Origin of the sequence: Niallia sp. FSL W8-1348 (assembly GCF_038006745.1) — a bacterium.
Taxonomy (GTDB): Bacteria; Bacillota; Bacilli; order Bacillales; family Cytobacillaceae; genus Niallia; species Niallia alba.
Genome location: NZ_JBBOVV010000001.1, coordinates 3,784,284 through 3,841,954 on the forward strand (window position 1 = coordinate 3,784,284; position 57,671 = coordinate 3,841,954).

Genomic DNA, 57,671 nt, shown 5'->3' on the forward strand with positions numbered 1-57,671 from the left:
AAAAGAGTGGGGAATAAATTCTACATACAATGGAATGACAAAAAAGAAGCTTTTGTTTGCTCAATTTATTGTACCATTAATAGGGTTCTATGATGGTTTTTTAGGGGGAGGAACTGGCTCTTTCTTTTTATTTTCTTTTCTCCTTATGGGATTTGATTTTGTAGAATCTGCGGGCAATGCGAAAGTCCTTAACTTTGGAAGTAATCTGACAGCACTGATTGTTTTTTTATGTTATGATTCTGTGTATTATTTATATGGAATAGTAATGGGAGTTGCGATGATTTTAGGGGCATATATTGGCTCTAGAGTTGCCATTGCAAAAGGCTCTAATTATGTAAAAATATTATTTGTACTCGTATCTGCTACATTGATTGGCAAAAATTTATTTGATTATTTAACAAATCGATAATAAAAAGGCTGTTTGAGAACTTGATTTCCTAATGGGAGGGGCATTATTCTCAAGCAGCCTTTTTTATATTGAGAAAAAAACTAATGTAAATTTCGGTGGGGGAAAATTGGGTTATTAGGCTTTCTGTAATCTTCACTTGCAAACTTTCCTTTTAAGCTTTCGATTAAATAAAGACCCATTAAATCATATAATTCTTGTTCATTTAATTCCTGAATGATATGTAATAAATCTTCTCTACTCATTTCTTCTAAAAAAGCAAAGGCAAGCATATCGATATCTTCTTCGTCACCAGTTAATTTATTTTTATATAAGTTATATAGTTCATCTATAATTTTCATCATTTTATCCTCCTAGTTCAGTCTATCTTAAAATGTAACCGTTTTATTTACCCGTATTATATATGATAACATCTTATTATTGCTAGCTATTATGTGAACATTATGTTAAAGAATAACTAATATCGTTGGAATTTTTAATCTCCTGTACGAAAAAAACGGCATATGAGTTTACTATTTATATAAGGAGATTTTTTAAAAAAACTTATAGATAATACGGAACAGCCTGAATACCTAGACGCCACGGGGATTAGCGAGACACTTGAGAAGTGATATATAAGGAAGCTTAAGCGTAGCCCCATGGAAAGTAAAGTGTATTCTGATTGCAAGTAATAGCAGCAAATTTTACGAAAACATCCTTTATAAAAAATATACCCTATTTTAGAGGAAAAAACTCCAGTTTTATTGGTAGTCTTTGCTATGATAATAATAGCCATCAAAAAATGAGCTTGAAAAAGCATGTTATTTCGCTTTAGTATGCAAGCTACCTATATTAATAATACATAATAATGGAGAAGGTATGGAAATATTTTATGATCAGAACAAAAATTTAGTGAAACTTTCTTTAAAAAAAATTGAATGGAACCAAGAAGCTAAACATGTATTGGTTATCTGTCAATATAAGAATCAATGGTTATTAACAAATCATAAGGTCCGTGGATTAGAGTTTCCAGGTGGGAAAAGAGAAATAAGCGAAACGACTACTCAAACAGCCTATAGAGAAGTCATGGAGGAAACAGGAGGAATCATTGATAGGCTACATTGGATAGCAGCCTATCAGGTCTTTGGAGAAAAACCCTTTGTGAAAGATGTTTTTTTTGCAAAAATAAATCAATTGAATGAGAAAGATGATTACCTAGAGACAGATGGTCCGGTTTTAATTACTGGAGATATAATAAAACTGCGCTGGCATGAGTCTTTTAGTTTTATTATGAAGGATGATGTCATTAAATATTGTCTGACTTATATTCAAAATGAATTATTAAAAGAAAAGAAGGGGTAATATAGGAAAAAAGGCAAAGGAGAATTTGATATGCAGAACGGTGATATAATAGAGAAAATGCGATTTCCCTCTCCTAATCCTTCCATTGATTTGTTTTTGGTTACTTATTATGTTAATGGATTACGAGTCAAAGGGATGCTTGCTACTCCTAATGATGGGAATAATTATGATGGCTTTCTTTATTTAAGGGGAGGCATTAAAAATGTCGGGAAAGTTCGTCCAGGGAGAATCATCCAATTTGCATCTGAGGGCTTTGTCGTTTTTGCCCCGTTTTACCGGGGGAACCAGGGTGGTGATGGCAATGAAGATTTTGCAGGAGAAGATAAGTACGATGCTATAGGAGCATTTACATTGCTGAAGAATTTGCCAAATGTGAACGATGTCCATGTTTTTGGTTTTTCAAGAGGAGGGGTAATGGCTTTATTTGTAGGGATTTATTGTCCTGTAAAATCAATTGTAACATGGGGCGGCGTCAGTGACATGTTCTTAACCTACGAGGAGCGCGAGGATTTACGCCGAATGATGAAAAGAGTAATAGGTGGAACTCCTTCTAAGTATCCAGATAGATATGAAGAACGAACGCCACTTTATCAATTGGAACAAATAAATGCCCCTACTCTTATTATTCATGGCCAATTAGATAAAAATGTTTCCGTTGATCATAGTCTTCGGTTAGAAGAAAAATTAAAGCAACTTGGAAAAGAAGTAGAAACATGGTATTTTCCGGCGTTTACTCATTACTTTCCTCCAGCAACAAATCGAAAAGTTGTCACCTCTTTGTCTAGCTGGATGAAAAAACAAACGGAAAAGATGGTAAAATAAAAGAAAAGAGTAAGAGAAGGGGAATGTGAAATGGGCATGCCGTTAGAGTTAAATACAATGATTGTAACAAAAGGGAAAGAAATAAGGTTAGAAGAGAACTTATTTCTTTTAGAAAAAGAAAACTATCGTTTATATCCGATGAATATCCCATTAGAGGTAAGAAGAACAAAAGAAGCGGAAGTATCTGGGATTGCGACTATAGAAAAATTAGAATGGGAAAATGACAAGACATCGATTACTTATAAACTTATTGCATTAAATTCAACAAATTAATTCAAGAAAGTGAAAAATGATTGACATGCATTGATAGATTGAGCTATCATTTTACCTTGAACGGATACTCTCTTATCCTGAGCTGGTGGAGGGACTGGCCCGATGAAACCCAGCAACCTACTATGTGAAGAAAATTACTGAACCATTTTATGTTTACATGAGATGGAACGGACATTCTCTTAGGAAAGGTGCTAACCTGAAGCAAGGAAATATTCCTTGAACGATAAGAGTGAAAGGTGCGAATTGATTTTACTAGGAGCCTTTTCACTATTGAAAAGGTTTTTTGTGTAAAATGAATTAATTATCTTTTATAAAAATGTATATTTTTAGATGTGTGTTTTTATTAGAAACGATAATCTTCGTTACATATATTATATTTATAAACATTTTTTCGGTTTTACATATAATAAAGCACGGAATTGACTTCGGATAAAAACGCCATTTTTACTTCATACTATCTAGGGAATGAGTACCGTATCAAGATAAGGTTAAGGAGTGTAGGAAGAAACCTCGCTCTACTTTTTTCTAAAATAAGGAGGAAATCAGATGTCAACAAAACGTCGCTTGTTTACTTCTGAATCGGTAACTGAAGGTCACCCAGATAAAATTTGTGATCAAATTTCAGATGCTATTTTGGACGCTATATTGGCTAAAGATGCTAATGCAAGAGTTGCTGCTGAAACTTCTGTAACAACAGGTCTAGTACTCGTTGCAGGTGAAATAACTACTTCTACGTATGTAGATATTCCGAAAATTGTTCGTGAGACAATTAAAGAAATTGGATATACACGTGCGAAGTATGGCTTTGATGCAGAAACTAGTGCAGTATTAACTTCTATTGATGAGCAATCCGCTGATATCGCATTAGGGGTAGACCAGGCTCTAGAAGCTCGTGAAGGTAAGATGACGGATGAAGAAATAGAGGCAATCGGTGCTGGAGATCAAGGCTTAATGTTCGGATTTGCATGTAATGAAACAAAGGAATTAATGCCATTACCAATTTCATTAGCACATAAACTATCTAGAAGACTAGCAGAGGCTAGAAAAGAAGAAATCTTGCCTTATCTACGTCCAGATGGAAAAACACAAGTAACAGTCGAATATGATGAAAATAATAAACCAGTTCGCGTTGATACAATCGTAATAAGCACACAACATCACCCAGAAGTGACTTTAGAGCAGATTCAACGAAATATTAAAGAATATGTAATTAAGCCTGTTGTGCCAGCTGAATTAATTGATGAAAACACAAAATATTTTATCAACCCAACAGGACGCTTTGTTATTGGAGGTCCACAAGGAGACGCGGGATTAACTGGTCGTAAAATCATCGTTGATACATATGGTGGATATGCACGACATGGTGGCGGAGCATTTTCTGGTAAGGATCCTACAAAAGTGGATCGTTCTGCAGCATATGCAGCGCGTTATGTAGCAAAGAATATCGTAGCGGCAGGATTAGCTGATAAAGTTGAAGTGCAATTAGCTTATGCAATAGGAGTAGCACAGCCAGTATCTATTTCTGTTGATACTTTTGGAACAGGAATTGTTTCAGAAGACAAACTAGTAGAAGCTGTACGGGAAAACTTTGATCTTCGTCCAGCTGGCATTATTAACATGCTTGATCTTCGTAAACCAATATACAGACAAACAGCTGCTTACGGGCATTTTGGCCGTACTGATATTGATTTACCATGGGAGCGTACAGATAGAGCAGAGTTGATAAAAAAAGCGGTAGAAGCTTAGAAATTTTTATTGATAAACAAACTGTACAAAAAAGTTTAATTTTAAAAGAAAGAAGTTACCGGAAAGTGTAACTTCTTTCTTTTTTTTTCGTCTAATACTTGATGATGGACTAGAGTTTTCGCATGTAATGAAAATGTAGGATTGAAATGCTAATAACTAATTATAAATTTGCATTTTTTTATGTTAAAATAGAAGACTAAGTGAAGATTTTATGAAACTTATTACCTATTAACATATTTTCTATTTAGGAGTATAGTAAAAATTTAATTATGGTTCAATGATTAGGCCAATGAGTTGGTTATAGATGTCCTAATACATCTAGGAAAAGAAATGGAGAAGGTGAGAGCAATATGTGTGGTTTTGTTGGCTGTGTACATGAAAAAGCACAAAACTTTCAAGAAGAACAAAAAGAACTATTTGCAGGAATGAATCGTGTTATAACACATAGAGGTCCTGACGATGAAGGATATTATTATGATAGCCATATTCAATTTGGTTTTCGTCGATTAAGTATTATAGACATTGAAAGTGGGCATCAGCCTTTAACATATGAAAATGAACGTTATTGGATAATCTTTAACGGAGAAGTATATAACTATTTAGAAATTAGAGAAGAGTTAGTAAAGGCAGGATTAACCTTCCAAACAAATTCTGATACCGAAGTAATTATTGCTTTATATAGTCATGAAAAGGAAAAAGCGGTAGAAAAACTTCGTGGTATGTTTTCTTTTATTATTTGGGATAAACAGGAAGAGACATTATATGGAGCTCGTGACCCATTTGGAATTAAACCATTTTTCTATTTAGAAGATGGAGAGAAAACATATTTTGCTTCCGAGAAGAAAAGCATTGCATTGGCTTTAGAAAGTGATGTTATTAACTATAGTTCTCTGCAACATTATTTAACATATCAATTTGTACCAGAGCCTTATACGATGTCAGAGGGAATTAAAAAACTAGAGCCAGGCCATTATTTTACAAAGAAAATCGGAAAACCAATGGACATTAAACGTTATTGGAGAGCATCTTTTAAGCCTGTTGTTAAACAAGAGGACGAGTATGCAAAAGAAATTAAAGATGTACTTTTCGATAGTGTGAAAATGCATATGAGAAGTGATGTTCCTGTTGGATCCTTCCTGTCAGGTGGAATCGATTCATCGATTATTGCGAGTATTGCCAAGGAATTCCATCCTAGCATTAAAACATTTTCTGTTGGTTTTGAACATAATGGATTTAGTGAAATTGATGTTGCAAAAGAAACAGCTGATAAATTAGGGCTTGAAAACATAAGCTATGTTATTTCTCCTCAAGAGTACATGAACGAAATTCCGAGAATTATGTGGCATATGGATGATCCTTTAGCAGATCCAGCATGTGTACCACTATATTTTGTTGCACGCGAAGCTAGAAAACATGTTACAGTTGTTCTTTCTGGAGAAGGTGCAGATGAATTATTTGGTGGATATAATATTTATCGTGAACCACAATCTTTAGAAGTATTTAATAAGATTCCGAATGTTGGGAAAAAATTATTGAGTGCTGTAGCTAATATTCTTCCAGAAGGAGTAAAAGGAAAAAGTTTTATCGAGCGTGGAGTCACGCCGATGGAAGAAAGATATATTGGAAATGCGAAAATGTTCTCTGAGTTAGAAAAAGAAAAATTACTTTCTGTCTATAACAAGGGTTTGCATTATAGAGATATAACTACACCTCTATATGATGAAAGCAGAGGCTATGATCCTGTTGATCGCATGCAATTTATTGATATCCACACTTGGATGCGAGGAGATATTTTACTAAAAGCAGATAAGATGACGATGGCGCATTCCTTAGAATTACGTGTTCCATTTTTAGATAAAGAGGTATTTAAAGTTGCGTCTAAAATTCCAACTTCTCTTAAAACTGCAAATGGTACAACTAAATATATTTTACGTAAAGCAGCAGAGTCTTTTGTTCCAGAACATGTATTAAACCGTAAAAAACTAGGGTTCCCTGTTCCGATTCGTCACTGGTTAAAAGATGAAATGAATGAATGGGCGAAAAATATTATAAAAGAGAGTGACACAGATCACTTATTAAATAAATCAGTTGTACTACAGTTATTAGAGGATCATTGTCAAGGTAAAGCAGATAATAGCCGTAAAATATGGACAGTCTTAATGTTTATGGTATGGCATAGTGTTTATATCGAAAAAAAATATTCCTTCGAAAAGGAATATTTAAAAGAGGGCAAGGTAGCAATTAAGAATTAATCGTAATTGCTTGACTTCCCATTTGCACCCAGGATTCTTCAAAATCCGTGATGGGTGCTTTTTTATTTTTTTCTCCAGTAAGTGGATCATTAAAGTAAATATATGTTTCATCATAGCCTGTAATAAGTACAGAATGCTCAGAATAAGTAATCTTTACCGTTCCACTTGGAGTATGCCAAGTGCGGAATTCACTATCTGGTAATTTTTTGAATGTTGAATTAGTAATCACCCAAACAGGACGATTGTTCGATAAATGATTTTTTATTTCTTCAAAATCAGATCCGGTAAAATCAATGATGGAACCTGGTAGGTATTTTTCAGCTAATGCAGCAATAGGTTTATGATAGACACCTAACCCAGGACCACTTAAGGAGTACATATCCCCGATAAATCCATCATTAGGATTTCCATAATAGATTTTGCCGTTTTCTCTACTATATGGAGTAGTGTCCTTCTTTATTTGCTTTGCCAGTGTCATTTTATCGACATCAATATCTGCATATTGAAGCAGCATCGCAAGACTAGTTACTTCGCAGCCTCTTGGGAGATCGGGTAACTGATTAATAATGGGAGCATCTAACAAAACAGATTCCTTTAATAAATTTGTTTCCTCTTTTACTGATAAGAGTGCTTTTCGTGTATTTTGCGTAGCAACCTCTTTTGCATGGACGATTGCTTCAAAGTCATTTCTATTAATAAGTAAAAAACTAACAGCAATCATAGCGAATATCGTAAATAAATAGATACTTTTAACAATAGTATTTAATTTTTTTCTTACTAATAAATATAATAAGAAAAACAAAGTAATCAATGAAGTTATTAATATTGTATTTGTTTCCATCTTTTCTCACCTAATTATTTCTATATTAAATTTTATCGGTTTAAAGAAAAATTCCTTTAGGGAATATAAAAGTTGTAACAAAATTTTCATAATCCTTATGGTCAACTTTCTGTTATCGATAATGAAACAGTTCTTCTCTTTCCCTATAATTCGACAAACGAAACCTAATTCACAGTATAACATGATTTTTTATGATATGGTTAGGTTTGCTTCAATAGATACATTTCCGAAATATTTGCTATAATTGAAGTAATTTTAGATAATAATAAAAAAGCTAATCTTCGTCTACTCGTATTTAATGATTAATTTACAGGACAAATCTTTATTTTTCCTTAATAATTTGATGTTTTGTTTAAAAAGGGTCAGAAAACCAACATGGACTTGATAAATGGGATGGAGGAGCTTTTATGTGGAAATGGGAAGCTGAGGGAAACGCGAAGGCTGTCATCGTTATTGTTCATGGAGCAATGGAGCACCATGGAAGATATGGCTGGCTTATTGAAATGTTTCGATTAGCTGGTTTTCATGTTGTAATGGGAGATCTTCCAGGACAGGGAATGACAACTAGAGCTGATCGAGGTCATATTGATTCGTTTAGTGAATATACGATAGAAATTAAAGATTGGATCCAAGCAGCATATCAATTTGATTTGCCTATTTTTTTATTAGGGCATAGTATGGGAGGGCTTGCATCTATTAGACTTCTCCAGCAGGAAAAATTAAAAATTGCCGGGCTTATTTTATCCTCTCCTTGCTTAGGGTTAGTAAAATATCCTTCAAGGATGATGAGTTTAATATCTCTTCTTTTAAATAAAGTAGCACCAAGGGTTAGAGTTAACTCGGGTTTAACGGTTGATGTCGCAACTCGTAATGCAGAAGTACGAGAAATTGATTCGAATGATACTTTATACATAACAAAAGTGTCAATCAGATGGTATCGAGAATTGGTTGTTGCAACAAAGAATGCTTTTGAAGATATAGCCAAAACACAGGACTTGCCACTACTGCTTATGCAAGGCGGTGGAGATTTAGTAGTAGATAAAAAAATGGTAAAGACCTGGTTCAATATGGTACCATTATCTGAAAAGAGATATAAAGAATGGCCTGAGTTTTATCATGAAATTTTTAATGAACCAGACAGAGAAGAAGTGTTTGAATACACGAAGGATTTTATCAATAGTCAATTGAAAGCAATTGGTTATATCGTATAAGTGAGGTTTTTTAAATGTCAGTTCCAAAGATGCCACTAACATTAATGTCTAAAGTTTACTTGAAAGTTTTTCCAGTCGTACATCAGGAATTAAATTACTGGACACAAAGAGCACAGAACATTCCCAATTCAGAATTAAGAAAGCAAGCATTAGCTAGTATTGAGAGTAAAACATTTCATTGTGAAGGTGGCTCTATCATGGCTCTAATTGCCATGAGCAAATACAAAGAAGTAATTAAATTTATTGTAGCCTACCAAACGATAAGTGATTATTTAGATAATCTCTGTGATCGAAGCACATCTCTTGATCCGAAAGATTTTTCCGCTTTGCATGAATCAATGGAGCATGCTTTAACAGTAGGGGCTGAGCCAAGTAACTACTATCGTTATCGCGAGGACCAAGATGATGGGGGTTACTTATATGATCTTGCCAAAACATGTAGGGATACACTGAATAAGTTAGAGAATTATAGCAGTATTAAAGAACAGCTCCTGGAACTATGCCGATATTATTGTGATTTACAGATACATAAACATGTGATTATGGAAGAGCGCATTCCTAGATTGAAGTTTTGGTTTGAGAAAAATAAAAATCACGTACCGAAAATGGAGTGGTATGAATTTTCTGCTTGCTCTGGTTCTACATTAGGGATATTCTGTTTGGTTTCATATGCCTTTCGTGATGATTTTGATGATTCTTATCCAGCTTTAATTCGAGATGGTTATTTTCCATATATTCAAGGACTTCATATTCTGTTAGACTATTTTATTGATCAAGAAGAAGATAAAATAGGCGGGGATTTGAATTTTTGCTTTTATTATGAAAATGAAGAAGAACTATTTAATCGTTTAAAACATTTTGTAACAGAAGCAGATCGACATACGAATAAACTTCCTCATCAAAAATTTCATAAATTGATTAATAGAGGATTATTAGGCGTGTATTTATCCGATGAAAAGGTATATAAGCAACGAAATATACGTAAACTTGCCAAAAATATGATTAGAACTTCTGGACCTATAGGTTATTTTTTCTATTTAAATGGAAGAGCCTATAGAAAGTTCCAGAAGGTAGTTCCTGCAAGTGCATTAAGAGCGTTAAGTAAATAAATGAAGCTTAGTTAGATTAGGCAAACACCTTTTTCAAGGATAGTTTGTCTAATTTTTTGTTTTACGGAAGGGGAATTTATTTTTAGAAAGGAATAGAATAAGGGATATATTTTAGAATAAAGAGATATGATCCAACACAGAATAAAATCATTATCAAACAAGGCATGTAATTTCTGCCCTGTTTGATAAGTATGGTGAAATTCATCTTTTTTCAATCGCGATAATAAAAGGTGGATTATTAATCCCATTTATAAATTGGTAGCGTAGCACATGGGCTTTTTGCTGATCAATATTTTCCATATACGCTATAAGCTTATCCCGTTCGATAGCACCTTCTGGATGCCCGTGATAAATAACTAATACAATAACTCCTTCTTTAGACAGGATTTGTAATAGCTGTTCAATGGCGGCAATGGTTGTTTCCGCTTTTGTTACAATAGATTTATCTCCACCAGGCAAGTAGCCTAAGTTGAAAATAGCTCCTGAAACCTTCCCATGATAAGTGGAAGGGACAGTTTCAATAATATGTTCATGTCCACACAAATGAAGAGATACAATATCTTGTAGTTTTTGACTCGTGAGTTTTTCTTTTGTGGCATGTAAAGCATCCTTTTGGATATCAAAGCTAAATACTTTCCCATTATCACCCACAAGAGTTGCTAAAAAAACGGTATCATGTCCATTTCCCATTGTAGCATCGATCGCAATTTCTCCGTTCGAAACAGCTTTTCCTAATAATTGATGGGCAAATGGAATGACTCTGTCTAGCTTCATTGTGTCACCTTCTTATTTGCCTGATAATATTTTCCTTGCCAACTATTGCGGCTTTTTAATTCTGCATCAATTTTATTTAATACTTCCCATTTATTAACACTCCACATTGGCCCAACCATCAATTCAATTGGTCCATCACCTGTAATGCGATGAATAATCATGTCTGGTGGTAAAATTTCTAACTGATCACAAACTAATGATATATATTGATCAAGGGTTAAAAATTCAAGCATGCCTTTTTCATATTGCTTTACCATTGGAGTGCCTTTTAATAGATGTAGTAAGTGAATCTTTATTCCCTGTACATCTAATTCACTGACGCTTTTAGCTGTTTCCATCATCATTTCATTTGTTTCCATTGGCAGTCCATTAATAATATGGGAGCAAATACGAATGTTATGTTTTCTGAGCTTATTAACGCCTTCGACATATGTTTGAAAATCATGTGCTCGATTAATAAGTGTTGCTGTTTTTTCATGGACTGTCTGAAGACCAAGTTCAACCCATAAATAAGTACGTTCATTTAGTTCCGCCAGATACTCGACAACGTCATCTGGTAAGCAATCTGGACGAGTTGCAATCGAAAGACCAACGACGTTTTCCTGTTTAAGAACTACTTCGTATTTTTCACGTAATACATCTACTGGTGCGTGTGTATTTGTATAGGCTTGGAAATAGGCCATATATTTTCCGTCTTTCCATTTCGTATGCATCTTATTTTTTATATCATGGAATTGTTGCTCTAGGCTGTCAGCACGATTGCCGGCAAAATCTCCCGAACCAGCTGCACTGCAAAAGGTGCAGCCGCCATGAGCGACCGTACCGTCTCTGTTTGGGCAATCAAATCCTCCATCTAATGCAATTTTGAAAACTTTGTGTCCAAACTCGTTACGAAGATGATAATTCCAAGTATGGTATCTTTTATTATCAGAAGCATATGGGAATGGGTTATTCTGATTCATATCAGTGTAACCTCCTCAATAATTTAGATTCTTTTTTTGTTTAATTTCATTAATTCCACCTATGAATTTTAACATGACTATTGTCTTTATCCAACAGAATTTCAAGATTAGTTAAGAAAAGGAAGTCATAGTTGCAAGGAATAAACAGATACTATTGTTGAAGCAATCTGCTTCTAACTTGAAACGATTGTTGGGAGGGTTATTATTTGGCTACACGCGATTCTATGAGTGAATTATTACAAAGATGTAATGAAGTTATTAATTATGCAGAACAGCAATATGAAGCAGGAAGACGTCAAGAACATTATAATGAAACGGAATATACAGATGCTCAAATGCAGTTAGAAACTATCTATAATGAATTGCACACGATGGATCAGAGTGCAAATCAACAGCAACGAGAAGAGTTGCATCGAATGAGGTTGCTTGTGGAGCAAATGCAAAATCAAATGACATTAAGATTGCATTAAGGAGGATCCTAAAATATGGATAAACGTTCAAAGCAAAATAATCCTGAACAAAAAACACGCAATGGCATCAACAATCAGGATTTAGAATTGGGGAAAGATGTTGATTTAGTAAAAGCAGCCAAGAAAAAGTATGAGCAATCTGGTGGTCAACCAGCTAAATCAAAAACAAGACAAGAATAACTATGGCAAAAAGAATGTCCCAGCCGTTGTATCAGTTGGGACATTCATATTAATTTGTTTTAGGAGCTAATTTAGCAGCTTCTTTCGTTGGATAATCATAGAAAAATGCAGTAAGTAAGCTAATGACAAGTAAGACCACTAAAACAGGTACGAGCAATGTCATACCACTACTATCGACAAGCATTCCTCCAAGAAGAGGTCCAATCATTCTCCCTCCCGTTGCCGTACTGTTCACGATTCCTTGGAAAAAGCCTTCTTTTCCTTTAGGAGCTAATTTATCAGCAATCGTTGGTACAGCTGGCCAAATAAGCATTTCACCAATAGTTAAAATGATCATTGCCACAAGAAAGCCAGTAAACAATTCTGCTTTTCCAACAATAAGGAAGGAAAGAATAAAAATACCGATCCCGATAAGCATTTGTTTCTTTATTGAAGTACATATTTTTTTTGTGAAAAAAGAAATTAATGGTTGGCCGAACACAATGAGTCCACCATTAACTGCCCATAATAAACTATATTGCGTTAAAGGAATACCTAACTCTTGCGTATGAGTAGAGATAGTGGTTTGCCATTGGACATAGCAGATCCAGCATAATAAATAACCAAATCCTAAAATGCCAAGCGAATACATAGCCGGGATTCCTTTTAATAAGTGCTTTCCTTTTCTTTTAGGTACTTTCACATTTGAAGACGGAAGGATATCCGCTTTTACTTGAATGTCTTTATAACTGAAGAAAGCGATAAGGAAAAATACCCCATACATTAGGGTGTTTGACAAGAAGATTAATTGAAACGAGTGTGAGGCGATGAAACCGCCGATGGCTGATCCAAGTGCCACACCAACGTTTTGTGCAACATAAATACTATTGAAGGATTTTCTTCCCCCTTCAGGCCAAACATTTCCCGCCATTGCATACATGCTAGGATAAATAATACCTGATCCAAACCCAGATAAAGTGAAAAAGGTACAGTAAGCACCCCAATTATGAAAAAGAGTAAGGCCTAGTAAAGAGAAGGTAGTTAGCGTGATACCTAATAATATAGATAGATACCCACCTAACTTATCGTAAAGAATGCCTCCGATTAAATTACCGATCACACTTGCTCCAGAATTGAGCATAAGGATAAAACCTGCAACCGTTAGTGTCTTCCCTAAATGCTCATGAATGTAAATACTATTTAAAGGCCAGAGTAAGGAAGAACCAGTAACGTTTACTGCCATTCCGATAACTAAAAGCCAAAGTGAACGAGGCATATTGATGCTCCTTTGCAACTTTATTCTAAATACCAAAAATAAGTGTAGTTGCTTTTAAGCAAAGCTGCAATAGAAGAGTATCTATTTTTCTATAGGCGGAATTTTCTGATAGAATGAAGAGGTTTATTCTAAATTTCAATTAGTTTAAATGTTGAATTTGTTTGAAAAATAAGTCTTTTTCTAATAAAGTAGATATAACTCTATATTTTAGCATAATGCGTAGAAAGGACTAAATGATGACAAAAATATGTTTAATAAGACATGGGGAAACAGATTGGAACGCAATGGGGAAAATTCAAGGAAAAACGGATATTCCTTTAAATGAAAATGGAAAGAGGCAGGCACAGCAATGCCGAGATTATTTAAAGGATTCAAATTGGGATATCATCGTCACAAGTCCTCTTAAAAGGGCAAAACAAACAGCGTTCATTATTAATGAAGCGTTACAACTACAGGTTGTAGAAATGGCTGAATTTATGGAGCGCAGTTTTGGCGATGCAGAAGGGAAAACGAGAGAAGAACGAGCGATTCTATATCCAGATCAACAGTATCCAAATCAGGAATCAAGAGAGGAATTAGTAAATAGAATTATGAATGGTCTAGAAAAAATTCTAGTTCAGTTTCTAGACCAAAAAGTATTACTAGTTGCACATGGTGCAGTTATACATACCTTATTAACAGTAGTTTCAGAAGATCAACTTTCGATTGAAAAATACTTATCGAATGCTTGTATCAGTAATATTCACTTTAAAGAAAAGAAATGGGTAGTAGAAGATTATAATTTGGTCGATCATCTGGTGGAAATAAATTAATAAGATGACAAGGGGATGGCTTAAAAAATGAGTGATTTCGGTGCATATATGGATAGAAATATTTCATTGGAACCTACGCAAAAAGGGAGTTTAGATGGGCTGACATTTGCGGTTAAAGATGTATTTGCTATTAAAGATTATGTACCTTCTGCAGGAAATCCTGATTGGCTTCATAGCCATGAACCTGCTAATGAAACAGCACCAGCCATTATTAGCCTGTTGAATAATGGTGCCACGCTAAAAGGAACCACTATTACAGATGAACTGATGTATAGCTTAAATGGAGAAAATTATCATTATGGTACTCCTATTAATCCTAGGGACCCGAGTCGAATTCCAGGTGGCTCTTCTTGCGGTTCTGCTGTCACGGTCGGAGCTAAATTGACCGATTTTTCCTTAGGAACGGATACAGGAGGTTCGGTAAGAATTCCATCTTCTTATTGTGGAATATATGGTATTCGTCCCTCTCATGGAGTAGTTAATATAGACGGGGTAATTCCTCTTGCAAAAAGCTTTGATACCGTCGGTTGGATGACTCAAACAGCGGAAATGCTTATGAAAGTTGGGGATGTGCTTCTTCCTCCTCAAGAGAATGGCTCTTTTTCACGGTTTATAATGGGAAAGGATGCTTGGGCACTGGCTGATGAAGAGGTTAAGAAAGCCTTACTTCCTTTATTGGAAAAATTAGAGAAGTCTGTGCCAAGTTATTCAACTACTATCATTGCAGAAGAAGGGCTTCAGAAGTGGGCAGAGGTTTTTCGCATGCTCCAAGGAAGAGAAATTTGGCAAGAACATGGAGCATGGATCCAAAGGGTAAATCCAACGTTTGGGCCAGGGATAGCAGAGCGATTCCGGTGGGCTAGTACTTTGAAAGAGGAAGACATAGCACAATATCAGCAGAAGAGACGTATAATTCAACAAAGAATGGAGAAACTGCTTGAAGATGATGGAATTTTAATTATTCCAACAGCACCAGGGATAGCACCGCTTATAAACCTTCCTACTCGTGAGTTAGAAGTAAGAAGAAACCAAACATTCCAGTTATGTTGTATGGCGGGGTTAACTGGCTTTCCTCAAGTGAATCTACCATTGACCACATTAAATGGAATACCAGTTGGTCTTTCCTTTATAGCTGGTAGAAATCAAGATAGAAAATTGCTTCGATTGGTTTCTGAATGGACGGAGAAATGGTAATAGCGGAACATTAAATAGCAGTAGACATATAATATAGAAAGTAGAGAAGATCAGATAGTTGGTCAATCTGAAAACTACTTGCAACATGCATCAAAATACAATACAATAAAAATCATATAAGTAATCAACACAGATAAGGAATAGTAAAGATGCCCTTTTGAAACGAAGAGAACTGACGGGTGGTGCAAGTCAGTCAAAAACATCTTGAACTCACCTTTGAGTTGCAAGTGTGAACTTTTAGTAATGCTTGCCGTACACCTGCGTTAAAGGATAATGAAGCGAGTGATTTATTCACTAATTGTGGGTGGTACCGCGGGAGATTATACATAATGCCTCTCGTCCCTATTTGGGATGAGAGGCTTTTTATTTTGGTAAAAACAACTTTATAGGAGGATTTTAAGATGAGCTTTAATCATCAGAAAATAGAACAGAAATGGCAAAAGTTTTGGGAAGAAAACAAAACTTTTAAAACAAGTGAAGAAAAAAGCAAGAAAAAGTTTTATGCACTAGATATGTTCCCATATCCATCCGGTGCGGGACTTCATGTTGGACATCCAGAAGGATATACAGCAACAGATATTCTTTCACGTATGAAGAGAATGCAGGATTTTAATGTCCTTCATCCAATGGGGTGGGATGCATTTGGATTGCCAGCAGAGCAATATGCATTAGATACTGGTAATCATCCAGCAGAATTTACCCAGAAAAATATTGATACATTCCGTCGTCAAATTAAATCGTTAGGTTTTTCTTATGATTGGGATCGTGAAATTAACACAACAGATCCTGAGTACTATAAGTGGACACAATGGATTTTTCTAAAGCTTCATGAAATGGGCTTAGCATATGTCGATGAAGTAGCAGTTAACTGGTGCCCAGCATTAGGAACTGTTCTAGCAAACGAGGAAGTTATTGATGGGAAAAGTGAACGTGGCGGACATCCTGTTGAAAGACGCCCAATGCGTCAATGGGTACTAAAAATAACAGCGTATGCTGATCGTTTATTAGAAGATTTAGATGAAGTAGATTGGCCAGAAAGTATTAAAGAAATGCAACGTAATTGGATTGGTCGTTCAGAAGGAGCTGAAGTAACCTTCCAAATTGACAATCATAAAGAAACATTTACTGTATTTACAACAAGACCTGATACATTATTTGGCGCTACTTATGCGGTACTAGCACCAGAGCATGCGCTTGTAGAAACAATTACAACTGCAGAACAAAAGTCTGCAGTAGAAGCATACTTAGAAAAAATTAAAAGCAAAAGCGATTTAGAAAGAACGGACTTGGCAAAAGAAAAAACAGGTGTATTTACAGGTGCTTACGCAATAAATCCAGCTAATGGTGAAAAAATGCCAATTTGGATTGCTGATTATGTCCTTGTAAGCTATGGTACAGGAAGCATTATGGCTGTTCCTGCCCATGATGAAAGAGACTATGAGTTTGCGAAAACATTTAATTTACCAATTAAAGAAGTAGTAGCTGGTGGAAATGTAGAAGCAGAAGTCTATACTGGTGACGGTGAACATGTCAACTCTGATTTCTTAAATGGTTTAAATAAAGAAGAAGCTATTAGCAAAATGATTAGCTGGTTAGAAGAGAAAGAAATTGGAACGAAAAAAATAACTTACAGATTACGAGACTGGTTATTTAGTCGTCAACGTTACTGGGGAGAACCAATACCGATTATTCATTGGGAAGATGGCACAATGACAGGTGTACCGGAAGAAGAATTGCCATTAACACTTCCGGAAACATCAGAAATTAAACCATCGGGAACTGGTGAATCTCCATTAGCAAATATTTCGGAATGGGTAAATGTTGTAGACCCTGTCACTGGCAAGAAGGGCAGACGTGAAACAAATACAATGCCACAATGGGCTGGAAGCAGCTGGTACTATTTACGCTATATCGATCCAAAAAATAATGAGCAAATTGCAGATCCTGAAAAAATAAAAGAATGGCTTCCAGTCGATATGTATATTGGTGGAGTAGAACATGCTGTATTGCATCTTCTATATGCACGCTTCTGGCATAAAGTGCTTTATGATTTAGGAGTTGTCCCAACGAAAGAACCATTCCAAAAATTATTTAACCAAGGAATGATTCTAGGTGAAAATAATGAAAAAATGAGTAAATCAAAAGGAAATGTTGTTAATCCAGATGAAATTGTAGCTAGCCATGGTGCAGATACACTTCGTTTATATGAAATGTTCATGGGACCATTAGATGCTGCGATCGCATGGTCAACAAATGGTCTAGATGGTTCAAGAAGATTCCTTGATCGTATTTGGAGATTGTTGGTGGAGGATGATGGAAAGCTAGCATCAAAAGTTCAAGATATAGAGGAAATGAAGGTTTTAGATAAAATTTACCATCAAACAGTGAAAAAAGTGACAGAGGACTTTGAAGCACTTCGTTTTAATACAGCAATTTCGCAAATGATGGTATTTATCAATGAATGCTATAAAGCCGATAGTATACCAAAGAAATATGTAGAAGGATTTGTGAAATTACTTTCACCAATTTGCCCGCATATTACAGAAGAACTATGGCAAATCATAACTGGTTCTAATCAATCAATTGCTTATGAAGCATGGCCTGCGTATGATGAAGCAAAATTGGTGGATGATGAAATAGAAATTGTGATTCAGATTAACGGAAAAGTAAAAGCGAAATTAATGGTTCCAGCAGATGCAAACAAAGATGCGTTGGAGCAAATTGCTATGGAAGACAGCCAAGTAAAAGAACAAATTGACGGCAAGCAAATACGCAAAGTAATTGCGGTTCCAGGTAAATTAGTTAATATCGTTGCAAATTAAAAAAGGGGGGAGGCTGTCCATTTGGCAGCCTCATCTTTATGTAATGTGGGCAGACTAATTGCATATTCCATAAAATTAAACTATATTACAATGAGATATTGCTATACATACTGTACAAAAGGTGCTAACGGAGGGATACGATGGAGACAATTAAAACAATAACAACAGAAGAACTAGAGAAAAAGCTAAATAACCAGGAAAAGCTAGAATTAGTGGATGTCCGTGAAGACGAAGAAGTAGCAGAAGGAATCATCCCAGGAGCAAAGCATATACCAATGAATACCATCCCTGAAAACCTAGATTATTTCTCAAAAGAAAAAGAATATATTTTTATTTGCCGTTCCGGCAGAAGAAGCGAAAACGTATGTTACTACTTACAAGACCAAGGGTTTAAAGTAGTAAATATGGAAGGCGGCATGCTAGATTGGCATGGTAAAACAGTATAAAACTAGCAGTTTATAGCAATTTAAAAGAAGCTCAAAGAATGAAGGATTGATTTTCCTTATCTTTGAGTTTTTTATATGGCTGTTTTTTCGTTTTAAAAGAAGGCTGTTTGTATGAAAACTCTTTAGGTAAAAGGCAACACTAAGCTGAACCTTCTAAATTTGAACTTTTTTAAAAGGCTAGGAATGATTAAATATAGTGCTTTTGTTATTCATTAAGCAATTTGTTCATTAGTGGGTTCAATACGATACCCTTTCCTTTTTAAGTATTGAATCATTTTTTGTTCTTTACTTTGTTCGAGATCAACATAATCAGGGCCTAGTTCCTGATATGGTTGCCTTGTTTTTAAAATATTGTAAGCAATTGTTAGGATTAAATGAGCGGAAGCGATCCGTGCTTTCGATTTTCCTTGTCGTTTCATAATTCTTTTTCTATGTGCAGATATGCGATTATACTGTCTATCTGTAGCCATGGAACATTCAACAGCGGTGGTTCTTAATGATTTGTTTCCGTACTGAGTTTTACCTGTTTTTTTTTTACCGGCACTCTCATAATTTCCTGGACTCACTCCAGCCCATGAGGCTAGATGTTTAGAACTTTTAAATACTGACATGTCTACACCCATTTCAGCTATAAAGATTGCGGATGCATTTTTATCCACACCCGGTATGGTATCTAGTAGTTCGCACTCCTCTTGATAAGGAATAAGCGCTTGGTCTATGCGTTCAACTACTTTTTCGATTGTTTCATCGATGTGATTGATATGGTCCCAATGGAAACGTAACATATCAATATGATGTTTACGTATTCCACCGTTAAGGGCTTCTGCAATATCTGTTGTGCTCGCCTTAACTCTTGAATCAACCATTTGTTGAAGTTCAAACACACCTATTTTTTCGCCGTTTATTAGGGCTTCAATAATGCGACAACCAGTGACACCAAAAATGTCAGATAAAACAGAAGTTAGTTTAATATTTGCATCCTGTAGAATTTTGTGGATTCGATTGCGCTCAGAAGTTCGTGTATGGATGAGTTTTTTACGATACCGGGTTAAATCTCGCAAATCACGAATTTCTTTGGGCGGTACAAAATTTTTTTCAATTAGTCCAGAACGCAAAAGTTTAGCTAACCACTCCGCATCTTTTACGTCTGTTTTCCTTCCGGGAACATTTTTAACATGTTGGGCATTGGCGAGGATTAATTGGAAGTCACATTCTATAACATTCCAAACGGGCTTCCAATATACACCGGTACTTTCCATTACAGCATCCGTTATTTTGTGTGAGGATAGCCAGTCGCTAAGTGCCAAAAGGCCACTTGTGGTTGTTGGAAAGGTTTGAATCTCTTTATTTGGTTTTTTATCTAATGAACCAAATAAAACACAAGCAACTACTGTTTCTTGGTGTACATCTAGGCCTGCACACCGTTCAATCATAGCTTCCATATAATCACCTCAAAGATTTTTAATACAATACAAGCGACAGAAGTCATCATACAAAATTTTTGTATTCGTGTTTATAAACACATTAGACGGTTCTTTTAAACTGTCACAACCAGTTTTTCTAACGGGGTATCAACTTGTATTGATCCACCAAACAGTCTTCGGACTGGTCGTATTGTACTATTAATTATGGTCAGGTGTTAAGTGGTTTAGACTTTCTATCATGGGATAGGAGCAAGTTTTCATGATAGACGGTGGCGGCGGGTAACGCCGCCATGAGAGTTTTTCTAAAGGATTGTTGTTTTTTAATAGAAAAAAAAGAATTAGTTGGAAAAATGGAGCAGCCGGAATACACGTAGACTAATGTGGGATTAGCGAGACAGCCTGAGACCCCGGAGGCGAAGCTGAGGAGGCTTAAGCTTAGCCCCACGGAAAGCGAAGTGTATTCCGGCTGCGGATAATAGCAACAAACTTTACGAAAACAGCCAAAAAGAAAGTTAAAAAACATCCAATGTAATTGATTGAATAGTAAGAATTTTGTCTATCCTTTACTTATAGGGTACAAAACAATAGGGAGAGAAAAATATGATAAAAGTGAAGCTATTTGATCAAGAGCATGAGAAAGATCTAGAGCTACAGATGAATAAATTTTTACAGAAAATAGATGAGAAAAAACTAATAGATATAAAATATAACGTGGCAGCGATGCAAGAGGATGAAGAGGAACAAATCTACTGCTTTTCCTCTATGATCATTTATAGAACATAAGAAGCTGGGACATAAGTATTTTCAACCAAATAACCCCGAACGTTATACGTACATGCTAAGAAAAATTCGTATAATCGTTGGGGGTTTTATTCATTTTAAGAAAGAAGGTTTGTGGTGATCACCCGCAACTTGAATACACTTCGCTTTCCATGGGGCGAGCGCCAAGCCTCCTCGTTCCTGCGGGGTCTTGGACTTTCTCGCAGCTCCCATAGGAGTCTACGTGTATTCAGGCTGCTTCGTATTTCTTACTAATTATATTTTCTTTTAAAAAAATGATGGAACGAAACAACCTTTAAAAACGAAGTGAAATGGAGTGTCTGTAGCGTAATGGAACGAGTTGGTTTCGCTACTAAATGAGAGATTGTTCGTCTTTATCTATTATATATTTTGTTCTGTCCCAGCCTTTCCTTAAACATTTTTAGCAACAAGAGCAGCATTCACACCAGCTAGCTTACCTGTAACAAAAGCGGAAGTAATATTGTATCCTCCAGTATATCCATGAATATCTAGTATTTCCCCACAAAAGAATAAACCTTCCATCAATTTTGATTCCATTGTTTTAGGGGCAATTTCCTTAATAGACACACCACCACCTGTAACAAACGCCTTTTCTAACGGTAACGTTCCGTTAACATTAAAGGTGAATGCTTTACATAGAGCAACAAACTGTTTTATTTTATCTGGAGAAACAGTTGCACATGTTTCTGCTGGATCAATAGTTGCTAATTCCAATAAATATAGTAAAAATCGTTCGACCAAAAGACCTTTTAATGTGTTTTTAATTGCTTTTTTTGGTTCAGCCTTTAATGTAGCCATTATATCTTGAAAAAGCAGTTCTTCTTTCGTATCAGGGAAAGAGTCAATAGAGACCTTCACTTCAGATGAATTCCATTTTTTCTGTGCTTTTACAACAAATTGGCTGCAACGTAAAACAGCTGGTCCACTTATTCCGAAGTGGGTAAAAATCATATCCATTTGATGGGTAATGATTGGTTTTCCTTTTGGATTAAGCACACTCAATCCTACATTTCTTAATGAAACCCCTTGTAAGGTTTTATTTTGAATAAATGCTTCTTTAGAAGTGACTGGTACTTCTGTTGGGAAAAGTTCTGTAATAGTGTGGCCTGCTTTTTTAGCCCAAGCATAGCCATCTCCTGTAGAACCAGTATGAGGAACAGACTTTCCACCGACCGCGATAATAAGTGATTTACATGTTATTGATTCTCCATTTTGTAAAATCACTGTTTTCGAGTTATTTTCATGATAGTTAACTGTCTTAACAGGGGAATTTGTTTGAATAGTTACACCTAATTTGTCTAATTCACTTAATAAAGCATCTACGACTGATTGGGCCTTATTAGAAACTGGAAACATTCTGCCATGATCTTCTTCTTTTAAAGCAATACCAAGATTTTCAAAGTAAGTGATAATATCTTCGTTGCTAAATTCGGAAAACCCACTGTATAGAAAACGTCCGTTTCCAGGGATATGTTTAATGATTTCCTCTATTGGCAGCCGATTTGTTACATTACAGCGACCGCCTCCTGAAATAGCCAATTTGCGGCCAAGCTTATTTCCTTTATCAATAAGTAATACCTTTGTCTTTTGCTCCGCTGCTCCAATTGCAGCCATTAATCCTGATGGTCCTCCACCGATCACGATTACATCATATTGCATATTACATCCTACTTTCTTGAAGAAGTTTCATTTTTCTTTGTTATTTTTTGTTCCATAGATGAAAGGAATGTGTGGTTTAAGCTGCTTCTAGATTGCTTATTTCATCCTAAATCTAGCATCTAGTGGTAACTTGTCCTTTTAAAAGTAGCGTTTCTATTTAAGAAAGGGTAAACTACTAATAGTGTGTTAAAAAATGTTCATATTTACTTGTGATCAAATATATTTTATTACCTGTTTTCGTGGTAAAATACTTACTTATGTAACGTTTTAAGAGAGCTTCGTTTAAGGAAGGGATTTTATGTCATCAAAATTGCTTAAAGGCACATTTATTTTAACACTTGGGACAATTATATCCAAAGCGTTAGGATTATTTTATGTTATACCATTTAATATGATTGTTGGAAAACAAGGAACCGTGTTATATCAATATTCTTATGTAGCTTATACTATTGTAATAAGTATTGCAACAGCTGGTATTCCATTAGCTGTAAGCAAATTTATCTCGAAATATAATGCAATGGGAGAATATAAAGTTGGGAGAAGGCTATTTAAATCAGGATTAATGATAATGTTAGCAAGTGGGGTACTATCTTTTCTAGCTTTATATGCAGTAGCACCTTTTCTTGCTGAAATTATTATCACAGATGATGATTTAACTTCAACTGTTGGTCAGGTAACAACTGTCATTCGTGCAGTAAGCTTCGCGTTAATTGTTGTTCCATTTATGAGCTTAATCAGAGGGTTTTTTCAAGGGCACGATGCGATGGCTCCTTCTGCTGTGTCTCAAGTCATTGAGCAGATTGTTCGAATTGTTTTCTTGCTTGGTGGCTCGGCAATCGTTCTATACGTGTTAAATGGCAAGCTCATAACAGCAGTCAGTATTTCCGTTTTTGCTGCATTTGTTGGTGCAATTGGCGGCTTAGCTGTGCTTTTATTGTATTGGCGAAAAAGTAAAGGTGAGTATGATGACCTTTTATTAAACGATCGAGGTACGCAAACAGAGCTTCCTTTACGTTCTATGTATAAAGAAATAATCTTGTCAGCAGCTCCATTTGTATTTGTGGGATTAGCTAATCCATTATTTCAATTAGTAGATACCGTTACCTTCAACCGAGCAATGAGTAGTATCGGATTAACTGCTATTTCTGAAACAGCTCTAAATATTTTTAATTACCAAACACATAAAATTATTATTATTCCAGTATCACTAGCAACAGGATTTTCGATGGCGTTAATTCCGATGATTACTAGAGCTTTTATAAAAGATGATCAGTCTGATTTAACAACAAACTTAAATCAAACTTTCCAAGTTTTATTATTTATTACTTTACCTGCGTGTATTGGTCTTTCTGTTCTTGCTGAACCTGTTTACCGCCTGTTTTATGGAACAGAAGATATTCTAATGGGGGCAGAAGTATTAAAACTATATGCTCCAGTTGCGATTCTTTTTTCTCTTTACCCGGTAACAGCCTCCATCCTACAAGGATTAAATGAGCAGCGCTTTACGATACTAAGTTTATTGGTAGGTATTTTAATTAAATTAAGTTTAAATATGCCATTTATTGAAAGATGGGAAACAAATGGTGCTATCCTTGCGACTACTTTAGGATACACGGTATCTATCTTAATCAATTTAGGGGTAATCAAAGCATATGCTAATTATTCCTTTAAAATTGTTATTCGAAGAAGTATTTTAATTGTCGGATTTTCGATTATGATGTATATCGTGACAACGACCGTATATCGATTGCTTGAATTATTCTTATCTACCGAGTCTGTATTCGCTTCTCTTCTAATGGTTGTGATTGTAGCAGTTTTAGGTATTCTAGTTTATGTTTATTTAGCTTTCCGCTCAAAATTAATCTATCGCTTATTTGGAGATCAAGCGCGACGACTAAAGCAAAAACTAAAACTTCCGTTTTAATTTAGTACTCTTTTTAAAAGAAATGAAAAGAAGGATAGGGTTGAGTTTACATGCGAATTGATAAAATGCTCGCTAATTTGGGCTATGGGAGTAGAAAAGAAGTGAAAATGCTCCTCAAAAATAAAGCAGTCAAAGTAAATGATGAAGTAATAAAAGATGCAAAATTTCAAGTCGATCCAGAAAAAGATGAAGTATCTTTATATAATGAAATCATTGAATATAAAGAGTTTATATATTTAATGATGAATAAACCGCCAGGACTTATTTCCGCAACAGAGGATACAAGAGAAGAAACGGTGATAGATATTTTGCAAATAGAAGACTCTGTGTATAATCCATTTCCTGTTGGTAGATTGGATAAAGATACGGAAGGGTTGCTTCTCTTAACGAATGATGGGAAATTAGCACATCAACTACTATCGCCGAAAAAGCATGTCCCTAAAACCTATTTTGCCGTAATAAGAGGAGAGGTGGGAGAAGGCGATATTGCAGCATTTAAAAAAGGCGTTGTTTTAGATGATGGATATCTTACGAAGCCTGGAGATCTGGTTATTTTGAAAGCGGGAGAAACCTCTGATATTGAGTTAACGATTTCAGAGGGGAAATTTCATCAAGTAAAAAGAATGTTTGAAAGTGTTGGAAAAAAGGTCATTTATTTAAAACGGATTTCAATGGGACCGTTGGAACTCGATGAATCACTAGAATTAGGAGAATATCGGGAGTTAACAGAAGAGGAAGTAGAATTATTAAAAAACTATCAAGTTAATAGTAATATTAGTGAAAACCATTAAAATTTCACACAACAAAAACCTCACTAAGGCCTTTTAGCGTAAGTTTAAAAACTGAAAGCCTTACAGTGAGGTTTTGTTTTATTATACAAGTTTAAAATCTCGGTTGTTTCTAATTGGTTTAGGATGTCATTTTCACTTTTTTTCTAGTTGTTGTCCATTTTCCACGACTTGGACTTTGAACCAAGTCATTATAAGCTAACACATTCAAATCTCTTTGAATCGTTCGCGGAGTAATACCAAATTCCTCCACTAGCTCTTGTGTTGTGACAGTTCCACGCTTACTAATAAACATGTAGACGGATTTGATACGGTTTAACATCCGGTTAGTTGAAGGTTTCAATAAACCACTCCCTATCCTTTTTTCAAACCTTTGGCAAATTCCAGCGACCGACAGCTTATTTGAAGAACAAATTCTTCAAGCGTATGTAATTTTCTTTTCCACAGACAACCCCTTTTCAAATGGCTAAATAGTGATACATTCAATAGAATGATATTCTATATAAATATTGTACCCCTATTTACTAATATATTCTACATTATTTGCGTTAATTTACAAAATATTTGCTTATTTACGTATGTATTTACCACCCCCTGTAGGGTTTCTTTACATTCATCATATGGGATATACGATTATGATATGAATAAAAATGTAAAAAGGTTATAAATAAATTTTATTTCCCCAATTTTATGTTTGGTAAACTAAATTAAAAAAGTTTTTTTGAAAGAGCATGTTCCTATTAACCCGCAGCCTGAATACACTTCGCTTTCCGTGAATTTGTATTCGAGCTGCTCATTGTTCTTATAAACTTTTTAATTTCCTCTGCAAAAGTAGTATCAAAAGGATAAAATTTTTTCTTCTCTCTAACTTTATACTATTGAACGTATTTTAAAGTCCTCTATCATTCTACGATGGCTGCCGACCATTTTTTCTGGTAGGTTGTGTAATGGGAAGAATTGCAGGCTGAATGATTCTTCGTGATTGTTCTCAAGTTTTCCTTCATATTCAGAAGTACAGTAGGTAGTTGTGACCGTATAAAAAGGATCTCCGTTTGCAGCAACAGCAAAGTAATCTTTTCCAGAATAAACGGATAGTAATTGAAGATTTGTTACTTGAAGTCCTGTTTCTTCGAATACTTCGCGCTTCGCCGTTTCTTCGGTGCTTTCTCCTATTTCCATTAGTCCACCAGGTAATCCCCAAACATTTTTTGGATGCTTTCTTTCTTGTAAGAGAACTTTCTGGTCCTTATCTAGTAGAATGACAACTGCTCCAACAAGAATAAGAGGCATCTTGCCAACAAGTTTTCTTAAATCTTCTATATATCCCAATTAAATACATTCCTTCCACATGCTAGATTAACTATAGTATAGCTTTGTTTTTAAGAAAAGGTATACTATACTTAATGATAATTTAGTGAAATGTGGTTTTAAAGGTTTTATTTTTCATATAAAGCGTTTTATGATATGTTTTTCCTATAATATATTTATAAGTTTGCAAGGAGGCAGCCATGAGTTCAATTGATTGGTTAAATGAAGTACATAATCGTAAAGACAGCTTTATTAAGGATTTGCAGGGACTTTTGCAAATTAGGAGTGTATTGGACGAAGAAAATGCAACAGAGGATGCACCTTTTGGAAAAGGGGTGAAAGAGGCATTAACCTATATGCTATCCTTGGGAGAAAAAGATGGTTTCGTTAGTAAGAATGTTCAAAACGTTGCTGGCCATTTACTTTATGGTGAAGGTACTGAGAATGTTGGTATTCTTTGTCATGTGGATGTTGTACCAGAGGGAGACGGATGGGCAAGTGATCCTTACAAGGCAGAGATTCGCGATGGAAAAATTTATGCCAGAGGAGCATTAGATGATAAAGGTCCTACAATGGCTGCATACTATGCGATGAAAATTGTGAAAGAGTTGCATCTTCCATTAACAAAAGAGATACGAATGATTATTGGAACAGATGAAGAAAGTGATTGGAGATGTGTAGAAACATATTTCAAGGAAGAAAGTATGCCTACGATCGGATTTGCACCAGATGCAGACTTTCCGATTATTTTCGCGGAAAAAGGGATAGCTGATTTTGACATCGTTCAGAAATTTTCAGGAGAAGCAAGCAATTCGGGAGAAGTGAAAATTCTTAGTTTTTCTTCGGGAAGAAGATATAATATGGTCCCAGACTTTGCGCAAGCCATAATAGAAGTGAAAGAAGGCGAGCAAACCGAGATTATTCAACGCTATCAGAATTATTTAAAACTAGAGAATGTGCCTGGACGTTATTTGGTTGATAATGGTGATTTGGTATTAGAATTAGAAGGGGTGTCAGCACATGGTCTGGAGCCTAATAATGGGGTTAATGCTGGATTAAAACTTGCTGATTTTCTTGTAGAATTAAAGCTGGATGAGAAGGCGATTCATTATTTTCAATTTGTGAAAAAATTCTTTGTGAATGATTCTAGAGGGAAAAAACTCGGTATTAATTACGAGGATGATATTACAGGTGAGCTAACTTTAAATGCCGGTATATTGGATTATCAAGCAAATCGTGGTGGGAAAATAGGACAAACAGTACGTTATCCTGTTACAAATGATATGGATAAAACAAAAGAGAAATTAACGAAGTTATTAACAGAACATAGTTTTAGCTTAGAGAACTTCACAGATTCAAAACCACATTACGTAGAAAAAGACTCAGAATTAATTCAAACGCTGAGTAAGGTTTATGAGGAACAAACGGGAGAAAAAGCGAAACTTCTATCCATTGGTGGAGGAACGTATGCAAGGTCACTAGAAAAAGGGGTTGCATTTGGACCGCTTTTTCCAGGAAGAGAAGATATTGCTCATAAAAAAGATGAGTATATGTTTATCGAGGATTTGTTGAAAGCTACCGCTATTTATGCACAAGCAATATATGAATTGGCTAAATAAAGAGATCACTTAAAGGAGAAGAGAAAATGAGTACGGTGTTAATGAATGGGGAGTTTATACCAAGAGAAGAAGCAAAAGTAGATATAGAAGACAGAGGATATCAGTTTGGCGATGGAATTTACGAAGTAATCCGTGTGTACAATGGTAAAATGTTTATGGCGAAAGAACATCTTGAGCGTTTATCTGCAAGTAGCGAGAAAATAGGCATAGCTACTTCTTATTCCATCTCAGAATTAACAATTTTATTAGAAGAGTTAATTGCGAAAAATTCATTAAGCACCGGTATCCTTTATATGCAGTTCACAAGAGGCGTAAGTCCACGAAATCATAGTTATCCAGAAACTGTTGCACCAGCTTTTGTAGCTTATACTAAACCATTGTCGAGACCGCTTGATAACCTAGAAAATGGAGTAGGAACGATTACGGTAGAAGATATTAGATGGTCTAGATGTGATATTAAAAGTTTGAATTTGCTTGGAAATGTCATGGCAAAACAGAAAGCTGCAGAAGCAGGATGCTTTGAAAGTATTCAGTATAGGGATTTATCCGTAACGGAAGGTAGTTCTTCTAATATCTGGATTGTTAATGGGGATAAGATTCGGACTCATGAAGCAAATCAATTTATATTAAATGGGATTACAAGACAGAAAATTATTCAATTATGTGAAGAAAATGGGATAGAAGTGGAAGAAAAGGCATTTTCTATTGAAGATTTAATCGATGCGGATGAAGTATTCTTATCTAGCACAACTGCTGAAGTAACACCAATAACTGCTGTAAATAATGTTCCCGTGAAAGAAGGGAACATTGGGGAAGTTACAAAGAAACTACAAGATTTATTTGTTGAGGCTATTGTTGGGGAGTGCGGACAGATTAGCTAATAAGGAATTCAGTACTAGGAAATAAAAAATAAAAGGAGTTGTTTCAAACTGGTTAATAGCTAGATTTTGAGACGACTCTTTTTCTTTTTTAAAGAAAAATAAGGTATATTAATCATATAGATTTCGAAAACATAGATATAAATACGGTTAAAATTAATAGGATAGGTTATATAATAGAATAAAGTTAGAGATCAGGGATTGGCCATGGTGTCTAACTTTATAAATACATTTATCTTTAAAAAAAGCTGTTTTCTAAAGGATTGTTATTTTTTCAATCGGAAAAAGAATTAGTTGGAAAAATGGAGCAGCCGGAATATACGAAGACGCCACGGGGTTAGCGAGACAGTCTGAGACCCCGGAGGCGAAGCTGAGGAGGCTAAAGCTTAGCCCCAAGGAAAGAGAAGTGTATTCCGGCTGCGGGTAATCGCAACAAACTTTACGAAAACAGCCTAAAAAAAGAGGCAAGAAGGAAAAAGAATATGAAAAATACAATTCCTCATTATTTTATTGGTATTAAGCCAGATGTTCAGGTTATGAATGAATTAGAAAAAATGAGTAAGGAGTTACAACAAAAATTCTCCTTTAAAAAATGGGTACATCCTTTAGATTATCATATTACCCTTGCATTTTTAGGAAGTGCCTCTAAGGATAAAAGGGATAAGTTGCAGACACTTTTAAAACAGTCAGTTCTAGCAAGTGATGAATTTCCATTACATATTGAACAATTAGGTGTTTTTGGTCAGTTCCAAAGTCCGAGAATTTTCTGGGCAGGTATGAAAGAAGAGAAAAAATTATTTGATCTTAGAAAACAAGTTTTTGAAATCTGTATGCAGGCAGATTTTCAGCTGGAAACAAGACCTTTTCATCCACATTTAACGCTGGCAAGAAAATGGGATCAAAATACCATGTTTTTGGAGCAGATGTTAAAGGAATACAGCCTACCAGAAGATTTAATTTTTATGGTGGAGAGCATACATTTATTTCAGACCCATATAGAGAAAATACCTAAATATGAAATAATCGAAAGCTATTCCTTTAAGGATTGAGACAACAGAAACATTGTAATATAGGGGGAAAAAGTTTGGCGCAATTAATAAAATTGCAAGATTATGTGTCTAGGTATGAGCAGAACATTGTCTTGTATCCATCACGCTTTGCTCGTTTAAAAAAACAACAATGGATAGGATTAAAAAAAGCATTTGAAACAAAGGACAGAAGTCTCTTTTACATGGAGAACGAACGGGAAGAAGACTGGATGATAGAAAGACCTTCATTTCTTGAACGAGTTAAGAAAACAATCTTGAATCGTAATAAGATGGAAGAAGCAGAGTTGACTAATGAAAAAGAAAGGGAAGAAAAAGAAGAAGTAGAAGAATTAAACTTCGATTACGATGCAAAAAAATATAGCCATCCAAAAACATTAGATGAATTAAAACAGCAATTTCTTAATCAATTATTCGAATTTCAGCTGAAATGGGCTAGTTCAACGCTTACGGAAATATCAAAAGTGACTAAAACGCTTTATTATGATGATTTATTAAAGTACTACTTACAGAGATTTCCGGATACGTTCTTAGTACTTTATCAACCGCTGTTTCAGCTGAAAAATGCACCTGTTGAATTAGATACGATTATTATTACACCAACAGATATTTGGTGTATTCATGTGTTAGAAGCAGAGAACTCAGCAGTATTTGTTGGTTCGAATGAAAAATTTTGGGTTAAAAAAAAGAGAGATAAGGAGAAAAAGATACTTAGTCCTGTCATATCTATAAATAGAACAGAAACAATTGTTAAGAGTATTTTAGATAAATACGACATTACATTACCTGTTCATAAAGTAATCCTTACAAGAAATGGTTATGTTGATTTTCCATCTGCACCTTATGATTTGAAAATTGTTGAAAAAAGAAATTATGAAGAATGGTTTCACAAAATGAGAAGTCATCATTCACCCATTAAGGCAATTCAATTAAAAGCCGCAGAAAGCTTATTGCATTATGGTTTGACGAATTCAAAAAGAAGATATGAATGGGATACAGAGGAAACATAAGAAATAACGGGGAAGATTTAGAATAGATACATTTTCATAAGAAAAGGGAGTGAGGGATTTGCTGTCGATAAGAAGAAGTTTCTTTGCATATTTAGATGAAATGTCATTAATTACTGTTCTACTTCCCTATTCATATTTTCATGGGGAATCTACAGCCTTTTTATTAAAAGGTGAAAAGCATCCTATTAATCTTGTGATTGAATCAAAAGAAAAAATGCAGCATTTCGTTAAATACAAATGTCGTTTAAACGAAAAGATACAAATTGGCCAAAAATATGAGGTGGAAGATGGAAATAAGGGGATAACAGATTTACAAATAGGTGCTGTTATCAGAACACCTTCCTTTGATGAGGAATTTTATTATGATGGTCCATTAGGGGTAGATTATTCTTCGAATCAGCGTACTTTTTATCTTTGGGCTCCAACTGCACAACAAGTGAAGTTAGTGTTGCAATCTCCAGACCTATCAAATAAGGAACGAACAATTGTAGAGATGGAAAGGCAGGAAAAAGGTGTTTGGAAAACAATCTATGAGGATGAGGTGGAAGGATATTTTTACAGTTATCTAGTGCTGATTAACTTAGAATGGAAAGAAGCAATAGATCCGTATGCAGTTGCTGTTTCTGTTAATGGAGAAACAGGAGTGATTGTTGATTTAAATAAAACGAGAAGACAGAAACCTGTATTGCCAGCTCTAGACCATGCAGTCGATAGTGTAATATATGAAGCTCATATTAGGGATTTAACAATCCATCCAGATAGTGGGATTCAGCAAAAAGGAAAGTATCTAGGTGTAACAGAATTAAATACTGAAACGAATAAAAAGAAGCCTTCAGGCCTGTCCTATATCAAAGATTTAGGTGTTACCCATATAGAGTTTCTCCCAGTACATGACTTTGAAGAAATTGATGAATTAGAGGTATTGAAAAAGTACAATTGGGGATATAATCCTTCCCATTATAATGTCCCAGAGGGTAGCTATTCAACCGATCCCATTGATCCCTATGTAAGAATTAATGAACTAAAAGAGATGATTTATACTGTACAAGAGCAAGGAATTCGTGTCATATTAGATGTTGTTTATAACCATGTTTATAAAAAAGAGGATTCATCTTTTGAAAAAATTGTACCAGGTTATTTCTTCCGATATGACAAGTATGGAATGCCATCAAATGGAACGGGAGTAGGGAACGACATAGCTTCTGAAAGATCTATGGTGAGACGCTATATTGTGGATTCTGTCCGTTTTTGGATAGAAGAATATCAAATTGATGGATTGCGTTTTGATTTAATGGGGATTCTAGATTGCCAAACGATGAAGGAAGTACGTGCAATATGTGATAATGTCGATAAGAGCATATTAATAATTGGGGAAGGATGGGATCTTGCAACCCCTATAAATCATGATGAGAAGGCAATTATTGCTAATCAACAGTTACTGCCAAGGATTGGACAGTTTAATGACCAATTTAGAGATAAATTAAAAGGAAGTACCTTTGATATATACGATCGAGGATATGCGCTTGGAAATAAGCAATATAAAGATGAGATCCCTGAATTATTAGCTGGAAGCATTGGAACCTATAAGGATAAAGGGATGTTTTTTGAACCTGGTCAATCTGTAAATTATGTGGAATCTCATGATAATCATACGTTATGGGATAAGATTGATATATGTTTTTCTAATGAGTCAGCAGAAGAGAAGATAAGAAGACATCGGCTTGCAACGTCTCTCGTACTTCTTAGTCAAGGGATACCTTTCTTGCATTCAGGGCAAGAGTTTTTTCGAACGAAGTATGGTGTGGAAAATAGTTATCAATCACCAGACGAAATTAATCAGCTAGATTGGAATAGAAAGGATCAATATCTAAATAATGTTGAATATATAAAAGGCTTAATTTTATTAAGAAAAAGGAATAAAGCCTTTCGACTTCAATCTGTAGAAGACATACAAAGACATGTAACGATTAATCAGCAATCCAATGATATAACCCAGTATCTATTACATGACTTACAAGGCTTTAAGGATGAATGGGAAACCATCCTTGTATTGATTAATGTAAATGATTCTGCCGAAGAAGCATATTGTTCTGAAGGGGATTGGAACATAATTGTGGAAGACGGTGTGGTATATCAGGATGAATATCCAAGTGTTCACGGAGATAGAATTATGATGAATCCTATTAGTATCACGATACTCGCCAAGTAATAGGAGCTTGGCAAGTATGCTGATATATTTCCTGAATATTTAAAAAACAGTGAGCGATTGTCCTAATAGAAGAATCTAATAAAAATTTAGCAGAAATATTCATTTTAACCGGAGATTCACTTGACTAAAAAATGAAATAAGAGATAATATTTAAATGAGAAACTTTCTATTAAAGATATGTATTTAGGTGAAATTTAATATAAAATGATTGGAAATATTGGATACATAGTATAATTGTATGGATACTATGTCCTTTTTCTTTTTTATCTCATTAAATTTTAGGCACATATGTGCTAATGTGAAGATAGATTGCTTTACGATGAGTGTAAATTTTCTATAGTTGATGAATAGCTAATAACCATTTTTGTTTGTTCTTCCTACAAATTTAGGACAAAAAAGACTCAAACAGGAATTTCTCATCTTTTTTTTGGAGCATAATATATAGTAGGTGAACAATTTTGGAACATTTATTAGGGCAAGATTGGGAAATAACCCCTGCAGGTGGAGAAACAGGCGAAGCCTTTTTTGCACAAAATAATGGACAAAAGCTTTTTTTGAAGCGGAATTCTTCTCCGTTTTTAGCTGTGCTTTCTGCAGAAGGAATCGTCCCAAAACTTGTTTGGACAAAAAGATTTGAAAACGGAGATGTTTTTACTGCTCAGCAATGGCTGATTGGTAGGGAATTTGGTCATTCCGATATGAAGGATGAAAGAGTAACCATGTTACTTAAGAAAATTCATACCTCTAAGCCTTTATTAGAGATGCTCAAAAGGCTAGGTAAAACGTCTTTTCATCCTGATATGATTTTGACAGTTATAAAAGCAGAGATAGACGATGAATTAAAAGAAAACGAGGATATCACACGTTATATCCAATTTTTAGAGGATAATCTTCCATTTATGAAAACAACGGAGCATGTTGTATGCCATTGTGATGTTAATCATAACAACTGGTTGCTCTCTGAAGACAACCAGTTGTATCTAATTGATTGGGATGGTGCGATGATTGCAGACCCAGCAATTGATTTAGGAATGTTACTTTATTGGTATATTCCAAAGAAAGATTGGAAAAATTGGTTACACACATATGGGTATGAACTAACAGATCATTTATCCTTACGAATGAAATGGTATGTTATAGCCCAAACCATCAACTCCATACGCTGGTACAAGAAGAAGGGGCGTTATAGCGAGATGGAAAGATGGATGCAATTTTTACATGATATTGATTAAGTTTGCATATCGATTAGTTATTATGAAAAATTGTTAATCCCATCTACCCATTGAGACAATTGATCTTGGTATGAATGGATATGATTGTCTAAATCAGAGGCATTAACACCTTGTTCACTGTAACGGTGTATTTCCTCTAATATTGGAAGGATATTTTGATCAATTTGATCATTGGTTCTTAAGGAAGTAATCAACCTCTCTATTTGTTCGCATTCTGCTACAGATCCGCAGCAGTCGGTTTGTTGATTACTGAGAATATCAGCTAATAAAGTTAGTTGATGCTCATGATTTATAGGCATACTTAGAACACCCTTTCTATAGGTTCTAGTATGAAAAGAGTAAAATCATTCTTTTCAAATACCAGTTAAGGAATTCACTTATAGCTTGTGAATTCTTTTTTTCTTTATACAGATGTTCGTAATGTAAATTTATCCTTCAAAAAAATCAATTGCCAAGAAAAGAGTATTGCATCCATGTATAATGCATGATATTGTTTGAAACGATAGTTATTAATAAGGAGTGTCCACATGCGATTAAGACATAAACCATGGGCGAAAGATAAGTTAAGTGCATATCCACAATATGTTATCCAAAACCCAGAAGATTGGAAAGGTAAATGGGATCAGGCATTTAGTCAGAAAGGGCCGATCCATATTGAAATTGGTACCGGAAAAGGCCGATTTATTACAGAAATGGCAAAAGCAAATCCTTCCATCAATTATATCGGCGTAGAGCTTCAGGAGAGTGTTATTGTTTCTGCATTAGATCGCTTAATTGAGGCAGAGGTACCAAACTTGAAGTTAATGAATATGAATGCTGAAAAACTAAAGGATTACTTTGAAAAAGGGGAAATTGCACGAGTATATTTGAATTTCTCTGATCCTTGGCCAAAAACGAGACATGAAAAGCGAAGACTTACGTATAAAACGTTTTTAGCTTCCTACGAGTCTGTGCTTGGAAATCAAGGAGAAATCCATTTTAAAACAGATAATCAAGGTTTATTTGAGTATTCTTTAAGAAGTTTTTCTGAATACGGAATGCTTTTGAAATATGTAAGTCTTGACCTGCATAATAGTGATTTTGAAGGCAATATTATGACAGAGTATGAAGAAAAATTTTCTAATAGAGGAAATAGAATATATCGTTGTGAAGTGCAATTTAAATAACTGTGGAAAAGGCTATCTCGTATAAATGGAGATAGCTCTTTTTTATGATTAGAGTGCTATTTACTAGAAGTGTTGGCAAAATATTAAAAACACTTATGATAATTGATTAATGTCAATAATCTTACCTGTCTCACTATCAGAAACGAATTCAAATACTTCTTGTGTATCACCATTCATCCGTGTAATACCACCTCTATAAACGGTAAAAGAAGAGTCCACTGTGTGAAGCGTCTCTTTCTCCATATTAATCCAAGATCCGTTAATTGATCCCTTTTCTTTAAAAGCGGTTTTGGCTATATATAAAACCTGCTCACTTGAAAGACCACTGTTTTTAGAAATAGCTTCCTTGGCGATATAGCTTGCGGCTACTCCTACAACAACGCCGCCTATTATATGTTTCCAATTCATAACTTTAACCCCTTAGCTGTTTTTTTAGATCATTTTCAATAAAATTTCATTAGGCAATGGAAATAGCTCTATCAAAAAAACTAGATAATTCTATTATATCTAATTTATGTTATAGAAGAAATGCCTAGGATTTTTTTCTCCCTTTCGGCTAAAAAGAATGGAAAGGCATAAATTGCAATCAGTTAGTGGAAAGTAGTGGTATGCCTTTAGATATTTCGGTACAATAAATATATTATTAAAATACATAGTAATAAAAGGAGCTTTGCTATAATGGAACAACAAACATTAGATTTGTTTCGAACTTTAACAGAACTTCCAGGGATTGCTGGAAATGAACATCAAGTTCGAACTTTTATGAAAGAGCAATTAAGTCTTTATACCAATGAAATTGTCCAAGATAATCTTGGAAGCATTTTCGGAGTTAAAAGAGGAAAAGAGGATGGTCCGACTGTAATGGTTGCAGGCCATATGGATGAAGTTGGTTTTATGGTAACATCCATTACGGATAATGGAATGATTCGTTTTCAACCAATAGGCGGATGGTGGAATCAAGTTTTATTGGCACAAAGAGTACAAATAGAAACGAATCATGGCCCGGTTATTGGCGTCATTGGCTCCATACCACCTCATCTTTTAGATGAAGCAACAAGAAGCAAACCAATGGATATAAAAAACATGCTAATTGACATCGGTGCAGATGATAAAGAAGATGCGTTAAAAATTGGGATTAAGCCTGGTCAGATGATTGTCCCAATTTGTCCATTTACACAACTCGCTAATGAAAAGAAAATTATGGCGAAAGCTTGGGATAACCGTTACGGTTGTGGACTAGCGATTGAATTGTTAAAGAATCTTCAAGGTGAAGAGATTCCAAATATCTTATTCTCTGGAGCTACGGTACAGGAGGAGGTTGGTTTAAGAGGGGCTAGAACAGCAGCCAATATGATTAAACCAGACGTATTTTATGCTTTAGATGCAAGTCCGGCAAATGATGCATCAGGGGATAAAAATCAATTTGGACAGCTTGGAAAAGGAGCGTTACTGCGTATTTATGACCGCACAATGGTTATGCATAAAGGAATGAGAGAATTTATATTAGATACTGCAGAGTCTAATAATATTGCTTATCAGTACTTTATTTCACCTGGTGGAACTGATGCAGGTCAAGTTCATATTTCCAATCAAGGTGTACCTAGTGCTGTAATTGGAATTTGTTCTCGTTATATTCATACAAGTGCATCCATCATTCATATTGATGATTATGCAGCTGCCAAGGAACTGCTTACTAAATTAGTGAAAACGACAGATAGTACAACCATTGAAACATTGCGAGCTAATCAATAATAGCTGTTTGTATTTTAAAAATCTTTAAGACTTTAGGTACAATATAAAACTGGTTTACGAAAACTATATATGGATAAAGGTATCTCAACTATAATTGTTAATTGTTGAGATGCCTTTTTTGCAGGAGTTTTCTTTAATACTAATGGTTAGGAGAGAGAATTTAAGTGAAGGTTTGTATTGGCACAAATAATCAGGCAAAAGTAAAAGCTGTGCAAAATAGTCTCGGAAAAGATAAAAATATCGAGTTTGCGACATTTAACGTTAGCTCCGGTGTAAGCGACCAACCATTTTCAGATGAGGAAACGATTAAGGGAGCAATTAATCGAGCGATGACCGCACTGCAAGAGGGCAAAGGAGAGATAGGAATTGGATTGGAAGGTGGAGTGCAACGAACAAATAATATCCTCTTTTTAACTAATTGGGGAGCACTTGTATTAAAAGATGGAACCACCTTTATTGCTAGCGGAGCAAGAATACCATTGCCAAATGAAATCGAAATAGAATTACTTGCAGGGAGAGAATTAGGCCCAGTTATGGATGAATATGCACACAAAGAAAATGTTCGTTCATATGAAGGGGCTATTGGGATATTTACATCTGGAAGAATTAATAGAACATCTATGTTTGAACATGTTGTTGAATTACTTGTAGGACAAATGAAATTTCAGCAACATAATGAATAAAAAAATAGAAGAAGGAGTGATTCTAAGTTAACCTACTCCTTCTTGTATATAAAGTTTTAGATAATTTTGTTTTGCTTATTAGTCGTTTCATCAATAGCATAGAGTTTGAACTGACTAACTTCACTATGTAGATCTACGGAGATTTGATAGAGAAGAGAGGCAGAATCATTTATTTTTATTATAGTTTCTAATTGAACTTCACTAGATGCAGATACTTCTTGTGTTGAGGCAGCGGCAGATTGACTAACGTCATATACTTCCAAAACATGCTGTTTTAGAGATTGATTAGCTTCCTTGATCTGAGTAATCGCAGTGTTAATGGTAACTACTTTTATGTTTATATTGGAAATGGAATCTACTATATTTTCAAACACAGATTTTGTCGTATGAACAGATTTTTCCTGGCTACTACTAAATTCGTTTAATTGGTCAGCATTTTCTCTAAGCTGATTCATTTCTTGTGTCATTTCTGAAACTAATAATTGAATGTCTTCTGCTTCCTTCTTCGACTTTTCTGCTAAATTGCGGACTTCGGTTGCGACAACGGTGAATCCTTTTCCACTTTCCCCAGCTCTAGCTGCTTCAATGGCAGCATTTAAGGCAAGGAGATTTGTACTATCTGCTATCGTTTGAATTGTATCAACAATCGATGCGATTTTTTCTGAATATTGAGTTGCCTGTACCACTTTATTTGTTAGAACTTTTGTTAATTGGAGGAAATGAGATGATATATCTTCTAAATCCTTTACAATCCTAAGTCCTGTTTTACTTTCTTGACTAGCCGATAAAACTTCTTTTGTCACCTCTTTTTCCAGTATATCCGCCTCTTCTATTCTATTCTCCACATCTTTTATATTTTGAAGACTATTGTGAAGACGATTCGCTTGGTCAGATGCTCCTATTGCAATTTGCTGAATACTTTGGTCAACTTCATTAGCTTGAGCGGTTGTTTCTTCTGAGATTGAGCTTAATTGTCGCGAAGAGGCATGTAGTTGGTCTCCTGTAGTAGAGATAAAAAGTAAGCTATCTTGAACTTTTTCCGCCATCTGATTAAATGCTGTTGCAAGTATGCTCATTTCATCTTTCGTTGTGATAGGAATGCGATCATATAAATTTCCTGCACTGATTTTTTGAGCTGCTGTGATTAGTAATTGAATAGACTTGGATATCCTCTTTAAAAGAATTAACCCAATGATAAATAAAAGAAAAATAATTAGAATGCTGACTGAAATGATAATAATTGTATACATTCTACTTTTTTGATGTAAAACTATATTCAGTTTATCTTGCTCACTGATAATCGTTTTTTCTAGTTCTTGTACTTCAGTTTGAATGGATTTGGATTGTGAATCGAAGGCAGTAATAAAGGATGTACTTCCTTCATAGGATTTGTGTATTTCCTGCATTGCTGTAAGATAATGGTTAAAACTAGATGTAATGGGCTGTTTTTGCTCTGCAGAAAGGGAATTATTCTTTTCTAGTCTTTCCGCATATCCTGATGAAACCTCAAGGAAATTTTGATAAAAAGTTGGATTTTGGGTAGAGATATAATATTCTTCATTTTTATGTAGTTCTTGGAGCTCAGAAATAAGACTATTATCGTTCGTATACTGGATTATGGACTGCAGTTCTTTAATAGAGCTTTGAACATCACCTTTTAAGCCTTCGTAGGCTTCATAACCGATCGCCTCATACTGTAATGATAATGTTTCAAATCCTTTTAAGTAGGCATCTCCTTCTAATGCTATTTGCTTAAATTTCTGTTGCAGTTCCTCAGAAATCATACGATCCTTACTGTATTGTTCAGCTAGAAGTATCAGTTTGTTCACTTCTTCTTTTACATTTTCCCCTAAAGCATAGTTTGGTAATAGAAGGTATTCCCCCTCCACATTACGTGTCTGCAAAATAGTTGCTTTTATCTCTTTTCCCACTCCAACTATAGAAGCTAGATGCAGTTCTTGCTGCTTACTTTCCGTTTGCACACTTTTAAAAAATAATATAGCACCTAATAAAGAAATTAATCCGCAAATAGCTAAACCTAAAATAAAATATAATTTTGCTTTAATCGTTCTCATTTAATCACCTCTTTTGATTAAATATTCTTAAAAAACTGAATATTTAATAATTATAGATGTAATTATTAAATAGGACAATAGTCATTGTAAGCTTTTTTAGAAATAGTCAAAATAACTTAGAAAAAGCTTGGATTCAAGGTGATAAAAAGGAAGCAGTAGGAAAGCATATTAGTAGTGAGGAACATATTTTTCTGATACTATTTATAAAAAGGCTTCAATTATTTAGGGGGGCAATACAATGAAAGATTTGCAATCAGTGGAAGAATTTACAGAGTTAAAAAATAGCTCGGAAAGACATATTTTTCTTTTTTCCGCAGAATGGTGTGGAGACTGCCGATTTATCGAACCATTTATGCCAGAAGTAGAAGCGAAATATGATAACTATACATTTGTTCATGTGGATCGAGACAAATATATTGATACATGTATAGAGTTAGATGTGTTTGGCATCCCAAGTTTTATCGCATTTGAAGGCGGAAAAGAACTTGGTCGATTTGTAAGCAAAGATCGAAAAACACAAGAAGAAATTGAAAAGTTTATTGAGTCTCTATAAGAAAAATATAAGGTAATAGGAATATTAGTGGCGGAAACGTGTTAAAGAGGCGTTTATACTATAAAGGTTGTCTCGTATAAAAAGGTAGTTAAGGAAAACAAATAGTTCCTTGCTATAATTTTATAAGAGATAACCTTTTTCCTTGTGTTTGTAAAAAACGTAGTATCAAAAGAGATGAATATACAATCATTTAGCGTATAATAATAGGACGAAATCTAAAGGACGGAAGTGAAGCAATCATGAAAATGACGAGTAAGAAAATGAAGGATATGCTTAAACAAAGAATAAGCAATGAAGATCGAACTTTTACTTTTGATAGTAAAAAAGATCAAGTTCGCATAGAGAGTAAAGTAACGGGAAAAGGAGTTACTGTTTCTTTACCTGAAATCATTGCTAAATGGGAAACACAGAAAGAAAAAGCAGTAGATGAGATTGTTTATTATATCGAACATGGATTAGGTGCTATTGAAAAAGATGGGCAAATAGAAGGGAAAGAGAAGAAACTATTTCCTGTCATACGTTCGACTTCTTTTCCGCAACAGTCAAACGAAGAAATTCCATTTATAACTGATGAACATACAGCAGAAACAAGAGTTTATTATGCTTTAGATATGGGGAATACTTACCGTCTTGTTGATGAGAAATTGATGGAGAAGGAAGAATGGACCCCTACTTCTATAAAAGAGATGGCTCTTTTTAATGTTCGATCTCTATCCACACAAGTAAAGTCTGACAATGTGGCAGGAAATATTTTTTATTTCTTAAATAGCAATGATGGCTATGATGCAAGTAGAATACTAAATGATGCTTTTCTAAAAGAAATGAACGAAAAGGTAGAAGGGACCATGACTGTTGCTGTACCGCATCAAGATGTGCTTATTATTGGGGATATTCGAAATGAAACAGGATATGATGTCCTTGCTCAAATGACAATGAGCTTTTTTGCAAGTGGAAGAGTTCCCATTACGGCATTGTCTTTTCTTTATGAAGGTGGAGAATTAGAACCTATCTTTATATTAGGGAAAAATAAAAAACGAGAAAAATAATAGAAAAAATGTAATCAAATCGATTTATAATTTACTTTTGAATGACATCTAATTGAAATGTGTTTATATTAAAATAACAATTATGTAGATTAAAAAAATGAAATAAATGCCGTCTATTCTTTAAATAATGAAAGTAATCTTTTCCATATGTAAAGTTCCCTGTTTTAACTTAATTATATAGAGAGACTTAATGAAAGAGGCAATTAGGACTAAATTAGCTTTCAAAAGTGTCTCTTTTTTGTTTTATTCATTTGTTCCATTTATCCCACCCTTAACGGACAGTAAGACTCTGACTTTAAGCTTAAGAGAATTTGAGGAAGATAGAGCGGGATCAATTGTCCATAAAGGTCCAAATGGTTCAACTAACTTGCTGTGAGGGACGAAGGAAAACTCTTCGGATGGAAGTTTCACTTTAACATATTGCAGTTTGTTTTTACATCTTATAATGGCACGTGTAGAATGCCTCGAACAGAATGAGCCAAAAAAAGGGACAGCTGTCTTTGTTTAACCTCTATCTAAAGAGGGAAAGGGAGAGTTGTTAAAAAATAGTACTCGAAATTCTGAACATAACTGTTAAAATAGTAATGAGATTTGAAAGAAAGAGTGATTAAGTGTGAATTGGTTCAAGAAAGTATTTAAACAGTTTGTTAGTGAAGAAGAGGAGCTGAACCAAGTTGAAAAAACGGTTGAGATAGAAAATCAACCAAATGTTGAATCCACAGCATGGAAGAAAGAGATGGATTCCAAAGTTCTCTATCAATATCCAAAAGGTAATTTTCGATTTCCGTTAATACCAGATGGGGATGAAGATGATAGGAAAGAAGTAGACCGAAAGAAAAGAAGAGAACCTAGGCAATCATTTGTAAATGATCAGGAAGAAATCAATCAACCATTTAAACGACAATTTACGGAACAGCCGAAAAATAATTTCAAGGAAGAACAAGTATCAAATGCATATAGTGGAAATCGTCCGTTTAAGCCGACGGAAGTTGTTTCTCCGATATATGGATATAATCGTCCGGAAAGAAAAGAAACAAGCACAACGACATCACGACCTATAATAAAAGAGCCTGTTGACGGTTGGCAAAAATCATCTGTCATACAATCACAAGAAAGGCAAGATGAAGTGGTGCGGGAAATAGTGGAAGTGACTGATGCATTATTTGTAACTCCAAAAGCGGAAATAACTGAAGAGATAGCAGTAACTTCAGAAATGGAAATAACTGAAGAGATAGCTGCAACTCAGGAAGTAGAAGTAACCGAAGAGATAGCTGTAACTCCAGAAGCTGAAGTAACTGAAGAGATAGTAGTAACTCCAGAAATGGAAGTAACTGAAGAGATAGCTGCAACTCAGGAAGTCGAAGTAATTGAAGAGATAGCAATAACTCAGGAAGTCGAAACGACCGATGAGATAGACCTAGTTCGAGAACAAGCTACAATGACAATGGAAGAGCATAAACAAGAGTCGATTCTTTCTCCGTATCCAGAAGAATCATTAGATGAAGAGGAAGATGCACATCATTATAATAACGGAGATAGTTCATTAGAACTAGGAAAGATTGCTTCACCTGTTAGTCTTGAAAGGGATTGGGAGGATAATGAAGTAGATAGGCAGATAGAAAGCTTAGTAGATGAGCAGGAACATAATGAGCAACCGTTGTTGCGGTTTGAAGAAACAGAAGTAAAGGTAGAAGAAACCTTCCTGCAAAATAGCGAGGAGGTTGTTGAAGAGAAGGAAGAAAAAGATTTCTCAGAAAAAACATTGGAGAGAAAACCTCCTACTCGAAAAGGTCCTTTACCATTTAATGTGTTGATGCTGAATAAAGACAGACAGTCATTGGCGAATAAAAAAATCGAAAAAAAAGTTTATGATGAGCCAAAGCCAGAGCCAAAGCCAAAGGTCGAAGAAATAGTTCAACCTTTAAGCGAAGAGGATGAAGAGGTTTATCATAACTTACCATACTATGTTTTTCCTGAAGAAAATTTGTTGCATCCCCCTATTTTACAAATAGAAAAGGATGGATGGATTGAAGAGCAGACGATGCTTTTGAATGATACATTTACTAATTTTAATGTTCATGCCAAAGTGGTAAATGTAACTCAAGGACCTTCTGTTACTCGATACGAGGTTCAACCCGAACCAGGAGTAAAGGTTAGCAAAATTACAAACCTATCTGATGACTTAAAATTAAGTTTAGCTGCCAAGGATATAAGAATTGAAGCACCTATCCCTGGAAAACATACAATCGGTATTGAAGTGCCGAATCGGAATAGCCGGCCAGTGCTAATCAGAGAAATTTTAGAAAGCGATGAATTTAAAAATTCTTCTTCTCCTTTAACAGTTGCTATGGGGCTGGATATTTCCGGTAAACCAATTGTGACGGATTTACGAAAAATGCCTCATGGATTAATTGCGGGAGCAACCGGTTCTGGAAAAAGCGTATGTATAAATACAATGCTTGTAAGCTTGCTATATAAGGCAAAGCCAGAGGAACTGAAGTTATTGTTAGTAGATCCTAAAATGGTTGAGTTGGCTCCATATAACTATATACCACATTTGGCAAGTCCGGTTATTACCGATGTAAAGACTGCAACTGCTGCCTTAAAATGGGCCGTAGAAGAAATGGAAAGAAGATACGAACTTTTGGCACATGTAGGTGTTAGAGATATTTCAAAATATAATCAATTAGCAGAAGAGCATAAAAGATACAGTGAAAAATTGCCTTATTTAGTGATTATTATTGATGAGTTAGCGGATTTAATGATGATGGCTCCAGCTGATGTTGAAGAAGCAATCAGCAGAATAGCCCAAAAGGCAAGAGCCTGCGGAATTCATCTCTTAATTGCAACACAAAGACCATCTGTAGATGTTATTACAGGTTTAATAAAAGCAAATGTTCCAACAAGAATCGCCTTTTCTGTTTCCTCTCAAATTGATTCACGAACAGTGATTGATATAAGTGGTGCCGAAAAACTGTTAGGAAAGGGAGATATGCTGTTCTTAGAAAATGGCACATCAAAGCCAGTACGATTACAAGGAACGTATGTATCAGATGAAGAAATTGACCAAGTGGTTGCTCACGTAAGAAGAGAAAGAAAACCAGAATATTTATTTGAGCAAGAAGAGCTTTTAAAAAAGGTACAAATGTCTGAAGAAGAAGATGAGCTATTTTATGAAGCATGTGAATTTATTATTGAACAAGGTGGTGCTTCTACATCTAGTCTTCAAAGAAACTTTAAAATAGGGTATAATCGAGCAGCGAGGTTAATTGATATGATGGAGAAGCAAGGATTTATATCTGAAGCAAGAGGGACAAAACCGAGAGATGTATTAATTACAGAAAGTGAATTACTGCAATTTCAGGAAACGGAATAATACCAGAAGCATTTCTGTTTGGTAATTTCCATACATTGGAATTGTATTGTTGCATAGTTTTTCATCATGAAAGATGGTATAATGTATAAATGTGAAATGAAAAAAAGGAAAAAAAAGTTAATGTTCAGCTGGAACATGAATAATAAGCTGAATGAGAAAAATAAAATGGAACAAAAATTGCATACATAAATGCAATGAGCAAATTGAATGAGGATATCATATACTGTTAAAAGATATGCGTAGTTGGAGGTTCTTTATATGACTATTTACCACTTCGTAGGTATAAAAGGGTCGGGAATGAGTGCATTAGCACAAATTTTACATGATATGGGTTTTGAGGTACAAGGATCAGATGTGGAAAAAAGATTTTTCACTCAGATCGCTTTAGAACAGGCGGGAATTAAAATTCTTCCTTTTCACCGGGAAAATATTAAACCAGGAATGAATGTTATCGTAGGGAATGCATTTCCAGATACACATGAGGAAGTAGAAGAGGCTGTAAAGCTTGGTCTTCCAGTTATTCGTTACCATCGTTTCCTTGGAGACTTTATGAAACAATTTACAAGTATTGCTGTTACTGGAGCGCATGGAAAAACTTCAACAACTGGTTTGCTTTCCCATGTAATGAAAGGTGCAAAACCTACAGCATATTTAATTGGTGACGGAACAGGTAAAGGCGTATTGGAAGCAGAATATTTTGCTTTTGAGGCATGTGAATATAGAAGACATTTTCTGTCTTATTTCCCAGATTATGCGTTGATGACAAACATCGATTTTGACCATCCAGACTATTTTGCTAATGTGGATGATGTTTTTTCTGCTTTTCAAGAAATGGCATGGCAAGTTAAAAAGGGAATTTTTGCTTGTGGAGACGATGAACATCTGCAAAAAATTCAAGCAAAAGTACCAGTTGTGTTTTATGGTTTTGGAGATGAAAATGATTTCCAAGCGAGAAATGTAGAAAAAACGACAGAGGGTACAACTTTTGAAGTTTACGTTCGTAATACGTACTACAACACATTCTCCATTCCAACATTTGGTGACCATAATATTTTAAATGCTTTGGCTGTTATTACGCTTAGTCATTATGAGGAATTAGATGCGGAAATTGTGAAAGAAAGATTAATGACCTTTGAAGGTGTTAAACGCAGATTTACAGAAAAGGTAATTGGCTCACAGGTTATTATTGATGATTATGCTCACCATCCTACTGAAATTAAAGCAACAGTAGAAGCGGCCCGTCAAAAGTATCCTGATCGAGAAATTGTAGCTGTATTTCAGCCACATACATTCTCTCGTACACAAGCGTTTCTTCAAGAATTTGCAGATAGCTTAAATTTAGCAGACTCTACTTATCTATGTGATATATTTGGTTCTGCTCGTGAAAATCACGGAAAGTTAAGTATCATGGACTTAGCTGAAAAGGTACCTGGAAGCAAAATTATTTCAGTAGAGACTGTTTCTTCCTTAAAAGAACATACTGATAGTGTAATCTTGTTTATGGGTGCAGGTGATATTCAAAAATATCAAAGTGCTTATGAAAAAACATTAGGATAATAAAAAAGGACTCTTTCGCCTATACGTAAGAGTCCTTTTTCAATAGTTAAGAAATTATAAGTTTCTAGGAGCTGATGGCATTCACGATCGTTTACTGGACTTCCATTAAGCTCAGGAAGGTCACGCCACTAAACGGGTGCCCATAGCTTTTCTTATTTTAAATTCTCTGGATTTAATGCTTCTAATTCAGGAAGAACAAATTTTCCATCTTTTCTTATTAAAACATCATCGAAGTAGATTTCTCCACCACCATAATCAGGACGTTGAATATTTACCATATCCCAGTGGATATTGGAGTTATTACCGTTATAAGCATTATCATAGGCTTGTCCTGGTGTAAAGTGGAAGCTTCCATCGATTTTTTCATCAAATAAAATATCCTGCATTGGATGTAGAATATATGGGTTTACTCCTATTGCAAATTCCCCAATATAACGAGCACCTTCATCAGTATCCAATACTTTGTTTAGTCTCTCCGTATCGTTAGCTGTTGCATCGACAATTTTTCCATTTTCAAACTTTAAGCTAACATTTTCAAATGTAAATCCTTGGTAAGGCGAAGGAGTATTATAAGTTAGTAATCCATTAACCGAGTCACGTACAGGAGCAGTATAAACTTCACCATCTGGAATATTCATTTGACCAGAACACTTAATTGCTGGGATGTCTTTAATAGAGAAAGTTAAGTCTGTCCCTGGACCAGTTAAGCGAACTTTGTCAGTGCGGTTCATTAATGCTACAAGATTATCCATTGCTTTGTCCATTTTCCCATAATCCAGATTACAAACATCAAAATAGAAATCTTCAAATGCATCTGTACTCATTCTTGCAAGCTGTGCCATGGATGGGCTAGGGTAACGAAGGACAACCCATCTTGTTTTAGGAACGCGAATTTCTCTATGTACCTGTTTACCAATGGTTGACCCTTCAATCTTCATTTTTTCTGCAGGAACGTCTGCAAGCTCATTAATGTTATCACCAGCTCGAAGCCCAATATATGCATCCATATTACTCATCACATTTGCTTCAAATTGTGCCATCATATCATATTGCTCCTGTTGTGCTTCTAAAAGCAAAGAACGATTTACATCGTTATCCTTTAGGGAAACAAAAGGATAACCACCAGCTGCGTATGCTTCGCGTACAAGTGCTTTTACAAGTTCTTTTTGAAGTCCAAAATTTTCAATAAGAACCTTTTCGCCTTTTTGTAAGCGAATGGAATAATTAATTAGATTTTTTGCTAGTTGATCAATGCGTGGATCTTTCATATGTACCTCCAAATTTTTTTGTGATAACTTTCTTATTGTACCCGAAAATATTTTTTCCTTAAATAAAAAACAATAATAAAATACATTAAAAAGAAAAAATAGGATAAGTTAAAATGATATTTTACGCCTTTCATTAGAGCTTTTTCCTATTACTCGATAAAACCATAAAAGAGCTTTTAAGGAATCATTTGTTTCTGAAAGTTTTTCCAATTATAATAAAACTAAGGTTTTAGCAAACGCGAATCTGGGAAAAGACCAATAAAGTGGAGGTGCGATAAGGATGATAAATCTTTTATACTTAAGCGTAGCATTAATAGCTATTGCGTTTACAATTCTTGTCATTTATGTTGCGAGAACATTGAAATCATTACATACTACGCTGGATAGTGTTTCCAAAACACTCGTCGGGTTAGAAAGGCAACTAGATGGTGTCACGAGAGAAACAACTATTTTATTACAAAAGACGAATGATCTAGCGGCAGATATTCAACAGAAATCAGAAAGTTTAAATTCCGTTGTTGATGCAGTGAAGGATGTAGGATCAAGCGTACAAGGATTTAATCAATCTGTACAATCGATTACACAAAATGTAGAAAATACACTTGTAAAAAATCAAGATAAAATTGCTCAAATTGTTCAATATAGTAAAGTGTTTATGAATATTAAAGATCAATGGAAAGCTAGAAAAACAGAACAAAATCGTACTCGTGTAAGAAGCAATTAAAAGGAGGATGTTAGGATGAAGCGAGAACAAGAAATAATCCATGCAAATGAAAGCTCAAGTTCTAAGGATTTTCTATTTGGTGCATTTTTAGGTGGGATTGTTGGAGCAGCTACTGCGTTATTTCTTGCTCCAAAGCCAGGAAAAGAATTACTTCAAGATTTGAACGGACAAGCAGGAGTATTAAAGGAAAAAGGAATTGAGTTAACGGATACAGTAAAAGAAAAAGGATCAGAATTCATTTCTATTGCAAAAGATAAAACAGATCAATTAAGTAATGTAGTTACTAAAACTTCTGTTGATATTATGGATAAGGTGAAAAACACTAAAGGTCAAGAGAATACTTCAGACCGTTTTGACGAGCTGAAGGAACAAGCATCGGATTTAAGCACAAGTTTAAAAAGTACTGAATTCGATGAAATTCAACAAAAATTAGAAGAAACAAAACGTGCATTTGATGAGACAGAAAGTAAATATAACCAATGATAAAAACAATATCTGTATAAAACGTTGTTAAAGCTTGCAGTCTATACACACTTTGCTTTCTGCGTTCCAAGAGAGCCAATCTTTTTCGGACCAAGCAGGAAGTAATAAGTATATAGGCTGTTTTTTCTATGTAGGTATTAAGTAAATTCGCCGTTTAATCTTAATGAGTTGTTTGCAAATAATTAGATGGCAAGCGAAAGGGTGGATGAAAATGAAAAAAATAGACACGGTCGAAAAATTTGAGGAGCTAGTTAAGACTACTGATACTTTTTGGTTAGTTAAGCATAGTTTAACATGCCCTATTAGTGCTCATGCTTTTGATGAATATAAACAATATGAGCAAGAAAATCAAGAAATAGATACATACTACTTAGCTGTACAAGAGGCTAGACCATTATCTAATTATATTGCTGAAAAATATCAAGTAAGACATGAATCTCCACAAGCATTACTTTTTGCAGATAATAATATAGTTTGGCATGCATCACACAGGAAAATAAATATAGCCTCTTTACAAAAGGCCGTTAAAGAAAGATAGAATATTTATAATGCAGGATATAGACAAAAAGGAATTCAGAAGAAGAAAATTCTGAATTCCTTTTTTGTTTTTATTAAGGTCTTTTTCATATTTGCTGTTGCCCGCCGTCTAAATACTTTTTTTTCGCTTTCCATGGAGCGAGTGATGAGCCTTATGGCGTCTACGTGTATTCAGATTACTCCAAAACATTCCCTCTATACGGAAATTAACCATCTTTTAGATATAGCAGCTTTTATCAAACAGAGACACTTAGTTGCTTGTAGTTGGGCTTTCTGTTTTTGCAGGCCAAACAATCGATAGCCGATCGTCTTTTTTTATAGGCGTTAAAAAGGTTGCATTTTCCCCGTTTCGTAACAGTTGAAAAGACCCTGCGCCATTTTGAGGCATATGGATATTTACGAAAGCAAATAAATCTTGAAATAAAAAGCCCTCAAATGGTTTTTGCTCGATTCTAATGTCGTCACCGCTATATAGGAGATCATCCATTTGAAGAATTTGACCTTTTCTTTGTATTTGTGCTAACTGTTTTGTCAGCGTTATTTTCTTATCATTAAAATATACAGGCAGTACTTGGTACATTAAAATTTGTTTTCTATCTGCCAATTCTTGAACAGTCGGCGTTTTTCTCTTTTCTAATAGAATAACATCATTATTTTCGAATAATTGATTTAAGCGACAAGAAAGACCATTTTTCATAATCTTTCCTGAGAAAGCAGGAAGGACTGTTTCTTTTCCATTAATTAAAATGTGAAAAGGCTTTAGTTCTTCGATCATATTCGATAAATGGAGTGATTCTAATGCTTCTTGAATAGTAGCATCTGCTTGATACTCGATAACATCTTTGTCTTCTATCTGGTGTTCAGCAGAAACAGCTTTTCCATTGCAAAGAATTTTGGAATGAATGGTATAGTTTTTATTGTTTATTGTTATATTTTTGTCAGATTCTGTATCAAGTAAATCCTTTATTTGAACAATAGCTTGTTCTCCATCTTTTCCGCGATAAACCATTAAGGATTCCCCGTCTTCTACAGTATCTTCCAAGGAGCATGGCAATCCTTTTCTTAAAATGGTAGGGCCTTCTCCATGACTACCTGGAATCGTTATTTTTTGATTGTTTATGGATACAATCATTGCGTTGCCGGGTTTCCCGTATAATTGGTTCATCCGAATACCTGATGCTAAAATACAATCTCCGACGGTTAGTTTATTGACTTCAAACAATCTAACGGGTTGGTCATTTATATAAACTGTTTTGTATTGGACTGGCGATTTCTCAGCCGCAATAGCAATTCCAACTGGTGTTACTAGTTCAGGTCCTAAATGGAAGTCTTTTGCAAAGGTTAAGTTTGTGATAGCATCAATTCCTCTAATTGCAACACGATTAGAAGGCAGATTTAGCATCTCAGCAATCTTTTGTTGCAGTGCTGGAGTCTGGCTTCCACCACCAACGAGCATCACTGCTTTAGGTGATTTATGATTGTTTAATGAAAGAATTTCTCGACAGATAGTATCGGCTAATTTGTCTAAAGCTGGTTCAATTTCGTTTATCACATTTTCCTTATGTAATTCAGTTGTAAAACCAAGAATATCTGAAATTGTAATTTGATCACTTTGGGATAATTCTCTTTTAGCTTTTTCGGCCAATGGAAAGTCTAATAAATATGCGTCGCTGATTGCTTCCGTTATTTCATCCCCCGCGACAGGCACCATTCCGTAAGCAGTAACTGTTCCTGTGTCTGTGATTGCAATATCAGATGTTCCTGCTCCAATGTCTACTAAGGCTACATTTAAACGTCTCATAGAAGGGGGAATAAGGACATTAATGGCAGCGATAGGTTCTAACGTCAACGCTTGCATTTCTAAATTAGCTCGATGCAAGGCAGCGATAAGCGATTCTACAACCACTCTTGGTAAAAAGGTAGCAATAATTTCTACCTTTGCAAGGGATCCTTGTTGATCGATTAGACTTCCCATTTCTTGATCATCTAGAGAATAGTAAAGAACCGAATAGCCAACACAATAGTAAAATTGACTTTTGTCACGGTCATTTTTTTCTGCGACAGAGCTTTGTGCTTGCTGGACTGCGGTTAACTCCATATGTAATATATCTTCTTTTGTAATAAGCGGTTTTCTTTCGATGTTCATTTCAAAAGACGCTCGTTCTGTCTTTAATGCTCTTCCAGCAGCAGCTACACTTACTCTTTTTAAAGGTCCATGTTTTACTTCTAATTGTTCTCTAATTTCTTTAATAATCTTGGAAACAGCTAACACGTCATGAATCTGGCCATCTAACATGGCTCTTTCGGTATGTTCAATGGATAATAAATCGGAAACATGATAACTATCCTCTTTTTTTTCTAAGATAATTCCGACAACTGATCGAGTACCAATATCTAATGCAAAAAGTTTCTCATTACTTTGCACGGGAAAACACCTTCTTTTTATTTAAAGATTGTTAATAGAATATAAGATAAATTTATAGGAAAAGATTTATTATTTGAAACAATTAAACGCTTTAACGCTTAAAAGCGTTTAATTGTTAAAGAAAAATAGTGACAATGCGATAAATATGATTTATAATTAATCCAATTAAGAGAAATGTAACATATTTTTGCATTTGTATAAATGAAATTATACAGTTTTATGCTTTTTAAATGAAGGGATGAGATGATTGTGAGCAATAAAGAATTAGAAGAATTGCGTAATCGAGTAGATGAGTTAAACTTAGAAATTTTAGAAAAAATTAATGAGAGGGCAAGTCTAGTTCAAAAAATTGGCCAGACAAAAGGAACCCACGGCGCACATCGATATGATCCTGTTCGTGAAAGAAAAATGCTTGATCATATTGTAAATAAAAATGATGGACCGTTTGATAATGCCACTATTTCTCATTTATTTAAGCAAATTTTTAAAATGGGTTTACAATTACAACAAGAAGATGATAGCAAAGCTTTATTAGTATCTCGTAAGAAAAAGGCAGAGGACACAATTGTTGACGTAAAAGGAACAAAAATTGGTGATGGTACGCCTAAATTTGTGTTTGGTCCATGTTCAGTAGAATCTTATGAGCAAGTAGCACAAGTGGCTGCATCTGTTCAGGCTAAAGGGCTAAAGCTTCTGCGTGGAGGTGCGTTCAAACCGAGAACATCACCATATGATTTCCAAGGACTTGGTGTAGAAGGCTTGAAAATTTTAAAAAGAGTAGCGGATGAATATGATTTAGCTGTAATTAGTGAAATTGTTAGTACGGAACATATTGAAACAGCATTAGATTATATTGATGTAATCCAAATTGGTGCACGTAATATGCAAAACTTTGAATTATTAAAAGCTGCTGGTAGTGTAAAAAAACCGATTCTTTTAAAACGTGGATTAGCAGCAACGATTGAAGAATTTATAAATGCAGCAGAGTATATTATGTCACAAGGAAATGATCAAATTATCCTTTGTGAGCGTGGTATTCGTACGTATGAACGTGCTACAAGAAATACATTAGATATTTCAGCTGTTCCAATTTTAAAACAAGAAACACATCTTCCAGTTTTCGTGGATGTTACCCATTCAACAGGAAGAAAGGATCTATTATTACCTTGTGCGAAGGCAGCTCTAGCTATTGGTGCAGATGGAGTAATGGCAGAGGTTCACCCTGATCCAGCAGTTGCATTATCTGATTCAGCACAACAAATGGATATTGAACAATTCGATGAATTTTACCGTGCAATACAATCTACACCATATGTAAGAGCATAAAAGGATAGAAAAATTTGTGAAAGTTAAATTGGCCCTGTATATGTTAGTTAAAATTGCTAACAAGTACAGGGTATTTTTTATTTTGAAAAAAACGTACTTAATTAATAGTTTTTAATATGTTAATATGATAAATTCATTTATATTTTTTTTTATTTTATGGTAAACTGTATGGAAGAATGCTTAAATAAAGGTATTTTTAGCTGAAAACCGGAAAAATGTCGGTTTTTTTTGAAAAAAAATGAAAGCTTGTCATTGCAGGTTTTCCAGTGATATCGTATCATTAGTACATAATTAGACAAGATTAGCTAAAAAGAGAATCGTGGATGATTAGGAAATAGCTTCTTGCCATAAAATAATAGAAGAAATTAGTTCGACTAAAAGGAGTGCGAAATAACAATGAATATAACAATATACGACGTTGCAAGAGAAGCAAGTGTTTCCATGGCAACTGTTTCCCGTGTTGTTAATGGAAATCCAAATGTGAAACCAACAACAAGAAAAAAGGTATTAGAAGTAATTGATCGATTAGGTTATCGTCCTAATGCAGTAGCAAGAGGACTTGCAAGCAAAAAAACAACTACAGTTGGCGTAATTATTCCAGACATATCAAGCACCTTCTTTGCGGAATTAGCAAGAGGTATTGAAGATATTGCTACAATGTATAAATATAATATTATTCTAAGTAATTCGGATCAAAATAAAGATAAAGAGCTACACTTATTAAATACAATGCTAGGTAAACAAGTAGATGGTATTGTTTTTATGGGCGGTAATATAACAGAAGAACATGTTGCTGAGTTTGAAAAGTCACCAGTGCCGATTGTTCTTGCAGCTAGTATTGAAGAAAGTAAAAAGATTTCTTCGGTTAATATTGATTATGCGCAAGCCACATATGATGTAGTGACTAGTTTTGTTGAGAAAGGTCATAAGTCTATTGGAATCGTACTTGGATCATTGGAAGAACCAATCAATAAAAATGAGAAATTAGGCGGTTACAAGAAGGCTCTAGAAGCTGCTGGAATCGAATATAACGAGTCCTTAGTAGTAGAAGGTGATTATAGCTATGAATCTGGTATGGAATCCTTCGATAAGTTAATGGAAAGCGATAATAAACCAACGGCTATCTTTGTAGGGTCAGATGAAATGGCGCTAGGTGTCATTCATGGGGCAGAAGATAAAGGATATAAAGTACCGGAAGATTTCGAAATTGTTACCTCTGATAATACAAAATTAACGTTAATGGTTCGTCCGCAACTAACAACAGTTGTTCAGCCGTTATATGACATTGGTGCTGTAGCCATGAGATTACTCACTAAATATATGAATAAAGAAACGGTGGAAGATCATATTGTTACACTTCCACATCGAATTGAATCTCGTAATTCAACAAAATGAGTTTAAAAAAACAAAGCTGAATGCTTTGTTTTTTTTGAAGAACAATAAACTGGAAGCTAGCTATAAAAACAAAAGGGAGAATCAATAGTAGACTCTCCCTTTCGCTTTTAAGTATTCTCTTTTTCATCAGCTTTTTCGGTTTGTTCTTTGTTGTCCTGCTGTTTATTTTCATTATTATTTGCTGGTTTATTAGCGTCTTTTTTTTCTGTGTTTTTATTCTCTGCCTTTTTACTCTCTTCGTTTTTATTTTTATCCTCTTTTTTTTCTTGCGTATTGCCTATGACAACCTCATTCGATGCCTTTGATTCTTTACCGGCAATATCAACCGCCTTAACGATATAGGTCCCTTTTCCAGCTTTAAAGCTCAACGCATTTTCTGCTTTTAAGCTTTTCACCTTTTTACCGTCTTTATATACACGATATCCAATAACATCTTTTTCACCATGCTTATTCCAGGTTATCGTATCACCTTTAAGGTTGATTTTTAGTGCGTTAGGTGCCTTTCCATTGTCTTCAATTTTATTATTAGGAATGATAAGATTCTTCAGCTTTTGATTGTTTTTGCTAAGAATACTTGGATCACTGATACGAATACCAAAAAGTTTTTCGATGTAATCAGGATTTAGCATTAATCCTGATTCAGAAAACTCACTTGGGGTTGAATCTAATGCCATGTATTTCTTGTCGCCGATTTGAACATATTTACCTGCTACTAAGCTGTCATCTCTTTTCGATGGTGCCATACCAGATTTAAATAAATCGGTTGTGACCAGTCCAGCTTTTGAGCAGCCCTCAGAAGGTAATAGTCCAGAAATAGAACACACAGATTGTCTTACGATTCCACCAGGCATTTTAAAGCTTTCTGAAGGATCTACAAGCTCAGGAGCAACGTCATAAGCTGCGTTTAGTAAATCTGCCCATAAATAGTTATTACGTTTACTGTATGATAAACCAGATGTTTCTAATGTTTTTGGTGTATCATAACCTGTCCATACACCGAACGTAACATTCGGATTTGTGGCAATTAACCAAGAGTCATTAAGATCTTGTGTTGTACCAGTTTTCCCAGCCCAATCTGACTGGAATTTTAAACGACCTTTTACAGCCGCCGCCGTTCCTTGATTAATAACATCTCTCATCATGTCCAACGTTAAATAAGCTGTTTGTGGGCTAAATACATCCACTGGCTTTACTTCATGTTGATAAATAACATTGCCGTTTTTATCTTCAATTTTCTCAATCATATATGCGTCAATATGTTTACCACTATTAGCAAATGTAGAAAATGCATTTGTATTCTCCTCAACCGTTACACCGTACGAAAGTCCTCCGATAGCGGCAGATCTTGTTGAATAGTCATTTTCATTTAAAGAAGTAATACCCATTTTTTCCAAGTATTTAATTGGATTTTGCGACAGGATATCAATATATGCCTTAACAGCAGGTACATTATAGGATTGTTGAAGTGCATATCTTGCTGTGACTAAACCATGGAATTGGTTATCGTAGTTTTTTGGCCATATTTTTCCTGGTGAACTAGGGTCTAGTCGTAATGGTACGTCTGGAAGGACACTACCTGGTGATAATGTGCCTAGTTCAATAGCTGGAGCATAAACTAATAGCGGCTTCATTGTTGATCCGTTTGGTCTCAAGCTCCTTGTAGCATGGTTTGTCGCTTCTCGATTATAATCGCGTCCTCCAACAAAGCTTATGATAGCTCCCGTTTTGTTTTCAATCATAATGGCTCCGGTTTCTACTGGTTCCATTATGGTCACTTTTTCTTTTGTTTCTGGATCAATCACTTGTTGTTCTTTATCTGGTCCAAAAAGGGAGTAATTTTTCACCGTTTTTTGTTGAATATCATAGATTTTCTTGTTGATTGTACTATGAATTTTATAGCCGTTTTGATGAATTTGACGGTCAGCAATTGTAGTGTATTGTTCTGCTAATATGTCATCTTCTTGTAAGTCTTCTTTTGTGTATCCATCTTCTTTTGCTAACAACTCAGCAATGATTTCGATACTTCTTTGTTGAATCTCAATTGTTACTGCTGGATAGTCCTCAATCGGGCTTTTTTGAGGGCCGATAAAATCTTTGGTTATATCATATGCCATTGCTGCATCATAATCTTTTTTAGAAATTTTCTCTTGATCATACATTCTGTTTAATACAGTTTTCATCCGGTTTAGACCAGGCTCTAAATTCTTTTTTAATTTCCCTTCTTGTGTAAAAGGAGTGTAACCAAATGGACTTTGTGGAAGGCCAGCAATAAATGCAGCCTGTGGCAAAGTTAAGTCCTTCGCATCAATCCCAAAAATACCGTTTGCAGCAGATTGTACACCAGCAATATTTCTTCCAGATGAATTTCTTCCAAAAGTGGATACGTTTAAGTAAGCTTCTAATATTTCATCCTTTTCAAAGAATTTCTCTAGCCTCAGTGCAAGCAGAATTTCCTTTGCTTTTCTCTCAAAGGAGACTTCGTTTGTTAAAA

The 57,671-nt window shown here is 34.9% G+C and carries 50 protein-coding genes, 1 riboswitch and 1 other annotated feature (2 of these 52 cut by a window edge); of the genes, 35 read left to right on the top strand and 15 right to left on the bottom strand.

Annotation, left to right across the window (positions count from 1 at the left end):
• Positions 1-409, top strand: partial view of a sulfite exporter TauE/SafE family protein gene (locus NST60_RS17895; protein ID WP_169188992.1) — the 3' portion only. The gene continues 362 nt to the left of window position 1, outside the view; 409 of the gene's 771 nt are visible here — the last part of the coding sequence; its start codon lies beyond the left edge, outside the window; it ends in the stop codon at positions 407-409.
• An 80-nt stretch (positions 410-489) separates the two neighbouring features.
• Here the strand turns inward: NST60_RS17895 and NST60_RS17900 are convergent, their stop codons facing one another.
• The gene (locus NST60_RS17900; protein ID WP_016202871.1) at positions 490-747 is read right to left on the bottom strand and encodes a DUF6154 family protein; all 258 of its coding nucleotides are present in this window, start codon (positions 745-747) and stop codon (positions 490-492) included.
• A 517-nt stretch (positions 748-1,264) separates the two neighbouring features.
• Between NST60_RS17900 and ytkD the strand changes: the two genes are divergently transcribed.
• From ytkD to asnB, 5 genes are all read left to right on the top strand, one after another.
• The gene (gene ytkD / locus NST60_RS17905; RefSeq protein ID WP_101730620.1) at positions 1,265-1,747 is read left to right on the top strand and encodes an RNA deprotection pyrophosphohydrolase; all 483 of its coding nucleotides are present in this window, start codon (positions 1,265-1,267) and stop codon (positions 1,745-1,747) included.
• A gap of 30 nt (positions 1,748-1,777) precedes the next feature.
• Positions 1,778-2,569, top strand: coding sequence for an alpha/beta hydrolase family protein (locus NST60_RS17910; RefSeq protein ID WP_016202869.1), 792 nt, complete (start codon positions 1,778-1,780; stop codon positions 2,567-2,569).
• Positions 2,570-2,599: 30 nt separating this feature from the next.
• On the top strand, positions 2,600-2,842 hold the full coding sequence (locus NST60_RS17915; protein WP_016202868.1) for a DUF2584 domain-containing protein: 243 nt from the start codon (positions 2,600-2,602) through the stop codon (positions 2,840-2,842).
• A gap of 69 nt (positions 2,843-2,911) precedes the next feature.
• Positions 2,912-3,072: riboswitch (SAM riboswitch) on the top strand.
• A gap of 316 nt (positions 3,073-3,388) precedes the next feature.
• Positions 3,389-4,588 (top strand): methionine adenosyltransferase, encoded by a 1,200-nt coding sequence (metK, locus tag NST60_RS17920; protein WP_016202867.1) that lies wholly within the window; start codon positions 3,389-3,391, stop codon positions 4,586-4,588.
• A 350-nt stretch (positions 4,589-4,938) separates the two neighbouring features.
• Complete coding sequence (gene asnB, locus NST60_RS17925) at positions 4,939-6,840, top strand: asparagine synthase (glutamine-hydrolyzing) (protein WP_169188991.1); 1,902 nt, start codon at positions 4,939-4,941, stop codon at positions 6,838-6,840.
• On the opposite strand, the gene NST60_RS17930 is transcribed toward asnB, so the two are convergent.
• Complete coding sequence (locus NST60_RS17930; RefSeq protein ID WP_328019594.1) at positions 6,830-7,681, bottom strand: C39 family peptidase; 852 nt, start codon at positions 7,679-7,681, stop codon at positions 6,830-6,832. The two genes, asnB and NST60_RS17930, sit on opposite strands and share 11 nt — an antisense overlap.
• 407 nt (positions 7,682-8,088) lie before the next feature.
• On the opposite strand from NST60_RS17930, the gene NST60_RS17935 reads away from it, so the two are divergent.
• Both NST60_RS17935 and NST60_RS17940 read left to right on the top strand, forming a co-directional pair.
• Positions 8,089-8,892: an alpha/beta hydrolase gene (locus NST60_RS17935; RefSeq protein ID WP_016202864.1), complete on the top strand. Its 804-nt coding sequence runs from the start codon at positions 8,089-8,091 to the stop codon at positions 8,890-8,892.
• Between the two features lie 14 nt (positions 8,893-8,906).
• Positions 8,907-10,001, top strand: coding sequence for a tetraprenyl-beta-curcumene synthase family protein (locus tag NST60_RS17940; RefSeq protein WP_328019596.1), 1,095 nt, complete (start codon positions 8,907-8,909; stop codon positions 9,999-10,001).
• Between the two features lie 201 nt (positions 10,002-10,202).
• Here the strand turns inward: NST60_RS17940 and NST60_RS17945 are convergent, their stop codons facing one another.
• Together NST60_RS17945 and NST60_RS17950 are read right to left on the bottom strand one after the other, a co-directional pair.
• Positions 10,203-10,775, bottom strand: coding sequence for a tRNA (mnm(5)s(2)U34)-methyltransferase (locus NST60_RS17945; protein WP_328019598.1), 573 nt, complete (start codon positions 10,773-10,775; stop codon positions 10,203-10,205).
• Entirely contained in the window at positions 10,772-11,737 is a 966-nt protein-coding gene (locus NST60_RS17950) for a TIGR01212 family radical SAM protein (protein ID WP_016202861.1), read from the bottom strand. Before NST60_RS17950 ends, NST60_RS17945 begins: the two co-directional genes overlap by 4 nt.
• Before the next feature lie 206 nt (positions 11,738-11,943).
• Here NST60_RS17950 and NST60_RS17955 point away from each other — a divergent pair, with 206 nt between their 5' ends.
• Together NST60_RS17955 and NST60_RS17960 are read left to right on the top strand one after the other, a co-directional pair.
• The gene (locus NST60_RS17955; RefSeq protein ID WP_016202860.1) at positions 11,944-12,207 is read left to right on the top strand and encodes a YtzC family protein; all 264 of its coding nucleotides are present in this window, start codon (positions 11,944-11,946) and stop codon (positions 12,205-12,207) included.
• A gap of 15 nt (positions 12,208-12,222) precedes the next feature.
• Positions 12,223-12,387, top strand: a complete 165-nt coding sequence (locus NST60_RS17960) for a hypothetical protein (RefSeq protein WP_016202859.1) — start codon at positions 12,223-12,225, stop codon at positions 12,385-12,387.
• A 49-nt stretch (positions 12,388-12,436) separates the two neighbouring features.
• On the opposite strand, the gene NST60_RS17965 is transcribed toward NST60_RS17960, so the two are convergent.
• Positions 12,437-13,642 (bottom strand): MDR family MFS transporter, encoded by a 1,206-nt coding sequence (locus tag NST60_RS17965; protein ID WP_341099642.1) that lies wholly within the window; start codon positions 13,640-13,642, stop codon positions 12,437-12,439.
• Between the two features lie 236 nt (positions 13,643-13,878).
• On the opposite strand from NST60_RS17965, the gene NST60_RS17970 reads away from it, so the two are divergent.
• The 4 genes from NST60_RS17970 (at position 13,879) to NST60_RS17985 (ending at position 18,916) form a co-directional block, all read left to right on the top strand.
• Positions 13,879-14,454 carry a histidine phosphatase family protein gene (locus NST60_RS17970; protein ID WP_341099895.1) on the top strand — a complete coding sequence of 192 codons (576 nt, stop codon included), beginning with the start codon at positions 13,879-13,881 and terminating at the stop codon, positions 14,452-14,454.
• Between the two features lie 27 nt (positions 14,455-14,481).
• Positions 14,482-15,648 (top strand): amidase, encoded by a 1,167-nt coding sequence (locus tag NST60_RS17975; RefSeq protein ID WP_341099644.1) that lies wholly within the window; start codon positions 14,482-14,484, stop codon positions 15,646-15,648.
• A gap of 121 nt (positions 15,649-15,769) precedes the next feature.
• Positions 15,770-15,995, top strand: a binding site (T-box leader).
• A 54-nt stretch (positions 15,996-16,049) separates the two neighbouring features.
• On the top strand, positions 16,050-18,470 hold the full coding sequence (gene leuS, locus NST60_RS17980) for a leucine--tRNA ligase (RefSeq protein ID WP_016202855.1): 2,421 nt from the start codon (positions 16,050-16,052) through the stop codon (positions 18,468-18,470).
• A gap of 140 nt (positions 18,471-18,610) precedes the next feature.
• Positions 18,611-18,916, top strand: a complete 306-nt coding sequence (locus NST60_RS17985) for a rhodanese-like domain-containing protein (RefSeq protein ID WP_328019601.1) — start codon at positions 18,611-18,613, stop codon at positions 18,914-18,916.
• 212 nt (positions 18,917-19,128) lie between these two features.
• Here NST60_RS17985 and NST60_RS17990 read toward each other — a convergent pair whose 3' ends face one another.
• Positions 19,129-20,358 carry an IS110 family transposase gene (locus NST60_RS17990; RefSeq protein WP_100525939.1) on the bottom strand — a complete coding sequence of 410 codons (1,230 nt, stop codon included), beginning with the start codon at positions 20,356-20,358 and terminating at the stop codon, positions 19,129-19,131.
• A gap of 582 nt (positions 20,359-20,940) precedes the next feature.
• On the opposite strand from NST60_RS17990, the gene NST60_RS17995 reads away from it, so the two are divergent.
• Complete coding sequence (locus NST60_RS17995; protein ID WP_016202853.1) at positions 20,941-21,123, top strand: sporulation protein Cse60; 183 nt, start codon at positions 20,941-20,943, stop codon at positions 21,121-21,123.
• Positions 21,124-21,531: 408 nt separating this feature from the next.
• On the opposite strand, the gene NST60_RS18000 is transcribed toward NST60_RS17995, so the two are convergent.
• The gene (locus tag NST60_RS18000; RefSeq protein ID WP_341099648.1) at positions 21,532-22,800 is read right to left on the bottom strand and encodes a BaiN/RdsA family NAD(P)/FAD-dependent oxidoreductase; all 1,269 of its coding nucleotides are present in this window, start codon (positions 22,798-22,800) and stop codon (positions 21,532-21,534) included.
• A 298-nt stretch (positions 22,801-23,098) separates the two neighbouring features.
• Here NST60_RS18000 and NST60_RS18005 point away from each other — a divergent pair, with 298 nt between their 5' ends.
• Positions 23,099-24,724: a putative polysaccharide biosynthesis protein gene (locus tag NST60_RS18005; protein ID WP_101730622.1), complete on the top strand. Its 1,626-nt coding sequence runs from the start codon at positions 23,099-23,101 to the stop codon at positions 24,722-24,724.
• Positions 24,725-24,774: 50 nt separating this feature from the next.
• On the top strand, positions 24,775-25,515 hold the full coding sequence (locus tag NST60_RS18010) for a pseudouridine synthase (RefSeq protein ID WP_101730623.1): 741 nt from the start codon (positions 24,775-24,777) through the stop codon (positions 25,513-25,515).
• 118 nt (positions 25,516-25,633) lie between these two features.
• Here the strand turns inward: NST60_RS18010 and NST60_RS18015 are convergent, their stop codons facing one another.
• Both NST60_RS18015 and NST60_RS18020 read right to left on the bottom strand, forming a co-directional pair.
• The gene (locus tag NST60_RS18015; protein ID WP_016202849.1) at positions 25,634-25,855 is read right to left on the bottom strand and encodes a DeoR family transcriptional regulator; all 222 of its coding nucleotides are present in this window, start codon (positions 25,853-25,855) and stop codon (positions 25,634-25,636) included.
• A 527-nt stretch (positions 25,856-26,382) separates the two neighbouring features.
• Positions 26,383-26,841 carry an NUDIX hydrolase gene (locus tag NST60_RS18020; protein WP_016202848.1) on the bottom strand — a complete coding sequence of 153 codons (459 nt, stop codon included), beginning with the start codon at positions 26,839-26,841 and terminating at the stop codon, positions 26,383-26,385.
• 179 nt (positions 26,842-27,020) lie between these two features.
• Here NST60_RS18020 and pepV point away from each other — a divergent pair, with 179 nt between their 5' ends.
• The 6 genes from pepV (at position 27,021) to NST60_RS18050 (ending at position 34,814) form a co-directional block, all read left to right on the top strand.
• A complete protein-coding gene (gene pepV, locus NST60_RS18025) occupies positions 27,021-28,439 on the top strand; it encodes a dipeptidase PepV (protein ID WP_341099654.1) in 1,419 nt (472 codons plus the stop codon).
• Between the two features lie 26 nt (positions 28,440-28,465).
• On the top strand, positions 28,466-29,320 hold the full coding sequence (gene dat / locus NST60_RS18030; protein ID WP_328019603.1) for a D-amino-acid transaminase: 855 nt from the start codon (positions 28,466-28,468) through the stop codon (positions 29,318-29,320).
• Positions 29,321-29,799: 479 nt separating this feature from the next.
• Positions 29,800-30,366, top strand: a complete 567-nt coding sequence (thpR, locus tag NST60_RS18035) for an RNA 2',3'-cyclic phosphodiesterase (protein ID WP_341099656.1) — start codon at positions 29,800-29,802, stop codon at positions 30,364-30,366.
• Between the two features lie 35 nt (positions 30,367-30,401).
• Entirely contained in the window at positions 30,402-31,373 is a 972-nt protein-coding gene (locus tag NST60_RS18040) for a nuclease-related domain-containing protein (protein ID WP_341099658.1), read from the top strand.
• 58 nt (positions 31,374-31,431) lie between these two features.
• The gene (pulA, locus tag NST60_RS18045) at positions 31,432-33,582 is read left to right on the top strand and encodes a type I pullulanase (protein WP_412986012.1); all 2,151 of its coding nucleotides are present in this window, start codon (positions 31,432-31,434) and stop codon (positions 33,580-33,582) included.
• Positions 33,583-34,040: 458 nt separating this feature from the next.
• On the top strand, positions 34,041-34,814 hold the full coding sequence (locus tag NST60_RS18050; RefSeq protein WP_341099661.1) for a phosphotransferase family protein: 774 nt from the start codon (positions 34,041-34,043) through the stop codon (positions 34,812-34,814).
• Between the two features lie 20 nt (positions 34,815-34,834).
• Here the strand turns inward: NST60_RS18050 and NST60_RS18055 are convergent, their stop codons facing one another.
• Positions 34,835-35,113, bottom strand: coding sequence for a YtzH-like family protein (locus NST60_RS18055; protein ID WP_016202841.1), 279 nt, complete (start codon positions 35,111-35,113; stop codon positions 34,835-34,837).
• 228 nt (positions 35,114-35,341) lie between these two features.
• Here NST60_RS18055 and trmB point away from each other — a divergent pair, with 228 nt between their 5' ends.
• On the top strand, positions 35,342-35,980 hold the full coding sequence (trmB, locus tag NST60_RS18060; RefSeq protein ID WP_016202840.1) for a tRNA (guanosine(46)-N7)-methyltransferase TrmB: 639 nt from the start codon (positions 35,342-35,344) through the stop codon (positions 35,978-35,980).
• A 93-nt stretch (positions 35,981-36,073) separates the two neighbouring features.
• On the opposite strand, the gene NST60_RS18065 is transcribed toward trmB, so the two are convergent.
• Positions 36,074-36,388 (bottom strand): PepSY domain-containing protein, encoded by a 315-nt coding sequence (locus tag NST60_RS18065; RefSeq protein WP_169188984.1) that lies wholly within the window; start codon positions 36,386-36,388, stop codon positions 36,074-36,076.
• 270 nt (positions 36,389-36,658) lie between these two features.
• Here NST60_RS18065 and NST60_RS18070 point away from each other — a divergent pair, with 270 nt between their 5' ends.
• Entirely contained in the window at positions 36,659-37,732 is a 1,074-nt protein-coding gene (locus NST60_RS18070) for a M42 family metallopeptidase (RefSeq protein ID WP_016202838.1), read from the top strand.
• 164 nt (positions 37,733-37,896) lie between these two features.
• Positions 37,897-38,415, top strand: coding sequence for a DUF84 family protein (locus NST60_RS18075; protein WP_169188983.1), 519 nt, complete (start codon positions 37,897-37,899; stop codon positions 38,413-38,415).
• Between the two features lie 56 nt (positions 38,416-38,471).
• Here NST60_RS18075 and NST60_RS18080 read toward each other — a convergent pair whose 3' ends face one another.
• Positions 38,472-40,490, bottom strand: a complete 2,019-nt coding sequence (locus NST60_RS18080; RefSeq protein ID WP_341099665.1) for a methyl-accepting chemotaxis protein — start codon at positions 40,488-40,490, stop codon at positions 38,472-38,474.
• 238 nt (positions 40,491-40,728) lie between these two features.
• On the opposite strand from NST60_RS18080, the gene NST60_RS18085 reads away from it, so the two are divergent.
• The 4 genes from NST60_RS18085 (at position 40,729) to murC (ending at position 47,022) form a co-directional block, all read left to right on the top strand.
• The gene (locus tag NST60_RS18085; RefSeq protein WP_016202834.1) at positions 40,729-41,043 is read left to right on the top strand and encodes a thioredoxin family protein; all 315 of its coding nucleotides are present in this window, start codon (positions 40,729-40,731) and stop codon (positions 41,041-41,043) included.
• 245 nt (positions 41,044-41,288) lie between these two features.
• A complete protein-coding gene (locus NST60_RS18090; RefSeq protein ID WP_016202833.1) occupies positions 41,289-42,089 on the top strand; it encodes a DUF1444 domain-containing protein in 801 nt (266 codons plus the stop codon).
• A 613-nt stretch (positions 42,090-42,702) separates the two neighbouring features.
• Positions 42,703-45,465 (top strand): DNA translocase FtsK, encoded by a 2,763-nt coding sequence (locus tag NST60_RS18095; protein WP_341099667.1) that lies wholly within the window; start codon positions 42,703-42,705, stop codon positions 45,463-45,465.
• A 258-nt stretch (positions 45,466-45,723) separates the two neighbouring features.
• Positions 45,724-47,022, top strand: coding sequence for a UDP-N-acetylmuramate--L-alanine ligase (gene murC, locus NST60_RS18100; RefSeq protein WP_016202831.1), 1,299 nt, complete (start codon positions 45,724-45,726; stop codon positions 47,020-47,022).
• A 152-nt stretch (positions 47,023-47,174) separates the two neighbouring features.
• Here murC and NST60_RS18105 read toward each other — a convergent pair whose 3' ends face one another.
• Positions 47,175-48,290 carry an aminopeptidase gene (locus NST60_RS18105; protein ID WP_016202830.1) on the bottom strand — a complete coding sequence of 372 codons (1,116 nt, stop codon included), beginning with the start codon at positions 48,288-48,290 and terminating at the stop codon, positions 47,175-47,177.
• Positions 48,291-48,570: 280 nt separating this feature from the next.
• Between NST60_RS18105 and NST60_RS18110 the strand changes: the two genes are divergently transcribed.
• From NST60_RS18110 to ytxJ, 3 genes are all read left to right on the top strand, one after another.
• Complete coding sequence (locus NST60_RS18110; protein ID WP_016202829.1) at positions 48,571-49,014, top strand: DUF948 domain-containing protein; 444 nt, start codon at positions 48,571-48,573, stop codon at positions 49,012-49,014.
• A 15-nt stretch (positions 49,015-49,029) separates the two neighbouring features.
• On the top strand, positions 49,030-49,497 hold the full coding sequence (locus NST60_RS18115; protein WP_212119611.1) for a YtxH domain-containing protein: 468 nt from the start codon (positions 49,030-49,032) through the stop codon (positions 49,495-49,497).
• Positions 49,498-49,708: 211 nt separating this feature from the next.
• Positions 49,709-50,035 carry a bacillithiol system redox-active protein YtxJ gene (ytxJ, locus tag NST60_RS18120; protein ID WP_212119609.1) on the top strand — a complete coding sequence of 109 codons (327 nt, stop codon included), beginning with the start codon at positions 49,709-49,711 and terminating at the stop codon, positions 50,033-50,035.
• 249 nt (positions 50,036-50,284) lie between these two features.
• Here the strand turns inward: ytxJ and pilM are convergent, their stop codons facing one another.
• Entirely contained in the window at positions 50,285-52,459 is a 2,175-nt protein-coding gene (gene pilM, locus NST60_RS18125; RefSeq protein ID WP_016202826.1) for a cell division protein FtsA, read from the bottom strand.
• Positions 52,460-52,708: 249 nt separating this feature from the next.
• Between pilM and NST60_RS18130 the strand changes: the two genes are divergently transcribed.
• Entirely contained in the window at positions 52,709-53,785 is a 1,077-nt protein-coding gene (locus NST60_RS18130) for a bifunctional 3-deoxy-7-phosphoheptulonate synthase/chorismate mutase (protein ID WP_016202825.1), read from the top strand.
• Positions 53,786-54,181: 396 nt separating this feature from the next.
• A complete protein-coding gene (gene ccpA / locus NST60_RS18135; RefSeq protein ID WP_224427621.1) occupies positions 54,182-55,180 on the top strand; it encodes a catabolite control protein A in 999 nt (332 codons plus the stop codon).
• A gap of 107 nt (positions 55,181-55,287) precedes the next feature.
• Here ccpA and NST60_RS18140 read toward each other — a convergent pair whose 3' ends face one another.
• Positions 55,288-57,671, bottom strand: partial view of a transglycosylase domain-containing protein gene (locus NST60_RS18140; RefSeq protein ID WP_224427622.1) — the 3' portion only. Its footprint extends 505 nt past the window's final position; the window shows 2,384 of its 2,889 coding nt (coding positions 506-2,889); its start codon lies beyond the right edge, outside the window; the stop codon is at positions 55,288-55,290.

Coding starts and splice junctions, on each gene's coding strand:
- NST60_RS17900 (WP_016202871.1), bottom strand. CDS start 747: ATGAAAATTATAGATGAACTATATAACTTATATAAAAATAAATTAACT.
- ytkD (WP_101730620.1), top strand. CDS start 1,265: ATGGAAATATTTTATGATCAGAACAAAAATTTAGTGAAACTTTCTTTA.
- NST60_RS17910 (WP_016202869.1), top strand. CDS start 1,778: ATGCAGAACGGTGATATAATAGAGAAAATGCGATTTCCCTCTCCTAAT.
- NST60_RS17915 (WP_016202868.1), top strand. CDS start 2,600: ATGGGCATGCCGTTAGAGTTAAATACAATGATTGTAACAAAAGGGAAA.
- metK (WP_016202867.1), top strand. CDS start 3,389: ATGTCAACAAAACGTCGCTTGTTTACTTCTGAATCGGTAACTGAAGGT.
- asnB (WP_169188991.1), top strand. CDS start 4,939: ATGTGTGGTTTTGTTGGCTGTGTACATGAAAAAGCACAAAACTTTCAA.
- NST60_RS17930 (WP_328019594.1), bottom strand. CDS start 7,681: ATGGAAACAAATACAATATTAATAACTTCATTGATTACTTTGTTTTTC.
- NST60_RS17935 (WP_016202864.1), top strand. CDS start 8,089: ATGTGGAAATGGGAAGCTGAGGGAAACGCGAAGGCTGTCATCGTTATT.
- NST60_RS17940 (WP_328019596.1), top strand. CDS start 8,907: ATGTCAGTTCCAAAGATGCCACTAACATTAATGTCTAAAGTTTACTTG.
- NST60_RS17945 (WP_328019598.1), bottom strand. CDS start 10,775: ATGAAGCTAGACAGAGTCATTCCATTTGCCCATCAATTATTAGGAAAA.
- NST60_RS17950 (WP_016202861.1), bottom strand. CDS start 11,737: ATGAATCAGAATAACCCATTCCCATATGCTTCTGATAATAAAAGATAC.
- NST60_RS17960 (WP_016202859.1), top strand. CDS start 12,223: ATGGATAAACGTTCAAAGCAAAATAATCCTGAACAAAAAACACGCAAT.
- NST60_RS17965 (WP_341099642.1), bottom strand. CDS start 13,642: ATGCCTCGTTCACTTTGGCTTTTAGTTATCGGAATGGCAGTAAACGTT.
- NST60_RS17970 (WP_341099895.1), top strand. CDS start 13,879: ATGACAAAAATATGTTTAATAAGACATGGGGAAACAGATTGGAACGCA.
- NST60_RS17975 (WP_341099644.1), top strand. CDS start 14,482: ATGAGTGATTTCGGTGCATATATGGATAGAAATATTTCATTGGAACCT.
- leuS (WP_016202855.1), top strand. CDS start 16,050: ATGAGCTTTAATCATCAGAAAATAGAACAGAAATGGCAAAAGTTTTGG.
- NST60_RS17985 (WP_328019601.1), top strand. CDS start 18,611: ATGGAGACAATTAAAACAATAACAACAGAAGAACTAGAGAAAAAGCTA.
- NST60_RS17990 (WP_100525939.1), bottom strand. CDS start 20,358: ATGGAAGCTATGATTGAACGGTGTGCAGGCCTAGATGTACACCAAGAA.
- NST60_RS17995 (WP_016202853.1), top strand. CDS start 20,941: ATGATAAAAGTGAAGCTATTTGATCAAGAGCATGAGAAAGATCTAGAG.
- NST60_RS18000 (WP_341099648.1), bottom strand. CDS start 22,800: ATGCAATATGATGTAATCGTGATCGGTGGAGGACCATCAGGATTAATG.
- NST60_RS18005 (WP_101730622.1), top strand. CDS start 23,099: ATGTCATCAAAATTGCTTAAAGGCACATTTATTTTAACACTTGGGACA.
- NST60_RS18010 (WP_101730623.1), top strand. CDS start 24,775: ATGCGAATTGATAAAATGCTCGCTAATTTGGGCTATGGGAGTAGAAAA.
- pepV (WP_341099654.1), top strand. CDS start 27,021: ATGAGTTCAATTGATTGGTTAAATGAAGTACATAATCGTAAAGACAGC.
- dat (WP_328019603.1), top strand. CDS start 28,466: ATGAGTACGGTGTTAATGAATGGGGAGTTTATACCAAGAGAAGAAGCA.
- thpR (WP_341099656.1), top strand. CDS start 29,800: ATGAAAAATACAATTCCTCATTATTTTATTGGTATTAAGCCAGATGTT.
- NST60_RS18055 (WP_016202841.1), bottom strand. CDS start 35,113: ATGCCTATAAATCATGAGCATCAACTAACTTTATTAGCTGATATTCTC.
- trmB (WP_016202840.1), top strand. CDS start 35,342: ATGCGATTAAGACATAAACCATGGGCGAAAGATAAGTTAAGTGCATAT.
- NST60_RS18065 (WP_169188984.1), bottom strand. CDS start 36,388: ATGAATTGGAAACATATAATAGGCGGCGTTGTTGTAGGAGTAGCCGCA.
- NST60_RS18070 (WP_016202838.1), top strand. CDS start 36,659: ATGGAACAACAAACATTAGATTTGTTTCGAACTTTAACAGAACTTCCA.
- NST60_RS18080 (WP_341099665.1), bottom strand. CDS start 40,490: ATGAGAACGATTAAAGCAAAATTATATTTTATTTTAGGTTTAGCTATT.
- NST60_RS18085 (WP_016202834.1), top strand. CDS start 40,729: ATGAAAGATTTGCAATCAGTGGAAGAATTTACAGAGTTAAAAAATAGC.
- NST60_RS18090 (WP_016202833.1), top strand. CDS start 41,289: ATGACGAGTAAGAAAATGAAGGATATGCTTAAACAAAGAATAAGCAAT.
- murC (WP_016202831.1), top strand. CDS start 45,724: ATGACTATTTACCACTTCGTAGGTATAAAAGGGTCGGGAATGAGTGCA.
- NST60_RS18105 (WP_016202830.1), bottom strand. CDS start 48,290: ATGAAAGATCCACGCATTGATCAACTAGCAAAAAATCTAATTAATTAT.
- NST60_RS18110 (WP_016202829.1), top strand. CDS start 48,571: ATGATAAATCTTTTATACTTAAGCGTAGCATTAATAGCTATTGCGTTT.
- NST60_RS18115 (WP_212119611.1), top strand. CDS start 49,030: ATGAAGCGAGAACAAGAAATAATCCATGCAAATGAAAGCTCAAGTTCT.
- ytxJ (WP_212119609.1), top strand. CDS start 49,709: ATGAAAAAAATAGACACGGTCGAAAAATTTGAGGAGCTAGTTAAGACT.
- ccpA (WP_224427621.1), top strand. CDS start 54,182: ATGAATATAACAATATACGACGTTGCAAGAGAAGCAAGTGTTTCCATG.